Origin of the sequence: Staphylococcus sp. EZ-P03, assembly GCF_003344575.1 — a bacterium.
Taxonomy (GTDB): Bacteria; Bacillota; Bacilli; order Staphylococcales; family Staphylococcaceae; genus Staphylococcus; species Staphylococcus simulans_B.
In genome coordinates, this window is the sequence record NZ_QPMO01000026.1 from 1 (window position 1) to 57671 (window position 57671).

48 protein-coding genes, 1 tRNA gene and 1 pseudogene (1 of these 50 running past the window's edge) are annotated in these 57671 nt (G+C 38.7%); 34 read left to right on the top strand and 16 right to left on the bottom strand.

The genetic code is table 11. The features are described from left to right. Positions 1-290: pseudogene (locus DVJ99_RS11575) on the bottom strand (ornithine carbamoyltransferase); the annotation flags it as partial. A 474-nt stretch (positions 291-764) separates the two neighbouring features. Here DVJ99_RS11575 and DVJ99_RS11580 point away from each other — a divergent pair. Further along, the gene (locus tag DVJ99_RS11580; protein WP_114604335.1) at positions 765-1799 is read left to right on the top strand and encodes a DUF4352 domain-containing protein; all 1035 of its coding nucleotides are present in this window, start codon (positions 765-767) and stop codon (positions 1797-1799) included. 131 nt (positions 1800-1930) lie between these two features. Beyond that, complete coding sequence (locus tag DVJ99_RS11585; protein ID WP_114604336.1) at positions 1931-2857, top strand: DMT family transporter; 927 nt, start codon at positions 1931-1933, stop codon at positions 2855-2857. A 66-nt stretch (positions 2858-2923) separates the two neighbouring features. Here DVJ99_RS11585 and yidC read toward each other — a convergent pair whose 3' ends face one another. Further along, positions 2924-3787, bottom strand: a complete 864-nt coding sequence (gene yidC / locus DVJ99_RS11590; protein WP_114604337.1) for a membrane protein insertase YidC — start codon at positions 3785-3787, stop codon at positions 2924-2926. A 176-nt stretch (positions 3788-3963) separates the two neighbouring features. After that, positions 3964-4554 carry a hypothetical protein gene (locus DVJ99_RS11595; protein WP_114604338.1) on the bottom strand — a complete coding sequence of 197 codons (591 nt, stop codon included), beginning with the start codon at positions 4552-4554 and terminating at the stop codon, positions 3964-3966. A gap of 187 nt (positions 4555-4741) precedes the next feature. Between DVJ99_RS11595 and DVJ99_RS11600 the strand changes: the two genes are divergently transcribed. Further along, a complete protein-coding gene (locus DVJ99_RS11600) occupies positions 4742-5515 on the top strand; it encodes a hypothetical protein (RefSeq protein ID WP_114604339.1) in 774 nt (257 codons plus the stop codon). 90 nt (positions 5516-5605) lie between these two features. Here the strand turns inward: DVJ99_RS11600 and DVJ99_RS11605 are convergent, their stop codons facing one another. Continuing rightward, positions 5606-6475 carry a LysR family transcriptional regulator gene (locus tag DVJ99_RS11605; RefSeq protein ID WP_114604340.1) on the bottom strand — a complete coding sequence of 290 codons (870 nt, stop codon included), beginning with the start codon at positions 6473-6475 and terminating at the stop codon, positions 5606-5608. A 168-nt stretch (positions 6476-6643) separates the two neighbouring features. On the opposite strand from DVJ99_RS11605, the gene DVJ99_RS11610 reads away from it, so the two are divergent. The 5 genes from DVJ99_RS11610 (at position 6644) to DVJ99_RS11630 (ending at position 12732) form a co-directional block, all read left to right on the top strand. Beyond that, positions 6644-7684 carry an ABC transporter ATP-binding protein gene (locus DVJ99_RS11610; RefSeq protein WP_114604341.1) on the top strand — a complete coding sequence of 347 codons (1041 nt, stop codon included), beginning with the start codon at positions 6644-6646 and terminating at the stop codon, positions 7682-7684. A 2-nt stretch (positions 7685-7686) separates the two neighbouring features. Then, the gene (locus tag DVJ99_RS11615) at positions 7687-8721 is read left to right on the top strand and encodes an ABC transporter substrate-binding protein (protein WP_114604342.1); all 1035 of its coding nucleotides are present in this window, start codon (positions 7687-7689) and stop codon (positions 8719-8721) included. A gap of 146 nt (positions 8722-8867) precedes the next feature. After that, positions 8868-10502, top strand: a complete 1635-nt coding sequence (locus tag DVJ99_RS11620) for an ABC transporter permease (RefSeq protein WP_114604377.1) — start codon at positions 8868-8870, stop codon at positions 10500-10502. A gap of 3 nt (positions 10503-10505) precedes the next feature. Beyond that, positions 10506-11150, top strand: coding sequence for a metallophosphoesterase (locus DVJ99_RS11625; RefSeq protein ID WP_114604343.1), 645 nt, complete (start codon positions 10506-10508; stop codon positions 11148-11150). A 382-nt stretch (positions 11151-11532) separates the two neighbouring features. Then, positions 11533-12732 carry a Fic family protein gene (locus DVJ99_RS11630; protein WP_162912202.1) on the top strand — a complete coding sequence of 400 codons (1200 nt, stop codon included), beginning with the start codon at positions 11533-11535 and terminating at the stop codon, positions 12730-12732. A 60-nt stretch (positions 12733-12792) separates the two neighbouring features. Here the strand turns inward: DVJ99_RS11630 and DVJ99_RS11635 are convergent, their stop codons facing one another. From DVJ99_RS11635 to DVJ99_RS11650, 4 genes are all read right to left on the bottom strand, one after another. Next, the gene (locus tag DVJ99_RS11635) at positions 12793-14379 is read right to left on the bottom strand and encodes a BCCT family transporter (RefSeq protein ID WP_240430853.1); all 1587 of its coding nucleotides are present in this window, start codon (positions 14377-14379) and stop codon (positions 12793-12795) included. A 108-nt stretch (positions 14380-14487) separates the two neighbouring features. Beyond that, positions 14488-14916, bottom strand: a complete 429-nt coding sequence (locus tag DVJ99_RS11640) for a very short patch repair endonuclease (protein WP_114604346.1) — start codon at positions 14914-14916, stop codon at positions 14488-14490. 50 nt (positions 14917-14966) lie between these two features. Beyond that, positions 14967-15662, bottom strand: coding sequence for a response regulator transcription factor (locus DVJ99_RS11645; RefSeq protein WP_114604347.1), 696 nt, complete (start codon positions 15660-15662; stop codon positions 14967-14969). Next, positions 15659-18289, bottom strand: coding sequence for a sensor histidine kinase (locus DVJ99_RS11650; protein WP_114604348.1), 2631 nt, complete (start codon positions 18287-18289; stop codon positions 15659-15661). The genes DVJ99_RS11645 and DVJ99_RS11650 overlap by 4 nt, the downstream gene beginning before the upstream one ends. A gap of 170 nt (positions 18290-18459) precedes the next feature. Between DVJ99_RS11650 and kdpF the strand changes: the two genes are divergently transcribed. The 13 genes from kdpF (at position 18460) to DVJ99_RS11710 (ending at position 30498) form a co-directional block, all read left to right on the top strand. Further along, complete coding sequence (kdpF, locus tag DVJ99_RS11655; protein ID WP_105994417.1) at positions 18460-18540, top strand: K(+)-transporting ATPase subunit F; 81 nt, start codon at positions 18460-18462, stop codon at positions 18538-18540. A 24-nt stretch (positions 18541-18564) separates the two neighbouring features. Next, the gene (kdpA, locus tag DVJ99_RS11660; protein WP_114604349.1) at positions 18565-20244 is read left to right on the top strand and encodes a potassium-transporting ATPase subunit KdpA; all 1680 of its coding nucleotides are present in this window, start codon (positions 18565-18567) and stop codon (positions 20242-20244) included. Positions 20245-20277: 33 nt separating this feature from the next. Next, the gene (locus DVJ99_RS11665) at positions 20278-22299 is read left to right on the top strand and encodes a K(+)-transporting ATPase subunit B (protein WP_114604350.1); all 2022 of its coding nucleotides are present in this window, start codon (positions 20278-20280) and stop codon (positions 22297-22299) included. Positions 22300-22311: 12 nt separating this feature from the next. Beyond that, the gene (kdpC, locus tag DVJ99_RS11670; protein ID WP_114604351.1) at positions 22312-22875 is read left to right on the top strand and encodes a potassium-transporting ATPase subunit KdpC; all 564 of its coding nucleotides are present in this window, start codon (positions 22312-22314) and stop codon (positions 22873-22875) included. Between the two features lie 12 nt (positions 22876-22887). Beyond that, complete coding sequence (locus tag DVJ99_RS13180) at positions 22888-23043, top strand: hypothetical protein (protein ID WP_162912203.1); 156 nt, start codon at positions 22888-22890, stop codon at positions 23041-23043. Positions 23044-23723: 680 nt separating this feature from the next. Further along, a complete protein-coding gene (locus DVJ99_RS11675; protein ID WP_114604352.1) occupies positions 23724-24608 on the top strand; it encodes a patatin-like phospholipase family protein in 885 nt (294 codons plus the stop codon). 15 nt (positions 24609-24623) lie between these two features. Beyond that, positions 24624-25304 carry a thiaminase II gene (gene tenA / locus DVJ99_RS11680; protein WP_114604353.1) on the top strand — a complete coding sequence of 227 codons (681 nt, stop codon included), beginning with the start codon at positions 24624-24626 and terminating at the stop codon, positions 25302-25304. Between the two features lie 154 nt (positions 25305-25458). Then, positions 25459-26031: a biotin transporter BioY gene (locus tag DVJ99_RS11685; protein WP_240430854.1), complete on the top strand. Its 573-nt coding sequence runs from the start codon at positions 25459-25461 to the stop codon at positions 26029-26031. Beyond that, positions 26012-26683, top strand: a complete 672-nt coding sequence (gene bioD, locus DVJ99_RS11690) for a dethiobiotin synthase (protein WP_114604354.1) — start codon at positions 26012-26014, stop codon at positions 26681-26683. Before DVJ99_RS11685 ends, bioD begins: the two co-directional genes overlap by 20 nt. Further along, positions 26680-28038 (top strand): adenosylmethionine--8-amino-7-oxononanoate transaminase, encoded by a 1359-nt coding sequence (bioA, locus tag DVJ99_RS11695; RefSeq protein WP_114604355.1) that lies wholly within the window; start codon positions 26680-26682, stop codon positions 28036-28038. Before bioD ends, bioA begins: the two co-directional genes overlap by 4 nt. 104 nt (positions 28039-28142) lie before the next feature. Then, the gene (locus tag DVJ99_RS11700; RefSeq protein WP_114604356.1) at positions 28143-28880 is read left to right on the top strand and encodes an acetoacetate decarboxylase; all 738 of its coding nucleotides are present in this window, start codon (positions 28143-28145) and stop codon (positions 28878-28880) included. 174 nt (positions 28881-29054) lie between these two features. Next, positions 29055-29963: a hypothetical protein gene (locus DVJ99_RS11705; protein ID WP_114604357.1), complete on the top strand. Its 909-nt coding sequence runs from the start codon at positions 29055-29057 to the stop codon at positions 29961-29963. Positions 29964-30297: 334 nt separating this feature from the next. Then, on the top strand, positions 30298-30498 hold the full coding sequence (locus tag DVJ99_RS11710) for a hypothetical protein (protein WP_114604358.1): 201 nt from the start codon (positions 30298-30300) through the stop codon (positions 30496-30498). A 166-nt stretch (positions 30499-30664) separates the two neighbouring features. Here DVJ99_RS11710 and DVJ99_RS11715 read toward each other — a convergent pair whose 3' ends face one another. The 4 genes from DVJ99_RS11715 to DVJ99_RS11730 form a co-directional block, all read right to left on the bottom strand. Further along, positions 30665-31420, bottom strand: a complete 756-nt coding sequence (locus DVJ99_RS11715) for an SDR family NAD(P)-dependent oxidoreductase (RefSeq protein WP_114604359.1) — start codon at positions 31418-31420, stop codon at positions 30665-30667. 80 nt (positions 31421-31500) lie between these two features. Further along, positions 31501-31941, bottom strand: coding sequence for a MarR family winged helix-turn-helix transcriptional regulator (locus DVJ99_RS11720; protein WP_114604360.1), 441 nt, complete (start codon positions 31939-31941; stop codon positions 31501-31503). Between the two features lie 210 nt (positions 31942-32151). Further along, entirely contained in the window at positions 32152-33294 is a 1143-nt protein-coding gene (locus tag DVJ99_RS11725) for a hypothetical protein (RefSeq protein ID WP_114604361.1), read from the bottom strand. Positions 33295-33396: 102 nt separating this feature from the next. Then, on the bottom strand, positions 33397-33753 hold the full coding sequence (locus DVJ99_RS11730) for a hypothetical protein (protein WP_162912204.1): 357 nt from the start codon (positions 33751-33753) through the stop codon (positions 33397-33399). Positions 33754-33903: 150 nt separating this feature from the next. On the opposite strand from DVJ99_RS11730, the gene DVJ99_RS11735 reads away from it, so the two are divergent. After that, positions 33904-34095 (top strand): hypothetical protein, encoded by a 192-nt coding sequence (locus DVJ99_RS11735; protein WP_114604363.1) that lies wholly within the window; start codon positions 33904-33906, stop codon positions 34093-34095. Positions 34096-34221: 126 nt separating this feature from the next. Here DVJ99_RS11735 and DVJ99_RS11740 read toward each other — a convergent pair whose 3' ends face one another. Next, on the bottom strand, positions 34222-34926 hold the full coding sequence (locus DVJ99_RS11740; RefSeq protein WP_114604364.1) for an SDR family oxidoreductase: 705 nt from the start codon (positions 34924-34926) through the stop codon (positions 34222-34224). 390 nt (positions 34927-35316) lie between these two features. Between DVJ99_RS11740 and DVJ99_RS11745 the strand changes: the two genes are divergently transcribed. From DVJ99_RS11745 to DVJ99_RS11785, 9 genes are all read left to right on the top strand, one after another. Next, positions 35317-36900, top strand: a complete 1584-nt coding sequence (locus tag DVJ99_RS11745; protein ID WP_114604365.1) for an FMN-binding glutamate synthase family protein — start codon at positions 35317-35319, stop codon at positions 36898-36900. Positions 36901-37160: 260 nt separating this feature from the next. Continuing rightward, positions 37161-38627, top strand: coding sequence for an MDR family MFS transporter (locus tag DVJ99_RS11750; RefSeq protein WP_114604366.1), 1467 nt, complete (start codon positions 37161-37163; stop codon positions 38625-38627). Positions 38628-38817: 190 nt separating this feature from the next. Next, on the top strand, positions 38818-39612 hold the full coding sequence (locus tag DVJ99_RS11755; protein ID WP_114604367.1) for a putative hydro-lyase: 795 nt from the start codon (positions 38818-38820) through the stop codon (positions 39610-39612). Positions 39613-39705: 93 nt separating this feature from the next. Continuing rightward, complete coding sequence (locus DVJ99_RS11760) at positions 39706-40815, top strand: ImmA/IrrE family metallo-endopeptidase (RefSeq protein WP_114604368.1); 1110 nt, start codon at positions 39706-39708, stop codon at positions 40813-40815. 336 nt (positions 40816-41151) lie between these two features. Continuing rightward, a complete protein-coding gene (gene ald / locus DVJ99_RS11765) occupies positions 41152-42270 on the top strand; it encodes an alanine dehydrogenase (protein ID WP_114604369.1) in 1119 nt (372 codons plus the stop codon). A gap of 26 nt (positions 42271-42296) precedes the next feature. Then, on the top strand, positions 42297-43337 hold the full coding sequence (tdcB, locus tag DVJ99_RS11770; protein ID WP_114604370.1) for a bifunctional threonine ammonia-lyase/L-serine ammonia-lyase TdcB: 1041 nt from the start codon (positions 42297-42299) through the stop codon (positions 43335-43337). A gap of 29 nt (positions 43338-43366) precedes the next feature. Then, positions 43367-44683 (top strand): APC family permease, encoded by a 1317-nt coding sequence (locus DVJ99_RS11775; RefSeq protein WP_114604371.1) that lies wholly within the window; start codon positions 43367-43369, stop codon positions 44681-44683. Positions 44684-44950: 267 nt separating this feature from the next. Then, positions 44951-46885, top strand: a complete 1935-nt coding sequence (locus DVJ99_RS11780) for a catalase (protein ID WP_114604379.1) — start codon at positions 44951-44953, stop codon at positions 46883-46885. A 221-nt stretch (positions 46886-47106) separates the two neighbouring features. Then, positions 47107-48411 carry an anaerobic C4-dicarboxylate transporter family protein gene (locus DVJ99_RS11785; protein ID WP_105994437.1) on the top strand — a complete coding sequence of 435 codons (1305 nt, stop codon included), beginning with the start codon at positions 47107-47109 and terminating at the stop codon, positions 48409-48411. A gap of 90 nt (positions 48412-48501) precedes the next feature. On the opposite strand, the gene DVJ99_RS11790 is transcribed toward DVJ99_RS11785, so the two are convergent. Together DVJ99_RS11790 and DVJ99_RS11795 are read right to left on the bottom strand one after the other, a co-directional pair. Further along, positions 48502-49182, bottom strand: a complete 681-nt coding sequence (locus DVJ99_RS11790; protein WP_114604372.1) for a DUF4811 domain-containing protein — start codon at positions 49180-49182, stop codon at positions 48502-48504. Next, entirely contained in the window at positions 49179-50699 is a 1521-nt protein-coding gene (locus tag DVJ99_RS11795) for an MDR family MFS transporter (protein WP_114604373.1), read from the bottom strand. Before DVJ99_RS11795 ends, DVJ99_RS11790 begins: the two co-directional genes overlap by 4 nt. 152 nt (positions 50700-50851) lie before the next feature. Between DVJ99_RS11795 and DVJ99_RS11800 the strand changes: the two genes are divergently transcribed. Further along, entirely contained in the window at positions 50852-51442 is a 591-nt protein-coding gene (locus DVJ99_RS11800; RefSeq protein ID WP_114604374.1) for a TetR/AcrR family transcriptional regulator, read from the top strand. Between the two features lie 6 nt (positions 51443-51448). Here the strand turns inward: DVJ99_RS11800 and DVJ99_RS11805 are convergent, their stop codons facing one another. After that, the gene (locus tag DVJ99_RS11805; protein WP_162912205.1) at positions 51449-52486 is read right to left on the bottom strand and encodes a DNA-3-methyladenine glycosylase 2 family protein; all 1038 of its coding nucleotides are present in this window, start codon (positions 52484-52486) and stop codon (positions 51449-51451) included. A gap of 142 nt (positions 52487-52628) precedes the next feature. On the opposite strand from DVJ99_RS11805, the gene DVJ99_RS11810 reads away from it, so the two are divergent. Next, positions 52629-52718 (top strand) — tRNA-Ser (locus DVJ99_RS11810). Between the two features lie 229 nt (positions 52719-52947). Next, positions 52948-57671, top strand: part of the annotated coding region (locus tag DVJ99_RS11815; protein WP_114604376.1) for a YSIRK-type signal peptide-containing protein (this coding region is incomplete at its 3' end). 4308 nt of the annotated region lie beyond the right edge of the window; 4724 of its 9032 annotated nt are in view.

Below are 57671 nucleotides of genomic sequence, written 5' to 3' on the forward strand. Positions count from 1 at the left end.
AAAACGCGTGCTGTATCTGCTGCTGTTTCTTTTTTGCCCATTTGAGAACCAGTTGGTCCTAAGTAAGTAGTACTTGCACCTTGGTCTGCTGCTGCAACTTCAAATGCGCAACGAGTACGAGTTGAGTCTTTTTCAAAAATTAATGCAATGTTTTTTCCTTTAAGCGTTTGCTGTTCGATTCCAGCGTATTTAGCTCGTTTTAAATCTTCGGATAGGTTCAATAGGAACTCCATCTCTCTGTTTGAAAAATCTAATAATGTTAGGAAATGTCTGTTTCTTAAGTTTTGCATTCTAATACAACTCCTCTATGTGATTGATTTCACATTAATTGTAAACGCTTTCCATTGGTTTCGTCAATGCAATGTTGCACAATTATTATAAATTTGTCGTTAAATTTGTCAGAGAAGTTACCGTTATGCATTAGATAACTTCAAACGTGCATTTGTCGCAAATGCAAAAAGGAAATTATTCATTAAATTGTATGAATAAATATCCCACTTTTATATGTATTTCCTAATAGAAAGGTCTTAATCCTAATTTCTACGAAAATTACAAATTTACACAGTCATATTCACACAAACCTTGCAAGATACATGGGTTATAGCGTTTAAATCACGTTAAATTAATTATTTCTTAATAAAAACTCAAAAATAGATTGCTTTGTGTTAAAAGTATTATAAAATGTTGTTATACAGATAATTTGATGTTGAATACATTAGCTATCTAAGAATTTTTACAACTAAATAAAGAGCGGAGAGAGACAGATGAAGAGACTTTGGTTTTTAATAGTAAGTGTATTATTTTTATTAGCAGCCTGCAGCGGCGCAAAGTCTGAAGAAAAGACTGAAACAACAGAAAGCAGAGGAAAGGCAACAGAACAAATGAAAACTTTCCGGGTGGGGCAAATCGTAGACGCCGACGGCGTCGATGTACGTGTCGTTAAAGCAGAGTACATCAATGATTATGATGAATACAGTGCACCTGAAAACGGCAAAGCATTAAAAGTAACTTTGAAATTTAAAAATAACAACAGTGATCAAGTACTTGTAGACTCAAGTGCATTTACAATGAACGTCAGAGGAGAAACTTATCCTGATTGGTATGGCGGCGATGGTACAGACGGTATGTTCTCACATCAATTAAATCAAGGTAAAACAGCTACAGGTACATTAGTATTTGATGTGCCGGACGCAAAAGTCTATACCTTAGAGATGGATACGTACTTCAAAGACAGCAATGTAAAAGCAAAATGGAATCTGCATCAAGCACTTATCAGAGAAGGCAAATCGCATGACAGCGAGACAGAAGCAGCATCAGAAGAGAAAACTTCTAAAACAAAAGATGATTCTGAAGATTATCCTTATACAGCAGAAGAATACAATGCATTAGTAGATGAGTATAATGCACTGACAGATGGAGAAAAAATGAATCATGTGACACGTGGAGTAACCAATAAAGAATACAATGATTTAGCAGCACGTGTTGAGAAACTCTATGAAGCATTAGGTGAAGAATGGGAAAAAGAATATCAAAAACAATTAGATCGTGAAGAAGCCGAATGGCAAAAAGAACAAGACCGTCTCGATAAGGAATTCGATGCGGAAATGAAGCGCCAAGATGAGGCTTATCAACGTGAAGAAGCTGCACGTCAAAAGCAAGAAGAAGCCGATCAACGTGCTTATGAAGCTGAAATGAAACGTCAAGATGAACAAGCCGCAAGAGAAGAGGAAGCAATGAGAAGACAAGAAGCTGAACTTCAAAGACAAGAAGAAGCTGCAGCTGAGTCAGAAGAATATTAGTGTAAATGAATATGCAAGAAAGAGCTGCCGAAGTAGGCAGCTTTTTTATGCTTTAAAAGATGCGAGTGTTATTTATTAAACGATATTGCTTTGATATACTAATCTAACTAAGACTAGAAAGAAGGTAGCTTATGCTGTTTTTATTCTTATTAGGTTTGGCAGCTGGTATGGTTGTACCGGTTCAAACATCTATTAATACAAAGCTGATACGATTTACACATTCGTCTTTTTATTCATCAGCGATTTCATTTTCAGTAGGGGCTATTTTCTTACTGTTGGTTAATTTAATCGTGACACCGAGTCACTTTACGCCGAGTTTTTTTGCCAATCAATCTTTGAATTATACATGGTTTGTAGGCGGATTGTTAGGTGTTATATTTTTAACAGGAAATTTATTGTTATTTCCGCGTTTAGGTGCATCGTTAACAGTGATTATTACCATTGCCGGACAAATTATTATGGGAGTTATTATAGATACTTTCGGATGGTTTAATGCGGATGTTCAGCCATTTACATTTTTAAAATTCGTCGGTGTCTTACTGTTATTTATCGGTATTATTGTGATGAATTATGTGCGTAATAAGCAGAAAACTGAGTCTTCAGCAATGGTATTGCCATGGCTGGTTATCGGCTTTATGTTCGGATTTGCGCCTCCGATTCAAACAGCAATTAACAGTCAGTTAGGTCAACAAGTACATAGTTCGCTGTTTGCTTCGCTTATCTCATTTTGTATTGGTGCGATTGCACTGATAATCATTACAGCGTTTGTGAATCGTTCATTTAAACTTTCAAAATTCGAACCGAATATCGGTAAGATTAAACCGATTTATTTTATCGGCGGTATATTAGGTGTGGTATTCGTAACAGCCAATATTATTTTAATGCCGCATCTTGGCGCAGCACTGACGACCATTGTCGGAATGCTTGGTCAAATGTTAATGGGTGTGATTATTGACCACTTCGGTATATTAGGTGCGAAACAGAATAAAATCAATGCCCGTAAAATTGCAGGTATTATTTGTATTTTTATCGGTATCATTTTACTGCGTTTCTTTTAAAGACAGTTGAATATTAAGACATAAGTATAGCCCGGGAAATAACGACTTCCCGGGCTATAGTATTGCTTATTTTTTCTTTTTCTTCTTAGCAACGACTTTTGTATTTTTAGGCTTTTTATCTTTGCCTTCTTTTTTCGCTTGTTCGCGTTTAATACGTGCCACTTCTTCATCTGCGACTTTACTGTAATATCTATTCGCAAAGAACATTTGAACAATCATAAAGATGGCACTGACTGACCAATAAAGGCCAAGTGCAGATGCTGATGTTAATGAAATATATACGATGAAGATAGGTGAAATGATCATCATCATATAACCCATTTGACGTTGTTCTTTAGGCATGTTCTCTAAACTTACAAGTGATTGTAAGAAGTAAAGTACACCGGCAATAATCGTAATCCAAATATCTGGTTCAGTCAGTTTGAACCATAAGAAGTTCGGATGATCTAAAATGCCGCCTTGAGATGGCCATTTTAATGCGACATATAAACCGAATAGTACAGGCATTTGAATTAAGATTGGAAGACAGCCTAACATGTTTTTCATCGGATTGATGTCATATTTTTTATAGACTTTCATCATTTCTTGCTGTGCTTCCATTTTTTCTTCTTGTGTACGCGCACGTTTAACTTTTTCTTGTGCTTCTTTCATATCTGGTTTTGCAAATTCCATCACTTTACGCATGATTTGACCGTTCTTAGTTTGGCTTAACATAAACGGAAGCATTACCAAACGAATCACTAAGACAATGACGATGATTGCAAGTCCATAGTTGTTGTTAAGGTTATGACCTAACCAATGCAGCAACTGATCCATTGGTTTTGCGAATGTGTTAAAGAAGAAACCGTCTCGGTTGGAACTCTTCGAATAATCACAACCCGCAAGCAGTACCGTCGTGAGTGCAAGCAACAGTATGTATTTGATTTTCATATTTCTCTGCCTTTCTCTCTTTTATTGAAAAATAATCAGGACTTATTCCCTAGAAACTCATTGAAAAAGCAACCTACTCCCAGGTTGCATCTCGCATTTACACTATATCATGTACACTTACAAGATATAATCCTAACATAGAAAGTGGTGCGATTAAAGAGAAGAAAGACAGCTGTTTATTCCTTGCTGGCTTTCACTTGTTTTTCACTTTTTTCTTTTTCAGCTTCAGCGACTGCGGCACTCCAAATAATAAGATTTCCAACAAGTGTTAAGACAAAAGCACCGATGATTAAAGGTGTATTAAATGGAATATGCAGCGGCATAATTATCAGCAATAAGTAGTAAATCAATCCTCCAATGATGATTTGTCCAAGCAGATTAAATATACGGCTAAGCATAGTAGGTGCGTACATAGTCATTATTGATGGAATGTTGAAAACACTGTAAACCGCAAAACAAATTAATGTCATTTCGCCTATTGCCAGGGTAGAAGTGTCAATAATTTTTAATAATGGAATAACGGTAAGCATATGTATAAAAGCAATGAAAAAGTAAATGAATCCTAATGTTTCTATTATCGATTCTATGAGATTTTTCAATAAATTAGTAATTGGGTTTAAATCAGTTAAACGATTCATTTCATAGATATAATCAATAGAAAAATTGAGTAGAAATGATATAACGAGAATGATGATAAAAGCAGTCGGTACTTGTCCGGTGAATAATTGACCTAGAAATTGGATACCTGTTTGCCATGCCTCATTCATCTTAATATGACCTCCTGTTTTTTTGTATGTTATCAGTATATATGTAAATTTAAACCTAAATCAATTGTTATTTTATTCAGTTTATCTATATAGGTATTAATCAGTTGTTTGAAAATTTATAAGAAGTTAAATCTAGACAAGTCAAAGCTTTATATTTTAAAGGTACATTGAAACTGGAGGTGGAGTTATGAAATCAATACTTTTAAAATCAAGCTGCGCCATCGGCGCAATGTTCATGTTGCTGCCAGGTGGCCAAAGTCACGCACTAGTCGATCAATATGAATTGAAGGTGTATGCGAAAGCAGACAAAATTGTGAAAGATAATCGTCATATTCAACACGACATTTTAGAACAGTTAGGTTCAGAAGATAAGGATGAAGACTTCTCTGTACAATACATAGATGACGCAAAGCGTACAAACTATGGTCAAAACATCACTTATCGTGTCAGAAAATCTGAAGAAGATGCAGAGACTAAACTACAGTATAAGAAACGTTATCCCATCATGAATGGCGATGTAGAAAGTGCGGTATCTAAAGCAAAACAAGACGGCTTTCAAACAGATGAATATGAAGTAGAGTATGGAGAAGGCAAGCAAACATTAAGTGCTTCTAACGAAGCCAAAGTCAGCTTAGGCAGTCAATTGCCTGATGCTTCAAAAAGTCTAGAAGTGCTGCAAGCAAATGCCAAAGCACCATTTAAATCATTGCTTCAATTTTCAAATCCGTCACTTATCGGTCCTGTTCATTTTGAACGCCATAAAGGAAATATAGATGGCAATGAAGTGAAGATTGAAAACTGGGATATCGGTTCAAATAATGTCGTTGAAATCTCTTCCAAAGTATCAAGTGAATCAGAGGCTAAAAACGTTCAGCAATCTATCATTCATAAATTAGATGCAATGGGTATTCACGAAACTAATGATCAATTAAAGACAGATATGATCTTTTCAAATTATTAAAGATTAACGCTAAAAAGTATAACTTAGGCGTTATATGCATAGCGGTAAGGCTTCCCGGTCAGTGACGTGAGACTGACGGGAGACCTCTTTTTATTTTAGTTGATACAACAATGAAATGAAGTTTTGAATGATAGGAGTAATGACACGATCAGACTTATAAGCGATTGAAATATGACGTTCTGCCGGTGCATCCGGAATCGCTTTGCTGATGATATTAGGGTGTGTCACAGCACTGGCACTTAATAAACTGATAAAGTGTGAATCTCGAATTGTCTCGATAATACTGCTCATGCTGTTCGACTGCATGACGGGATGCAGCTGGATGAGATTTGTATGTTTCCATTCATCAATCTTTTCTTTAGTAGAGCCGCTGCTATGAATAATCAGTGGATAGGATTGAATATCTGAAACAGTGATTTCAGGTTTGTCGGCTAACGGGTGCTGCTGATCCATAACTAGCATTAACGGATCTGAAAGCAGTCGTTTGATTTCAATATCATGGTCTTCAAGTCCGCTTTCAGAAATCACCGCAATCTCTACATCTCTATGTTTTACTTTTTGTATGGTATTCGGTGCCGTATCGACTTCTAGTTGAATATCGATATCCGGATAACGTTCCATAAATGCTTTTAAAGTTTTTGGCAAAATCCCATAAATCGGTGCGTGGCTTGCGCCGATTCTAAGTGTTCCTCTCTTAGAAGTATTATAGTCTCCTAATATATTCTCAGTTTCCTCAACTAACGCTAAAATTTTAATGCTGTTTTGATACAGTATTTGACCCGCTTGTGTTAATGTAATCAGCTTTCCTTTTTTATGATAGAGCGGCACATGATGTGCAGCACTTAAATTCTTTAAATGAAACGTCACAGTAGGCTGGGTGATATTCAGCTTCTCTGCGACCACATTCACATTTTGATCTTCAACGAACTGTTTAAATATCATCATTTGCTTAATATTCATCATTAGTCTCCTCTATCTATGTAGTGACATCACAATATATAAAAATATATAGAGAAACTCTATATCAATATACATACTACATTGAAAATATTGATAGTTTGTTAATGCTGTATTTAATATGCATTAATATCTGTTGTTTATAGTTGGCATTGAAGAGAGGTGAAAGCAGTGGCACTTGAAATTCGTCATTTGAAAAAAGCATTTGGTACTCAATCGGTTATTAAAGGTGTGGACTTAGATATTGCTGAAGGTGAGTTTGTTGCTTTGCTTGGCGCATCCGGCAGCGGTAAAACTACATTGCTGCGTTTAATTGCCGGCTTAGAAAAAGCAGACAGCGGTCATATCGAACAAAACGGTCGTGTCTTCTTTTCAAATCAAGACAAAAACATCAGTCTGGTTCCTTCACGCCGCAATATCGGAATGGTCTTTCAAGACTTTGCCTTATGGCCGCATATGACGGTCTTTGAAAATGTTGCCTATCCTTTACGAGTTAAAAAAGATACCAAAGGATTAAAACAACGTGTCAATGAAGTCTTGAAAGAAGTTCATTTAGAAGGTTATGGGAAACGTAAAATCCATGAATTATCCGGCGGACAGCAACAGCGTGTCTCTTTAGCACGTGCGATTGTTTCAAAATGCGAACTGATATTAATGGATGAACCCTTATCTGCTTTAGATGCAGGACTGCGAGAAGATATGCGTCTGTTAATACAGCGCTTAGTGAAACAATACAACATGACCGCAATATTCGTAACACATGACCAATATGAAGCTATGACTATGTCAGACCGTATCGCAGTCATGCAAAACGGCACAATCGAGCAGTTTGATACACCGGAAAATTTATATGCACATCCGAACACCGAAGCAGTCGCACGCTTTATAGGAAAAGGGACATTCCTAAAAGGCACATTATCCGATCAGTATATGCAAATTGATCAGACAGCGCTTAAATTGCCGGTGAACCACGCACAAGGAACAGGACACAAAGGCTTGCTACTTAGACCAGAACACATTTACAGAGCACAAAAGGGTTATGAAGCTGTAATTGCTACAGTGAGTTATACAGGTGAACGTTATGAATATACCGCATACATAGAAGGTGTCACGGTTATGTTTTACGATGATGTCTACTTTGATGAAGGTGACAAAGTGACTTTGCAGTTTGATATATCGCAACACTATCTCATTAATTTGGAGGAGAAATAATAATGAAACGTATTGTACAGTTCAGTATCGCAGTGATCGCAATGGTGTTTATACTCGTAGGTTGTCAAAACAAACCAGAAGGAGACAAAGCACAATCATCAGAAAGCAAAGATTCAGGAGACAGTAAGGACAAACTTGTACTTTATACTGCAGGTCCTGATGCATTAGTAAAAGATATGGTAAAAGACTTTGAGAAAGAATCAGGCAAGAAAGTTCAAGTATATCAAGGCACAACAGGTGAAATCTTAGGACGTTTAGAAGCAGAAAAGGATAATCCGAAAGCAGACGTCGTTCAGTTAGCTTCATTACCTGCAGCGCTGGATTATAAGAAACAAGACAAGATTGAACCGTATAAAGTTAAAAATGCTGATAAATTGTATCCAGATTGGCAAGACAAAGAGGGTTATTGGTACGGTATCGGCGGCAGTGCACTTGGTATCTCTTACAATACTGATAAAGTCAAAACAGCCCCTAAAGATGTTAAAGACTTATTAAACAAAGAATATAAAGATGCATTAGCGATTCCGAACCCATCTGAATCAGGTACTGCTTTAGATATGTTATCTATCAAAGTTCATAACAATGACAAACAAGCATGGAGCGACTACCAAGCATTAAAAGATAACGGTATGAAATTAGCGGGTGCGAATAAACCTGCACTTGAAACAGTAATCAAAGGTGAAAATAAAGCTGTCTACGGCGGCGTAGACTATATGGTCTATAAAGCGAAGAAAAAAGGCGAACCTGTAGATATTACTTTCCCAGAATCAGGTACTGCAATTTCACCGCGTCCAGCATTCATTTTGAAATCATCACAACATAAAGAAGCCGCAAAAGCGTATATGGATTATGCGACAGGTGAAAAAGGACAAAAACAAGTTGATGCGCACTTCTTAATTCCAAATGATAAATCAGCGCATAAAAATAAAAAGACAAAAGCACGTGAAGACATCAAAGAATTGAAATACGACTGGTCATCATTATCAGGAGAAAGCGAAAAAGTACTTAAAAAATTCATGAGTATGATGAAAGGTTAAAACAAAGTGATGAAAAGGTGGTCCAACCAGCAAAACAAACAGACATTGTTTTGTTGTTGTACCGCCTACTTTTTTACAGATTGGAGTAATAGAAAGTGAAAGAACCGCATTCAAGTTTTGCTGAAAGCCGAGGTATAGCACAAAGTATGAATCGCCTGCTTGCGATTGTTATTTTAGTGTGTTTAATTGTCATGCCTTTATGCATGATTTTGATTAAAGGGTTTATGCCGAGTGCTGAAGCGGGATTTCTAGATAATATAAAGCAATTAGTTCAAGCAGACAATTTAAAGATATTGTGGAATTCTATCATTTTGGGACTTGCGGTCGTTGTCCTTTCTACACTGATCGCATTGCCTTTAAGTTTCATTATGGTAAAGACATCATTAGCACGGCATCAATGGCTGGATATATTAATTATGATTCCGTTTATGACACCGCCGTATATCGGTGCGATGGGATGGATGCTGACAATGCAGCACAATGGCTTATTAGAACAGTTGATTCCAGGTATTGATAAGATCACGCCGTTATTCTTTTCATTCTTTGGGATGTCATTGATTATGAGTTGTCATTTAGCACCTTTCTTGTATGTCATTCTTAAAAAGGCGCTATTAAATCTTCAACAATCTCAAGAAGAGGCCGCATTAATTTACGGCGGTTCATTTATGTATCGTTTTCGCAGAGTGATGCTGCCGATGTTTGTTTCCGGCTATAGTATGGGAGCTTTATTAGTCTTTGTGAAGACCATCGGCGAGTTCGGTACACCGGTCACAATGGGGAATCGTATCGGCTATGCTGTATTAACTTCTGAAATTCATCATAGCGCATCGATATGGCCGATAGACTTTCAACATGCCGCATTATTGTCTTCGCTCTTACTAGGTGTCAGTATGACCGTTTGGGCCTTTCAAACATGGTTTCAGACACGTACTGCAGTTGCTGGAGACAGTGGTAAAGGCAGAAAGACGATGCAGCAGCCTAAAAGCAAATGGGATAGTCTCCTTTACGGTATTGTAGGGCTATTGTTATTTATGATGATTGTGATGCCTTATGCCAGTATTATTGTAAATGCCTTTGTGAAGCAGTTATCTAGAGGATTAAAACTGCATAATATTACCTTAGAAAACTTTGTATTAGTTTTATCAGGCAATGGCGGTATTGCACTGTTGAATAGTGTCATGCTGGCTCTAGCAGCCGCAACCATTGCGAGTGCATTAGGCTTATGGTTTGTTTTAGCATCAGAACAAACAAAAACCAAATCACCATGGAGCAGTAAGTTGATCGACTTCTTTAGTTTATTACCGAATACAGTACCAGGCATTATTGTAGTGATAGGTTTGATACTCTTTTGGAATAACGCTAATAACCCGATACCTGCGTATAATACGATTGCGATATTAGTGATTACGTACACTGTGCTTTATATTCCGTATGCCGTTCAAAATATCAAGAATGTGAATCAAACGATTGGCAAGAATTTGATGGAAGCGGCTGAAATGAGTGGCAGTACAGGCTGGACACGCTTTAGAACAATTAAGTTTCCATTATTATTACCAGGTATTGTTTCAGGATGGATTTTAATCTTTTGTATTTCCATGCGTGAACTTGTCGGTTCATTAATGTTGAGACCGCCGAATACAGATACATCTGCGACTTATATTTACCGTCAATTCGAACAAGGCGAATCGGCACAAGGGATGGCCATGGCCTTATTATCTGTCGGTATTACGTCAGTCATTCTTATTTTGATGGATATTTGGCAGAAGAGAAGGGAGCGTTAAGTATTGCATAAGAGATTATTGGCAGCTTCAGACATTCACGGCCATGGCGCATCCTTAAAACTGCTCTTAGACAAAGCACAATATAACCCAGGAAATGATCAACTGGTATTATGCGGAGACTATGTTAACAAAGGGCCGGATTCTGAAGGTACATTAGCCTTGATTCAACAGCTTCAGCAAGAAGGCGCCATTGTCTTGCTCGGGAACCACGAATTGCAGTGGTTAGCTGATATGCAGCATATTGAACAAGCCATGCATCATAAACTGGCTATGACTTATCAGCGTCTCCAACAAGATGGACGCAAATTAAAATGGCGGCCGCTGATTGAATCCTTCCAAACTTACTATGAGACAACAGACTATCTCTTTGTTCATGCAGGTATCGCACCGAATATTCCTATCACATCCCAAACACCTGTACAATTGACCGGATTCTATCATAATGCCTTTGTTAATTATATCCCTGGCAAAATAATGATACACGGCCATGTACCTACCTTCAGGAAAGTAAATCAAAAAGGCATCATCTATAAAACCAAAGACGCCATTAACATAGATACAGGGGCAGGGCATGGCGAATATTTAACATTATATGATGTGACGAATGATAAACAATATAGGGTAAAAGTAAAACAGGTATCAATTTGAGATACACGCAACCCGTGTTATACTAAACAAAAAATTGGAGGGCTTATCATGGCAAAAATCAGCCAAAGACAAGCAATGCAAATCGGCAAAATCGTTTTTCGTATTGTGCGTAAAATCATGAATGATCGTAAAGGTCGTCGTTAATCTCATAAATGATATATCACCCGCTCATTTCAAACTCAGAAGTGTGCGGGTGATTTTTCTATTTCACCGCAAAAAGCAGAAACCATTATGAAAAAAAGGGGCCATTTTTTCGGAAAGGTATTAAAATTTTGATGCATTATGAAAAAAACAGCCCTTTTTTTCGGAAAGGTGTATAATAATAAAAAATCGTATAGAGGTGGTAATTTTGAAATACAAGCCCTTGAAGACAATATTCCATATGGAAAATGAACAAAAATGTAATGAAGCTTATCAAAGCAGATTGAATCATTACGCTACAATTACTTTTGAGATTGCCATTCACCCTATAAGAGATCAAAAACAACTGCTTGATGTGAAATATCCTTTGTTTATTTGTATTACTAAAGAAATACTAAGTAAAACTGATGAAATCTACCGTAATGCATTAAAAATCGAGAGACTGACACATCGATTGCCTAACATCGCACTGCGCTCATATATCCGCAAGTTGTTATTAAATGAACTGCAAAGTACCAACGAAAAAGAAAATATCAAAGTTTCTAAAAAAGAGTTGGCATACATACTTAATAATCTAAAGATCATTAAACAAAATAAACGCTTTATCGGACTAGTGAATCAATACAAATTATTAGGCGATCCGGATATATTAATAGAACAAGTTGAAGATTTCAGAAAGGTCTATGATGCACTATTATCTAATGATATTGAAGCGGATAATCAACCTGACGGCCAATACTTTAGAGCGAAAGGGATTGGTGTGCATGATACATCTAGAGGTAAATGGCTTCACAAAAATGAATACGATGAGCAGGCAATCCATGAATTTTTAGAAAAGCTGTTGAATATTTTGTGTGATAAGACGCTGCCTGATTTGGTAAAGATAATGGCAACGCATTATATGTTTGAGTACCTCCATCCATTTTATGACGGTAATGGACGCTTAGGGCGATACTTGTTGGCAAAGTTATTGCATGACAATTTAGATGAGTTATCTGCATTAACGTTTTCATATACTGTAAATAGAAATCGCAAGGCATATGACAAGGCTTTTGAAGCAACATCTGAATATTATAATAAAGGTGATATGACATGCTTTGTATTAAGTATGTTTGATTTACTGATCAAAGGACAGCAGCGTACATTATTTGAACTCAATCAAAATCTTGAGCTTTTAAATAAGTTGTATAAGGCGTTGCAAAAAATGGGGTGTGAAAAAGAGGAAAGACAGTTCTTCTTTGTATTGCTGCAAGACAAAATATTCGGTACACAGTATTCCCGTTTGAGTTTAATTGATTTAGCTGATGTATTGAAGATTTCAAGACCGACGCTTAATAAGCTGATTCAAAAGCATGAAAATGTATTAATCAAGCTACAGTCTAGACCTGCAGTATATGAACTAGACGATGCATTCATTGAGCATTTATCAGCTCAAGAATAAAACTAAATTAATGAATAAACAGCGCTTCCACTGGTTTTTAGTGAAAGCGCTGAATTTCTTTTATTTATTATTTTGAGAAGATGCTTTGTCAGAAGTTGAATGCAGGATTTCTGAACGGTTCACTTTAGGGGCTAAAGTTAATCCTAAAGCTTTACGTTCTCTGTTAGCATCTTTATAGAATGAAATGGTCATTAATATGACTACAATACTGAATGGGAGGGCTGAGATAATCGCTGCTGACTGCAAAGCATCTAAGCCTGTTTCGCCGCCGGCTAATAATAAGACGTAGGCGATAGCTGAAAGTGCAAGTCCCCAAACAATTTTAACGAAGCCTGCAGGTGTTAAATTACCGTAAGATGTCTGCATACCTAAAACGAAAGTTGCGGAATCGGCAGAAGTGATAAAGAATGAGCCGATTAATGCGAGTGCGACAATGGATAGGATAATACCCATAGGCAATTCATTAAAGATACCGAACAACTGTGTTTCTGGCGGCAGCTTGAAGATTTCTTTATGCTCTTGTCCAATACTGATACCTGTTAAGCCGAATACACTGAACCAGAAAATACTGATGACAGTAGGGACAAGCAGTACAGCAATAACGAACTCTCTGATGGTACGTCCTTTAGAAATACGTGCGATGAAGACACCGACGAAAGGACTCCAGCTCATCCACCAGCCCCAATAATAGACAGTCCATGTTTGCATCCAGTCATGCTTTTGCTTGTTTAACGGTGCAGTATCTAAACTGTTGAAAATCAATGTATTTAGGTATTCACCTGTGGCAGAAGTCATGAGGTTCATAATCAGTAATGTCGGACCTACAATAAGCAAGATAGCAAATAATATTGCGGCCAATGCCATATTCAAGTTGCTTAAGAACTGAATACCTTTGCTTAATCCGCTCCATGCACTGTAGAGGAACAATACTGTCACGACTGCGATAATTATCCCTTGAACTAACTTATTGTTCGGAATATTAAAGAGGTAGTTCAAACCTCCGTTAATCTGCATTGCGCCGACACCTAATGAGACTGCTACACCTATAATCGTCGCAAAGACTGCCAATACATCTACAATTGTACCTGGTGTGCGGTCGACACGATTGCCGAGCAGCGGGCGCAATGTAGTAGAGATCAAACCGACTTCGCCTTTACGGAATTGGAAATAAGCTAAAGATAAAGCCACAATACCGTAAACGGACCAAGGGTGGAAACCGTAATGTAAATAGCTTGCACGTAATGCATCCGCAAGTGCAGCTTTAGTTTCAGCCTTTGCGGTAGGCGGTGTTAAATAATGCGAAATAGGTTCAGAAGCGCCGTAGAACACCAGTCCGATACCCATCCCGGCACTAAATAACATTGCGAGCCAAGATACTGTACGAAACTCAGGTTTATCAGTGGGTTTTCCCAATTTCAATTTGCCGATCGGGCTGAAAACTAAGAAGACACAGAAGATGAAAATACCAAAGAAGATAAGCATGTAATACCAGCCGAAAGTTTCGGTAATCCATGCACCGAGTGCACCTGAGACTTTACCGAATTGGTCTGGGAAAACAGCCCCGATTAAGACTAAGATGCCGACTAAAATCGAGGCATACGTAAATACCGGAGAAAATGTTTTTTGTTTATGTGTTGTATCTTTCAATTGTTTAACACCCTTTCTATCTTTGATTATTAAACAAGGTAAAGACGTTATACATACTATCATAGTCAACTGCTAAGTCAAAAAGCGTCACGTCAGACGATGCAACGCTTATTCCTCAGCTTTATTCTCTTCAATCGCCTTTTTGATTTCAACGATACATGCATCCATATCTTTGAAGACTTCGTGTTTTTCCCAAAAGCGCAAGACGGTGTAGCCCATGTCTTTGAGCTGTTGTGTGACTTCTTGGTCGCGTTCCATATTGCGCTCGATTTTCGGTATCCAGTAATCACGATGGGTATGGATACGATTTTGTTTTTGATTTTTCCAATCATAGCCGTGCCAAAATTCTCCGTCAACAAAGACTAGTACATTGTATTTAGTGATGGCAATATCTGGTTTGCCTGGAAGTTTCTTATAGTTTTTGAAGTAACGGATGCCCTCATGCCATAACGCTTTTGCGAGTTGTGTTTCTGCTTTGCCTCCGGTTGCGCGAATCTTAGACATCATTTTCGAACGATAAGCTTTAGATTCTGTCATGCTGCATCACCTCGCTTATAGTGTTCCCGTTCTCGGCTGTTGTTATGCTGCTAAGTAAGATGCATCATTTGGTAGCCGATTCTCGGGTGTGTTTGAATCAGCTTTTTGTCATTGTATTCGGACGCATCAATCGCAAGTTTCTTTCTGAGTGAAGCCATATGGACACGCAAAGCCGCCATTTCAGTTTTATTGACATAACCATAAAGTGCTTTTAACAGTGTCTGATAGGTCAGTACTTTGCCGACATGATGGCTTAAGACATCCAGCAATTGGAATTCGTTAGGTGTCAGACGGACTTCTTGTCCTTCTATAAAGACCGTTTTAGCGTTGAAGTCGACATAAAGCGGACCGTTTTCGAAGCGGTCTTCGATTTCTTCATTGCGGTTATACATCCGCAAGACGACACGAATACGTGCACGCAATTCATCAATACTGAAAGGTTTAGTCATATAATCATTGGCACCGCGGTCTAAGGCTTCGACAATGATATGTTCTTCATGTCTTGCACTGATGACAATAATCGGTATATCTGATTCTTTACGGATATTATGAATGACATCTAAGCCATCCATATCCGGCAATCCTAAATCTAATAGAATCAAATTCGGATGTTCTGTACGGATTCTGAAATCGACTTCTTTGCCTTGTTGGGCTTTGACGACTTTATAATAGTCCATGGTTAAAGACACATCGATCAGATGCAGAATTGATTCATCATCTTCTACAATCAATACGGTTGTATTCATGGTTCCACCTTCTCACTTTGGTTGATAGGTAATGCAAAATAAAAGATACTGCCATGCGGCTGATTTTCTTTATAATGCAGCTGGCTGTTATGCTGCTTGAGAATCAGCTGGACTAAATAGAGTCCTAACCCTAAACTATCTTTCTTATTATCTTTAAAATAATCTCCAGAATAATAAGGTTCAAAGATTAATGCACGTTCTTTCTCGGGAATACCGACGCCATTATCATACAGCTCAAATTCAATGCGTTCTTCCTTTTGTACGACTTTTAAAGTCACCGGCTGACTGGCTTGTGCATGTTTAATCGCATTATCTGTCAGATTGAACAGGACTTGCAAGATTAATTTACTATCGATATCGATGAGTTCAATAATATCTTCTGCTTCAATCTGAACTTTTCTGCTTTGGTGTCTGCGCATCAAACCTTCTTCATATTCTTCAATTAATTCATCTACAAGGTAAGGGTAGCGCAAGACTTTGATTTCAGAGCTCTCTAACTTTGTTAAAGATAAGATGTTGCTGACGAGGGTGTGCAGATATTGTGCCTCTTCATACGATGCACTCAGCAGCTGATCTGACTCTTGTGCTTTCATATTATCTCTATGATACAACATCATATCCAAGTTGCCGATAATCGAAGTAAGCGGTGTTCTGATGTCATGCGAAATCGAGTGCAAGAAGTTAGAACGTGTCGTTTCTCGTTCCGCTTTAATCATAGATTGGCGTGTTTGTTTTAAGAGATACACATTCTCTACAGCCAGGGTCAAATCATTAATCATCGACTCTAAAATAGAGTTGTCATATGCATCTACTTCATCTGTATCTGTGAAATGAATCGAAACAATGCCTTTTACCGGTGCGGTACCGATTGGGATACACATGGCTTTACTGCCGGGAAATGTATCGGTTAGCCGGCCGGCACGTTTTTCATTTTCAATCACCCAATCTAAAGTTTCAGTATCTGACAAGTGTTGTATATCTTTTGAGCCGAAGGTCGCTTGAGACACAATCCGCTGCTGTTTTACTTCGAATGCTGTGACGGTTTGATTGAGCAGCTGATGAATCTGTTCAGCAGAGACATTCAGTAATTGTTCAATAGTATAAGACTGTTTAATCGTCTGGTTGAAGTGCAGCATTGTATTCGTACGGTAGAGCTGGCGTTCTGTCAATGTGTGCTGATACTTTAAATTCTTTAACAAAGCACTCGTCAATAAACTCGCAAAGATACTCGTCGCAAAAGTAATCGGATAAGCGAAGCGATACATCTCTAAAGTAAAGCGCGGTACGGTAAAGAAATAGTTGAAGACAAACACATTTAAGATCGAAGCCGCAAACCCTATGAGATAAGACTGTGTCCAAATCGATAATATGATAATCCCGATGAGGAACATCAAGAGAATAATCGTACTCGACTCGCTTTTATCAAAGGAATAGACCCACATACCGATTAAGACGCAAAGTGTTTGAATGACAATCATTTTGAAAATATCAATCGACCATCTCGTTGTCGGTGCAGTATTGGTTTGAAGCTTAGGTTTAGGCTTAGTACGTACATACTTAATCGGAATAATCTCTATCTTATAATGATGCGGCTGTTCTGTCAGTGCATCTAATAATGACTTCTTAAAGTAATCTTTCCATTTTGGTCGTTCTGCTTGGCCTAAGACCAGTTTTGTCACATGTGCATGTTCGCACCAATGATTAAGTTCTGCAGCAATGTTTTGTGCATACAGCACTTTGATTTCTGCGCCTAATGATTTCGCAAGCATTAAATTTTTATGTGCATGGTGTCCCGGCTGCTGATCTGAAGATTTCTCAAAGATATCAATATATATCGCGGTGAATTTCGCATGTTCTTTGTAGGCTGCTCTGCGCGCTTCTCGGATGACGCCTTCATTATAAATACTGCCGCTGACTGCCACTGCAATATGCGGTGTAACGTCTGTATGTTTGGTTTTATATCGTTGTTCCTTCTGACTCATAATATCTGCGACAGTACGTAAAGTTAATTCACGCAGCTCTGTTAAGTTTTCATACGTAAAGAAATGCGAAAAGGCAGTTTCTAAACGTTCTTTCTTATACACCTTTCCGGCTTTCAATCTTTGTATCAGCATATCTGGAGAAATATCGACCACTTCAATAGCATCTGCCGACATAATGAATTGATCAGGGACCCGTTCCTTTACTTGAACGCCTGTCATTAAGGAAATCTGTCCGCTTAAACTTTCTATATGCTGAATGTTGATAGTCGTCCATACATCTATACCATGGGCTAAAATTTCTTCAATATCCATATAACGCTTCAAATGCCGATTCTTTGAGACGTTGGTATGGGCGAGTTCATCAATCAATACAATATCCGGCTGCGCTTCGATAATTGTATTGACATCTACATAATTAAACGTATGACTGCCGAATTGATGCGAACGTGTTTCGATTTGCGGCAGCTGTTCAGCCAAACGGTTGGTTTCAATTCTTTGGTGCGGTTCAATATAACCGATTTTAATATCAATACCGTCATGATAGGCATCAATACCATTCGATAACATTTCATATGTTTTTCCTACGCCTGGGCTGTAGCCTAAATATAATGTCAGCTTGCCGCGTTTGATGGACTCTTCTTGCATTCTGACTCACCACGCTTTTGTTTATTTTATCTATAGTATATACAACTTTTGACAGACCTCACGTCTTTGTTCTTTATCTTTATAACTTCTTTATAACTTTCCTGAAACGTTAATACTTCCGTTATACATTGCTTGGTAAACTGTGGCTTGAAAGTAAGGAGGGACGACAAATGGGAGGAGTACTTGTCGCGGTGATTATCGCGCTTATTGTGTATTTATGCTATGCGCTGTTGTACAGTGAAAAATTTTAATTAATGAAAGAAGGTCAGTTTGAGATGAGTATCGTTATCTTTATAGGTGTCTTCATTGCGTTGACATACATCGTCAGCAGATATCTCTATTCTGTCGCACTGGTGACACCCTCAAAAATGGATAAAGTATTTCAGCCGATTGAACATGTGATCTACCGCATTATCGGCACAAAGCTTGAACATATGTCAGGCAAAACTTACATTAAACACTTTTTAATTGTAAATGGGTTGATGGGTTTAATTTCATTCTTATTCTTATTAGTTCAGCAATGGCTGTTTTTAAACCCGAACCATAATATGAACCAATCCGTATCACTTGCCTTTAATACTATGGCATCGTTCTTAACCAATACGAACTTGCAGCACTATGCAGGTGAAACAGGTTTGACGTATTTAACACAAATGTGTGTCATTACTTTCTTAATGTTCACATCTGCAGCTTCTGGTTATGCGGTATGTATTGCGATGTTAAGACGATTAACAGGCGTGACGGATGTCATCGGCAACTATTATCAAGATATGACGCGCTTTATTTTACGCGTACTGATTCCGTTTGCGTTTATCATCAGTTTATTCTTAATCAGCCAAGGTACACCGCAAACGTTAAAAGGCAATTTGGTAATCGATACACTTTCTGGTGTAAAACAAACGATTGCCTACGGTCCGATGGCTTCCTTGGAATCGATTAAACACTTAGGTACAAACGGCGGCGGTTTCTTAGGCGCTAACTCGTCTACACCGTTTGAAAACCCGACTTATTGGTCTAACTATGCAGAAGCATTAAGCATGATGTTATTACCCGGGTCATTAGTTTTCTTATTCGGACGTATGCTGATGAAAGATAAAGCGCATATCCATAAACATGCATGGATGATTTTCATCGCAATGCTTGCAATGTTTATCGGCTTTTTAAGCTTATGCTTATTCGCAGAATATGCAGGCAATCCGATCTTGCATCAATTAGGCATTGACGGCGGCAATATGGAAGGGAAAGAAACACGATTCGGTATCGGACTTTCTGCACTCTTCACAACAATCACGACTGCCTTTACAACTGGGACAGTCAATAACATGCATGACAGTTTGACACTGCTTGGCGGTTTAGTACCTATGGTACTGATGATGCTGAATGCTGTGTTCGGCGGTGAAGGTGTCGGACTGATGAACATGATTATTTATGTGATGTTAACCGTATTTATCTGCAGCTTGATGATTGGGAAAACACCAAGTTATTTAGGCATGAAAATTGAAGGCAAAGAAATGAAATTAATCGCACTATCATTCTTAGTGCATCCGCTGCTGATTTTAATCTTCAGTGCACTTGCCTTTGTGGTACCGGGCGCACAAGACGCGATTACAAATCCATCATTTCACGGTGTATCGCAAGTGTTGTATGAATTTACATCTTCTTCTGCGAACAATGGTTCTGGCTTTGAAGGTTTAGGAGACGATACAACATTTTGGAACATTTCTACAGGGATAGTAATGCTGCTGGCACGCTTTGTTCCGATTGTGCTGCAACTGTTAATTGTTTCAAGTTTAGTCAGCAAGAAAACGTACCAAAACCAGCATCAAGATGTACCAATCGACAATGTCTTTTTCAGTGCGGTACTGATTATCTTTATTATCTTGTTAAGCGGTTTGACATTCTTGCCGGATTTATTGCTTGGACCTATCGGAGAACATTTATTACTGCATGGATAACCATGACGATGAAGAGATAAGGAGGAACATACGATGGCACAATCTGCTCAAAGTATGCAAAAGGATTTGATGAAACAAGCCTTTAAAGAAAGTTTCGTCAAAATGAATCCTAAATATATGATTAAGAACCCGATTATGTTCGTGGTTGAAGTAGGTATGGTTTTGGCATTTATCTTGATTTTTGTACCGGATTTATTTGCACAAGAATCTGTATCGCGCCTTTATCTGCTCAGTATCTTTATCATTTTATTACTGACAATTTTATTTGCGAACTTCTCAGAAGCACTCGCAGAAGGCAGAGGGAAAGCACAAGCCAATGCATTGCGCCAAACGCAAACCAATATGACTGCACGCCGTATTCAATCTGACGGCAGTTACGAAACGATTGATGCATCTGATTTAAAGAAAGGGGATATCGTCCGTGTTGAAACGGGAGAACAAATCCCGAATGACGGCACAGTCATCAAAGGTATTGCGACAGTCGATGAATCGGCAATTACAGGGGAATCTGCGCCTGTCATCAAAGAATCAGGCGGCGATTTCGACAATGTTATCGGAGGTACAGTGGTCGCATCTGACTGGCTGGAAGTCGAAATTACTTCTGAACCCGGTCATTCATTCTTAGATAAAATGATTGGACTGGTTGAAGGTGCAACACGTAAGAAAACACCGAATGAAATTGCATTGTTTACGCTTTTGATGACCCTGACAATTATTTTCTTAGTGGTAATTTTAACGATGTTTCCGCTTGCGAAGTTCTTACACTTAGATTTATCTATCGCAATGCTGATCGCATTAACAGTCTGCTTGATTCCGACAACTATCGGCGGCTTGCTTTCTGCGATCGGTATCGCCGGAATGGACCGTGTGACACAGTTCAATATCTTAGCGAAAAGCGGGCGTGCTGTAGAAACATGCGGTGATGTCAACGTCTTGATTCTAGATAAAACCGGAACGATTACTTACGGCAACCGTATGGCAGATGCTTTTCTGCCTGTGAAGACATGCGATTATGAACACTTAGTTAAAGCAGCTTATGAAACATCTGTCGCAGACGATACGCCTGAAGGCAAAAGTATCGTTAAACTCGCATACAAACAAGGCATTGATTTACCGCAAGAAGTCGGTGAATATCAACCGTTCAAAGCTGAAACACGTATGAGCGGTGTCGTCTTCAGTGATAGAGAAGTCTATAAAGGTGCACCGAACAGTATGTTAAAACGCGTAAAAGATGCTGGCGGTACGATTCCGCCGGATATTGAAAGTATCGTAAAATCTGTCTCTAAAAAAGGCGGTACACCGTTAGTAGTAATCGAAAATACAGAAATCTTAGGTGTCGTTTATTTAAAAGACGTGATTAAAGAGGGACTCGTTGAACGTTTCCAGGATTTACGCAACATGGGAATTGAAACAGTTATGTGTACCGGAGACAACGAATTAACAGCCGCAACTATTGCTAAAGAAGCAGGCGTTGACCGCTTTGTGGCAGAGTGCAAACCAGAAGATAAAATCAATGTTATCAGAGAAGAACAAGCTAAAGGCCATATTGTCGCAATGACAGGAGACGGTACGAATGATGCACCGGCACTGGCTGAAGCGAATGTCGGACTGGCAATGAACTCCGGAACAATGAGTGCCAAAGAAGCCGCGAATTTAATAGACTTAGATTCTAACCCGACAAAACTTATTGAAGTGGTGATGATCGGCAAACAATTATTGATGACACGCGGTTCATTGACAACGTTCAGTATTGCGAATGATATTGCGAAATACTTTGCGATTCTACCGGCAATGTTTATGGCTGCGATGCCGCAAATGCAGCACTTGAACATTATGCAGCTGCATTCTCCGGAATCAGCGGTATTATCTGCACTGATCTTCAATGCATTGATTATTGTATTGCTGATACCGATTGCGATGCGCGGTGTAAAATTCAAAGGCGCATCTACACAAACGATTTTAATGAAAAATATGCTGGTCTATGGGCTTGGCGGAATGATTGTACCGTTTATCGGTATTAAACTCATAGATTTAGTCATTCAATTCTTTGTATAGGAGGCAATTGCCATGCATGTATTCAGAAATAGTTTAGGACTGGTCATCATGATGCTGCTGCTGTGCGGTTTTATCTTTCCGTTAGCAGTAACCGGGGCAGGACAAGTACTCTTTAATGAACAAGCCAACGGCAGTCTGGTAAAGCAGGATGGTAAAGTGGTCGGCTCGAAATTGATCGGCCAGCAATGGACAGATGCGAAATACTTCCACGGCCGTATCAGTGCTGTGGATTACAATATGGATGAAAAAGCAGTCAAAGAAAACGGCGGACCGGCTTCAGGCGGTTCCAACTTCGGCAATACGAATCCTGAATTAAAAGAACGTGTTGAACAAACTATCGATAAAGAAGGCAAAGGGCTGCCTGTAGATGCAGTGACTGCTTCAGGTTCAGGTTTAGACCCGGATATAACGGTTCAAAATGCGAACAGACAAGCAGAACGTATCGCTAAAGAACGTAATCTTTCACCAGATAAAGTCAAACAAATTATTCAGCAGCACAAACAAACGTCGCCTATGGCCGACCCATATGTGAACGTCTTGAAAATGAATATCGCATTAGATCAATTAAAGGCATAGGAGATGATGCATATGTGGATAATCAGTACGCTGATCTTATTTATCATAGTCCTCATTTTAGTCATTGATGATTTAAGAAAGACAGATGATCTGCACGCAAAAGATTACGAGCTGGAAATGATTGAAAAAGGCTTGATTGCTCAAAAACAATACTTTGACGAAAGATAAACACACTTACATCAAAGGGGGTGGTGCTTTATATGTGAGATGAGATTTTATCGTACTGTGCAAAGCACAGTGAAGGAGGCGATGATGTCCTGATAAACGCTTGATAGGAAAACATACTGAACACTACCTAACATCCAAACTGTTCAGACAACCTATAAAGATAACACATTTTTTCAGTGCATAAGACTTCATGTTCCTCCCCTAAAAAAGCATGAAGTCATAATCCCAAAATAAACTTGTTATGAAAGTAAACTCTATTCAATTCTATCCAATCCTTACAGCCGGTATGCTGCTAAAACAGCTGCCGGCTGTTTCTTGTGCACTTAAGCATACATAACTGTTTAAAAGCAAAACAGATAAAAAGACTGGGCAGGCAATAAAACGACTTAGGCACTAATCCCCAAAATCAACTGTAATAGGATTATACTCGCCTTATCCAAAAGCGGAGGTGAACTTCATGTTAGAAAGTATCATTGCGATTATTAAACAAATTGTTGCACAATTCATTTCTGGCGGAAAACAAGACATTCATTAAGCTTTTTGTTCATTTCGGTCGTCTTACTGATTTCAGTAAGGCGGCTTTTTCAATTATTAAGGGTTGAGAAATAGGGTAGAGGAAACTTAAGCGTAATATTGCAAGTTTGTACCTATGCATGTAAGAGACAACCTTAAATTGTTGAATGAAAGTAGTGATTGAAATGGATAAGTCAGCTTTAGTACTTGGCGGCGGCAGTCATTATGCGATAGCTTGGCAGCTCGGCTACTTGAAAGGGATGTCAGACTGCGGCATTGAATTAAGAGATGTGAAAGAAGTAGTGGGAACTTCTGCAGGGGCACAAGTCGGTGCATTGATCACCTCTGATTTACATTGGAATACGATATGGGAAGAACAAATCGAACAGCCGATTCAAGAAGATTCACCGCTGACAGACGAAGCCATGGCACAGCTGCAGCAAAAATTAAGAACGATTGCACAAGACGCAGAAACTGAAACAGCATGGGTAAATGGATTAAGCACTTTATCCAAGGCTGCACACCCTGACATCACACAAGCAGAGCGTTTTGAAATGATTCGCAAGCGTTTAGGCAGTGCGTCATGCGAAACATGGCCGAAAGCCCTGCATATTGTAACAACAGAATCAGAGACCAATGCACGTCATCTGTTCTCTTTTGATGAAGGAGAAGATTTGATTGAAGTGGTCACTGCCAGTTCTGCTTTCCCGGGTGTTTGGGCACCGGTTGAGATGAACGGCAGACATTATTATGACGGCGCCTCTTATTCTGCAGAAAATGCAGATTTGGCAAAAGATGCCAAAACGGTAGTCATTTTAGCTGCGGATTTGCCGATTGCCTATCCTTATGCTTTAGATGAATTAGTGGATAAGATGCGTGTTAAAGGACAGCGAGTACGTGTAGTGACACCGGATAAGCATGTTAAACAAATATTAACAGACTTTAAAGAAAATGCGATGAATCCTAAACTTAGGACTAAGATTGCTGAAGCAGGTGCGAAACAAGGTTATAATGATGTGGACGCTATGTACCAATTTTGGAATCAACATTAATGAGGAGGCAGAACAGTGACACAATTTACAGATCGATTGTATCAACGCGTTGAGCCTATTTGGGCATCTTATATGGAACATCCTTTTATCAAAGGATTGGCAGATGGTTCTTTGGATGAGGAGAAATTCAAACATTGGTTAAAACAAGATTATATTTACTTAATTGAATATGCGCGCTTATTCGCAATCGGTGCAGCAAAAGCAACCGATTTAACGATGATGTCGACATATGCACAATTAATGGACGGTACGTTGAATACCGAAATGAATCTGCATCGCAATTATGCCAAATCATTCGGCATCAGCGAATCAGAATTAGAGGCGACAGAGCCTGCCGAAACAACAACGGCATATACAAGTTATATGCTGAATATGGCGCAAATCGGCGGTGTTGAAAATGTCATTGCGGCTATTTTGACGTGCACATGGAGTTACAACTATATCGGCTTGAAACTCGATGAACAAGATGCCGCAAAAGATCACCCGCTGTATCGAGAATGGGTAGATATGTATGCATCAGAGGAATTCACACAATTTAAAGAAGACTGTGTACAATTGATGAATCAAGTGACAGAGGGACGTACAGAAGCGGAACTTCAAGCTTTAGAAGATATCGTCGTACGTACAAGTTACTATGAATATAAATTCTGGGACATGGCAGAACATCTTCAAACATGGGATGTCCCGGTAAAATAAAACAAAATAGTTTAAATGATTACCTCTTATGCTCAATGGCTAACGCTGTTGAGCATTTTTTTATGCATGTTGTTACGACAAGCAGCTTTAAATGTAAACTAAATAATAAAATAAGTTTACATTTAAGAAACAGAGTACTAAAATAACTTTTGAGGTGATTAACATCAAGACAAGAGATTTAGTATTTATCAGTTTATTTACAGCACTTACGATTGTTTCAAGCATGCTGCACTTTACATTAGGGCCGATTCCCTTCTCGCTTCAAATTGTCACAGTCTTTATTGTGGCGCATTTGTTCAGTTTGAAAATCGCATTTTGGAGTCAGGCTTTGTATGTGGTGATGGGTTTGCTCGGGCTGCCGATCTTCGCAAGCGGCGGAGGGCTTTTTTATGTAATGAAACCGACGTTTGGATTCTTAATCGGTTTTGTCGTTGCGGCTTTAGTGATGGCCATACTGAAACAAAAATGGACACAGCGCAATTTTGTGACAACGTTCCTAATTAATTTAGCAGGAACTGTGATTATCTATGTGTTCGGATGTGTTTATTTTTATTTCATTATGAATTTTGTATTACATACACCGATATCAGCAAGTCAGACTTTCAGCGGTATCGTCTTGCTCAGCGGTCCTGGAGACATCATTTTAGGTGCGGTATCAGCGGTATTGATTTTACGTTTAGAGAAAGTAATGAAAGGAGCTGGCATTCGTGAAGGTCTTCATCACTAGTACAGGTACAGATGCAGGGAAGACTTATGTAACTTTATTGCTGTATCGTGCTTTATCAGCGCATGGTTATCATGTCGGTTTGTATAAACCTTTTCAAACCGAAGAACAAGCAGACGGGACGTATCCTGACTTAGAAGCGTATCGCAAAGTCAGCGGTTTAGATTATGAGACGACTTCGCTGTATCGTTTCCATGAACCGGTATCTCCGCATTTAGGATTTAAATTAGAACCTCATCAGCAACTTAACAGATCAGCTGTCATAGAGAAAGCCGATCAGCTTGCGGAACATTTTGATGTGGTGCTGATTGAAGGCGCAGGCGGTTTAGGCGTACCGATTTATCAAGACAAAGATACATTTTACATGACCGAAGATTTAATCAAAGATACTGCAGATAAAGTGATTAGCGTAGTACCGTCTCAGCTCGGTGCCATCAGCGATATCATTATGCATCAGTATTATTTAACAGCGCATCATTTGCCGGAGAATATTTTGATTATGAATCGTTTCAGTACTTCTATGATTGCTCAAGATAATTATGAAACATTAACCCGATATTTAGCACGCCCTATCTACACATTAAGCGAAGGGGCAGAAGTCCGAGAAGTGTCTGAGGCCCTGATAGAAACTATAATGAAAGGTGAAGTGTCATGAACAAACAAGCATTAATTCAAGCAGACCGTGATTATGTCTGGCATCCGTTTACGCAAATGGGTGTGTACCGCGAACATGATCCGATTATTATTGAACGCGGAGAAGGCAGTTATTTATATGATATTGATAATAATGCCTATTTAGACGGTTATGCCTCTTTATGGGTCAATGTCCATGGGCATAACCATCCGAAATTAAATCAAGCAATTACAGAGCAACTAGGCAAAATTGCCCATTCGACGTTGCTGGGTTCTTCTAATGTGCCTTCGATAGAACTTGCGAAGCGTTTAGTTGAAATTACGCCTGAGCGATTACAGAAAGTCTTCTATTCTGATACAGGCAGTGCCGCAGTGGAAATTGCGATTAAGATGGCGTATCAATATTGGAAGAATTTAGATGCAGAACGTTACGCTGAGAAGAAGAAATTTATTACGCTGAAGAATGGATATCATGGCGATACGATCGGTGCGGTCAGTGTCGGAGGAATTGATACGTTCCATGCGATTTTTAAGGATTTAATCTTCGAGAATATTCAAATCAGCTGTCCGTCTTTATTCCAATCAGAGTATGAAACAGAAGCGGCGTTAGTTGAAGGTTTAGTAGAGGAAATCAGAACTGTCATAGAGCATCATGGCGATGAAATCTGCGGCTTTGTATTAGAACCTTTGATTCAAGGAGCGACAGGAATCTATGCTCAACCGCCGCATTTTATCAAAGCAGTGGAACAACTTTGCCGAGAGTATAATATCTTATTGATTGTGGATGAAGTAGCGACAGGTTTCGGCCGTACGGGAACGATGTTTGCGTGTGAACGTGCAGATGTGAACCCGGACATTATGTGTCTTGCAAAAGGTATCACAGGGGGATACTTGCCGCTGGCCGCAACGATGACTTCTCAAGCTGTGTATGATGCCTTCATAAGCAATCGCCACGCAGATAAAACATTCTTCCATGGCCACACATATACAGGCAACCCTGTCGTATGTGCTGCGGCAATCGAAAGCTTGAATCTGTTTGAAGAAACACATTTAATCGACCATATCAGTAAGACATCCGCGTTACTAGAAGACAATCTGAATGCACTTAAGACATTAGATTATGTCGGGAATGTCCGCGGTTATGGTTTGATGTTCGGTGTAGAATTGGCAGACCCGTCAGATCCTGCACAACCCCTTGCAATTCCAACAGTGGAACGCATCATTCAAACGTGTAAGGAAAATGGTTTGATGATTCGTAATTTAGAAAATGTAATTACCTTTGTGCCGGTCTTGAATATGAGTTTATCTGAAATACAAAAGATGACAGATATCTTTAAAGCCGCATTAGCGCAAGTATTAGAAAATCAAACCGTTTAAAAAATAATTCTGTACATCAATGCCGTAATCTTTCGTTTAGATTGAATCTCCTTGATAAAGACTATAAGGTTAGAGTAGATAGAGAAAATCAAGGAGGAAGTTGCGTGAATAAAAAAGAATTATTCGATATGGCATCTACACCTGTCAATGCGCCGACGTATTCTAAAGTAGATGTGCATTTTCGAAACCGCGAATTTTTAAATATTGTATATAGAACAGATATAGAGAAATTGAAAGCTGTAGTACCAGAGCCGTTAAAGGTGACAAGTGATTTAATCAAATTTGAAGTGATCGATATGCCTGATAGTACAGGACTTGGATCTTATACAGAATGCGGACAAGTGATTCCGGTCGAGTATAATGGTGAACAAGGCGAGTATTACTTAGCAATGTATTTAAACAATCAGCCTGCGATTGCGTTAGGAAGAGAATTGTCGACGTTCCCTAAGAAATACGGCGAACCAAGACTTTATGTCGATAATGATACATTAGTCGGCACATTGGATTATCATTCATTACGTGTGGCACAAGCGACGATGACCTATAAATATCATCCGATTGAAGAAGCGGAAGCAAAAGAGCTGATTACAAAACCAAGCTTTATGCTGAAACAATTGCCGAACTATGACGGGACACCTAGAATTTTAGAAATGACACGTTCTCAAATTACAGATATTCAAATTAAAGAAGCATTCAGAGGCGATGCACGCTTGCAACTATTTGAACATGTCAATGCACCATTAGCAGACTTCCCGGTCAAAGAAATCGTAGATGCACAACACATTCTTGCGGATTTAAGATTAGGCAAACCAGAAGTTGTACATGATTATTTAAATGAATAATAAATAGATAAGGAGAAATGAGACACGAGGTCTTGTTTCTCCTTTTACTTGTTATGCAGACGCTATATGGACAGTATATGTCTACCATCAGAAATACATATCTTTGTTGTGTTCGATTAGGGTATAATGCAATTAAGTATCGAAAAATAGAATATACGAAAGCAGGGGACATGTATGAAATTCAGATATATAGGTGCAAGTCTTGCCGCGTCTGCATTATTATTGACGGCATGCGGACAAAAGGAACAAAACGAAGATACAAAGCAAGAAGAAAAATCAAATCACAACCAAGATAGTTCAAACCAGCAAGAACAAAACAATCACAATGAATCAGACAGTCATGAGAACAATAATGACACACAAAATGAATCTTCAAAAGAATCATCTTCTAAGGAAAAATTCAGTGATTTGAATACCAACAGTAAAGAATATTTAGCACGTGTTTGGTTAGGTGTGTTAGAGAGTTATCAAGATGGCGGCAGTGATTTTGATTCCATCACAATTGACCATTTAGATGTATCTGGTCAGCATATGTATAACCAATATACTGTACGTTATGACGAAGGAACATATGTATTAGCAGCTACTCCGACAGCTGCCGGTCATGTCGTATATAAAAACAATGGAGACGGCACAGTAACGATTTATCCAGTACCGAGCCATTTCCAAGATCGCCGCTGGATAGAGCCTGGATTCAGCCGCAGCGAATCACAAAGTATTATGAACCAAGGCAAAGTAGTACCGCTTTATGATGGCGATGATGCATTGGTACATCAAGTAGAAGGCTGGATCAGCGACGGCACAAAAGTACCTGAATCTAATGCGAGCAATATTGAAACAGAAACTTCTGAAAGTACTTCTGATGAAGATACAGTAACACGCGAAAACGTTATTGATAAAGTTGAAGAATATGAAGGCCATACATTAGATACCAGCACGTATACATTCAAAGAGCCTGAAAAACGCAGTGACGGCGGATGGGGCTTCTCTATTTTAGACAAACAAGGCAACCTTGTCGGTTCTTATATCATTGATGCGGACGGTACTGTGACAAAATTTGATGAAAACGGCGATGAAGTGTAAGTATTCTTCATCATCAAAAAAGTATAAGACTAAAAGAACTTCCTTATGGTTAACTTGTATTGTAGTGAGCCTAAAAAGTTGGCGCTTTTTGATTAAATCCATTATGTTAAGGCAAGATTTCTGTGTTTCACGGGAGTCTTGCTTTTTAAATTTGCAAAAATTTGCCCCTATACTACCAGTTGTCATTAGGAAACGAATGTCTTAAAAATTAATTTAACATCTAAGGACAATACATCGTAAATCAAGCAATTTTGAATGTGACAATACTGTTAGTTTTGAGACCTCTTATTTTTGTTAACCTTAATGTGAACATAATTTATGGAGGTTAGAAGTTATGACTTTAAATATTTTAGGTTATGTATTGGGGATAGGTTTTGTACTATTTGGAATATCGGCTTTAGTGATTTATGGATCTGAAATTTATAAAGTTATAAGCAAAAGCAAGAAAAAAGGCGATTATAAAAAGAGCGTGTATTTCGGTATAATGGCTATTATTTGTGTGTTAGTTTTAATTATTATAGTTAATGTGTTTTAGGATTTAGAAACGAAATTCTACTTTATTTGATATTATTAGAAATAATTTGGTTTAAGTGTTGGAAGAAACTTTCGAAATAAAATCTTCAGTAGTAAGATAACAGTCGACTATACAAAAACACTCCCCTATGGTTAGTATTAAAACCATAAGGGAGTGTTTATTCATATTAATAAAGTTTGATGCTGCCGCCATCTACCATAAGTGTTTGACCTGTAATGTATTGAGAGTCGCTGCTGCCTAAAAATACGGCAACTGGTCCGATATCTTTTTCGACATCACCGAATTTTTGAAGCGGAATGCCGTTGACTACTTTTTCGTAATACTCTGGATTGTTTTGTCTCCACTGGTCGACACCTTCAGAGTAAGCAATTGGAGAAATAATATTGGCATTGATACCGTATTCACCGAATTCGTTAGCTATCACACGCGTGATGCCTCGAATCGCTTCTTTTGCGGCAACATAAGCACCTTGATTTTTGTCGCCTTTCATCGCAGCACCAGAACCGAAGTTGATAATGTTTCCTTTAGTTTCTTTTAAATAAGGAATTGTCATCTGGCATAAATGAAATGTCGCAAAAAATCCAGTGTTGAATGATAGGTTCAAGTCTTCTTCTGTGATATCTAAAAAGCTGTTCATTCGAGATGCGTGTGCATTATTAACCAATATATCAATCTGATGATATTTCTCTATTGTTTGATCTACACATGCCTGCAGCGAGGTTTTATCAGTTAAATCTGTTTTGATGAATGTTGTTTCATAGCCTTGCTGGTTTAATTCCTCGCTTAAGTTTTGTCCTTTTTCTTCAGCGATATCCGCAATCACTACACGTGCATTTTCTTTTGCATACGCACGGACAATACCGGAACCTATACCGCCTGCGCCGCCTGTCACAATTGCTACTTTATTGTCTAATTTTGCCATTTAAGATAACCATCCTTTGAATATATATTTTTCTGTGTGCATCTGATTACGTTTGTTTTCTGAGTTATCTTAGGTGTGTCTTAATCGTTTTCATTTAATTTTTTGACGTGATTAAATAGTTTGTTTTGAATGTTTAACAGTTGCTCGACTTCTTCTTCGTTTAAAACAGAATAGATTTCTTGGTTCATTTTTTGACCTTGTTCTTGTGCCTTGATTAATAAGTTTTGTCCATTTTCTGTGATGGAAATTAAGAAGACGCGTCGATCATGCGGGTGTGCTTTACGTTCTACATAGTGGTTGCGTAGTAAGTTGTTGATTAATTTAGTGACTGCACCAGATGTATAGCCTAACGAATGTGCAATATCTGTAGGCTTTTGAGGTCCTTCTTTTTCTAACTTCGACAGCACTAGGATTTGAGAAATATTTACATTTTCATCAAACCTTTTGATAAAGAGGGTCATTGTGGCAGAATTCAAAAGGTCTGAATGATGAATGAGTTCAAAAAAGTTATTGTTTGTCATAATCTCTCCTCAGTTAAAGTGTTGTATAATATTATTATACCGGTAAGATACTTACTGGTAAACTATTTAGGCATATGGTTACGATTTGATTGGTTTTGCGAAAGCGAATGAGATGATATTAATCACTAATGTAAAACAGGAAGATTTTCACTTTATAATCATGAAAACCTTCCTGTTCTGCGTTTTGAATTTTTAATTTGAACTTCTGTATTATTTTCGGTATTGATTGAAATCAATCACGTTGCTTTGCGATGAATGATTAGATTTGTTTTGTTTACGTTGTTTTGGTTGTTTCGGTGCATCATCATGAAGTTCTGATAAGAATTGGTCTAATTCATCTTGAGAGGTGATTTTACCATCTAAAATCGCATTCATGACTTTGGCATCATCTGAACCATCGTCTTCAAATGCGAGTAATTCTTTAACGACTTCGCGCATGTCTTCATCTTGTCCTGCTTCTGAGAAGGCTGCAATGGCACCTTCAATATTTTTAGGCATCTCTGAAGTAAGTGCGTTCAATTTCTGCATTTTATTAATTTCTTCAAGGATTTCTCGGTCGTCAGGATCGATGTAATCTAATGGATCGATATTGTTTTGTTCGAAATAATCGACTAAGAATTCAAAGATATCAATCGGCATATAAAGCACACTATAATCCCAGTCAGCAGCAACCATAAAGACGTCTAAATCCAAGTTTGATACATGCGTAAATGGAATGACGTTGCTTCCTTCCACAATGAAATAAGCAATTAAGCTGCGTGCATCTTCAGTGAGATAATCGAAACGTTCGAAAGGATCCTCCATGAAGGCATCCTCAATCAATTCAATTAATTCATCACTATTGCATTTTGAGAAACCTTTGATTTTAAAGTTGCGGCAGATTTGTTTGAGTTCTTTTACTGTGAAGTCGCATAATCTAAAAGGCAAGTGATAAAGTCCGTATTCTTGTCTTGCTTCATGAAGCTCCTGCATTTCTAGAATTGCATCTTCTTCATCGTCATCTAACTGCGGTAAAGGCTTGTATTGACTATTAAGTACATATTGGTTGTAATTATTGATGAAATCAATATCCACAAACCAGCCTTCATCATCTAATGGAAAGATAAAGTTGGTCGCCGATAATAATGGCATATATCTAGCATCTTTCTCAGAAATTACAGGTACTTCTATTTGATTGGAAAGAATGAAATCCAGTACTTGTTTTTCTTTTTTATTACTGTATTTCGCATAATCAGCGAAAATTTCTGCTTCAGTCATTTGCATAGAATCTTCTTTTTGGTAGTTCGGATTTTTAATTTGTATTGCGTAAAGGAGTCGGTCGTAATTATCATATTTACCAGAGAAGTCGTACATATATCTGTCACCTCATGCGTTAATTAATCTTATTTATCTATTTTATACTAAAATCAAGGCGATAACTAATAATTCTATCATTCAATTTTACAATAGCGATGTTCAGCTTTTAATGTCGATATGATGCTTTTTAAAGTACTTGCTGAGGATGAAATAGATATCTTGCGGGACACTGATCATGTGCTTCTTTTCATTGTAATTGACCATAAATGCATCATCGATGGCAGAAGGTACGGGGCCTTTTAGACTGACCGCATTATGTTCATGAACAAAGAACAGCGAAAGCAGTGCAACGGCTTCATCATCTTCTAATAAGATATCTAGCATTTCATCAGGTTCTTCGTAGAACGTTTTAGATATCATTAAGGCAATTTCATTTTTTCTAGTGTTCGCAAAACCATGAATATGATATTTTCTGCAAATATTCTTAAGTTCAGGCAAACTATATTTTCTTGTCATTATTTGGGCGATTGTTAAATATTCTTGAAGCATGTCTCTATCCTTTCTTCAATGTTACATCTAGACGAATGTGCGGATGATTCATATAGGATTGTACCGCAGGTTATGGTACATTAATGAATAAGAATTATAAAATGAAGGAGAACTTCAATGGATGTTACAACATTTGTCTATGTATTGATTATAGTTATCAGTTTTCTGGTAACGAACGCGATTTCAAACCGATTTATCAAAAATCGTTCCAATACTGGACTGTATCTTTTAAAACGCGTCGGTATTTTCATGGCTGTCTATCTTGTATTATTTACAATCTATTTTATCTTATTCCAGCCTAAATTCTAAAGTAATCTGCGGGGTGCTAAGTTAATCTTAGTACCTTTTTTAATACGAGTGCATCTATGTAAAAGCATAAGCCAAGGCTGCCCTCGGCTTATGACTCATTTCCTAAGTGTTTCGTATATCACTTTTTTATACAGGACGTACTGTGACTTCGTTAACATTGACATGACCTGGTTGTGTTAAGGCATATACAACGGCATTTGCGATGTCTTTAGGTTCTAACATTTTACGGTTGCCCCAATCTGTATCGCTTGTCATTGCAGTGTCTACCATACCTGGTGAAATGCTTGTAGAACGGATACCAGTTTTAGCCAGTTCTTTTTCTAAACCTTGTGTAATAGCGTGAACAGCTGCTTTTGTGGCACTGTAGAGTGCACTTGTCTTACTGACTTCAAATCCCGAAATTGAAGCAATATTGACAATGTGTCCGCTGGATTGTTTTTGGAAGTGGGGCATGACTGCGTTGATTGCGTAAAGTGTACCTTTAAGGTTCACATCAATCATGTCATCCCAAGCTTCTACTTGTCCGTCTGTGATTTGAGATGATTTCATTTGTCCTGCACTGTTGACTAAGATGTCTACTTTGCCGAATTCTTCTACAGCTTGTGCAACGGCACAATCGATTTCTTCGCGCTTTGTGACATCTGCACTGATGATTTCAAAATTCTTCGCACCTGCTTTTCTCAATTCAGTAGAAACCGCATCTAATTTGTTTTCATCACGTGCAACAAGTACGACCGTTGCGCCTTCATTTGATAGTTTAAGTGCGATGCCTTTCCCGATACCGCTGCTCGCACCCGTAATTACAGCGACTTTCTTGTTTAATTCTGTCATGAGTAAATCCGCCTTTCTCTCTCTTATTTACCTACACTTTAACATATTCCCTTAATTGTTCTGTGTATAAGCATTGTGTACACATAAGAAAGACTAAATAATCCGAACATTTGAAAACTTTAAAACCCTGTTTTGATTAGGTTAGAGATATGTTAGATTAAATACGGTGTTGGAATTTATTACATTTCTAGTGTAGAAAATGCGATTAAAAGCATCCTTTCATAAATATTTCTTCAAAAATGTAAACGTTTTCTAAAAGCATAATGAAACTAGATAGATTTTGGTATACAATGAAATTATGTTTAAATTATGTGCAATTTCAGCAGAGTGGGCTGCTGAGAATTGAAGTAAATAGAGTTAAGGCATATCAATAGAGAGAGGGGAACAAAAATGCTATTGCTTACGATTCTTCAATTCATACTCAACATTTTCATCGCTATCGTTGTCGTGGGATTGTTGATTTCTGGATTGGTTTTGTTAATCAGAGATAAGCGCCAGCAACAACACAGTGTCCTAAGAAACTACCCTGTGCTTGCACGCGTGCGCTATTTCTTCGAAAAGATCGGACCTGAGCTGCGTCAATATTTATTCTCAGAGGATACGAAAGGGAAGCCGTTTTCACGCAGACAATATACGGATATTGTTAAAGCGGGTAAATACAAATCGCGTATGGCAAGTTTTGGGACATTAATGGATTATGAAGACGGGTTCTTCATTCAAAATACAATGTTTCCGAAACAAGCAACTGAAATGCGTATTGATCAATCGAACTTGATTTCTACTTTCTTGTATAAAGTAGATAACGAACGCTTATTCGACCGTGAAGAACATCGCGAATCGGATGAAGTTGATCCTTATTACCTTTCAGATGAGGATGCGGTGGTGTTAGGCGAAGGCCTCAAACATCCTTATGTGGTAAAACGTTTAGTCGGTCAATCTGGTATGAGTTATGGTGCACTCGGTAAGAATGCGATTACTGCACTTTCAATGGGATTAGGACGTGCAGGGACTTGGATGAATACCGGAGAGGGCGGTTTGTCTGACCACCATCTTAAAGGCGGCGGAGATTTAATTTATCAAATCGGACCAGGTTTATTCGGTGTACGTACCGCTGACGGAGATTTCGACATAGACAAGTTCAAACAAAAAGCAGGCATGGACCAAGTGAAAGCCTTTGAAGTGAAGTTGGCACAAGGGGCTAAAACACGCGGCGGTCACATGGAAGGTGCTAAAGTAACAGAAGAAATCGCAGAAATAAGAAGTGTAGAAGTCGGTAAAACAATCAATTCACCAAACCGTTTTGAATTCATTCATAATTATGATGACTTGTTAGATTGGATTATGCAGCTGCAAGAAGCAGGGCAAAAACCTGTAGGATTCAAAATTGTAGTCAGCCGTGTATCTGAAATTGAAGGCTTGGTTAAGACAATGAAAGAACGTAATCAATTCCCAAGCTTCATTACAATTGACGGCGGTGAAGGCGGTACGGGTGCCACTTATCAAGAGCTTCAAGATAGTGTCGGCTTGCCGCTGTTTACAGCACTGCCGATTGTAACAGGTATGCTTGAGAAATACGGCATCCGCGATAAGATGAAAATCTTCGCATCAGGCAAATTGGTCACACCAGATAAAATCGCAATTGCACTCGGTCTAGGAGCAGACTTAGTCAATGTAGCGCGCGGTATGATGATCAGTGTCGGCTGTATCATGAGTCAGCAATGCCACTTGAATACATGCCCAGTCGGTGTTGCGACAACAAACCCTAAATTAGAGCGCGGTTTATTTGTAGACGAGAAGAACTACCGTGTCACAAACTATGTGACAAGCTTGCATGAAGGGTTATTCAACTTAGCAGCGGCAGTCGGTGTTAATAGTCCGACTGAAATTACGCAAGAGCATTTAATACTTAAAAACAAGAGCGGCGACCTTCAATCGATATATGATTATAAACTGAAACTGATTGAAGCTTCATAAAGATAATCTATAACTGAAGCGTTATGTCTATTAAGCGACATTTTCCATGAGATGTAAGTGGAAAATGTCGCTTTTTGTATGGGACAATATCCCATGGCAAACGAAATAATCCAATGTGCTATCCGCCAGTTGACTGATTTTTATTAGATTTAACATTTAATTAAACTGGAATCAATCTTTTTAATGCACAGTTGTGGTATGATAAATTGCATTATTTAAAATGGGAATGATACTTCAGTATTACATAGAGGAGATGAAATATGTCACATAAAACAAAACTAGTGATGATTATAACAATGCTGATGGGCGGATTTTTCGGTTTGTTGAACGAAACTTTGCTTGCGACAGCATTGCCGAGTATTATGAGAGATTTCAATATTGAATATACACAAGTACAGTGGTTAACGACTGCTTTCTTACTTACAAATGGTGTAGTTATACCGTTATCCGCAATGGTTATCCAGCGCTTTACAACACGTCAAGTCTTCACGACGGCGATTTTAATCTTTTTAATCGGCACAATAGCAGCTGGATTCAGTCCAAACTTTACAGTGCTGTTAATTGCACGTATTGTACAAGCACTTGGTTCAGGTATGATGATGCCATTAATGATGACAACAATCTTAGATATCTTCGAACCGCATGAACGCGGGAAATATATGGGGATTTTCGGTTTAGTGATTGGTTTAGCACCTGCAATCGGACCGACATTGTCAGGTTACTTAGTAGAATACTTTAATTGGCGTTCATTGTTCCATGTTGTAGCGCCGATAGCGGTGCTTACTTTCTTAGGCAGTTTGAAATTTGTGGTTAACGTAGGAACCACAAAGAAAGTCCCGATTGATGTATTATCGATATTACTTTCAGTCATAGGTTTCGGCGGTTTATTATACGGCACAAGTTCAATTTCAAGAGACGGTTTTGATGATCCGATTGTCTTAACAACGATTATCGGCGGTTTGATTTTGGTGGTCATCTTTATCATCAGACAAACACGTTTAACAACACCGCTGCTTGATTTCAGAGTCTTTAAAGAAGGCCAGTTTGCGGTAGGTATATTAATAATGGCCTTTGTGATGATTGCGATGATCGGTTCAGAGACGGTATTACCGATTTTCGTACAAAATATTATGGGCAAGCCGGCACTTGAATCCGGACTTATTTTATTGCCGGGTGCGATTGTAATGGGAATTATGTCTGTCTTGTCTGGCTTTCTATTTCAGAAATTCGGTGCCAAAATACTTGCGATTATCGGTTTATCAATAGTTGTTATTACAACATTGTACTTCGTCTTTATGGATGGCGATACATCTTCAGGCATGCTTGCGACGGTTTACGCTATTCGTATGATCGGTATTGCTTTAGGTTTAATGCCTTTAATGACACATATTATGAATCAGTTGCCGATGCATTTGAATGCGCATGCTTCTTCAATGACGAATACCGTACAACAAATTGCGGCATCTATCGGTACAGCCGCATTATTCACAATCATGAGCCATTATGCCGAAGCATTCAAACCTGATATGGCGGATTATGAAGGTATGGGTAAGAAGGCTATGATGCAAGCTGTGCAGCACGATGCATTATTGAATGGTTATCACGCAGCCTTCTGGTTTACAGTAATTATTGCGGTGATTAGTTTAATCAGTGTGTTCTTGTTAAAAGGCAAGAAAGCCGCAGATGCCGCATCACCGCTTACTTCAGAAGAACAACATATGCAATAAACGATAATATTGAAATAATGCTTTATTACAAGTCTTGGATGTGTACTTACAATGTATCCAAGACTTTTTTGCTTGTTATTGAACTGAAATTGCTTTTAATTGTTTTATCAGAATATTTTCGCAACTCCATACAACAGGCAATGTTTCATGATAGAATGGTTCAAAAGAGAGACAAAGGGGATGTAGTTTTATGACAGTACAAGATTATCAAAATGCGACACCAAAAGAGATTCGCGATGCCATTGCGAAAGGGGAAATCACAGGACATACGAGCGGTATGGCTAAGGGGTACATTCAAGCGAATGTGGTTATTCTGCCTGAAAAGTATGCATATGATTTCTTGAAGTTTTGTTTTAAGAATCCTAAGACATGTCCATTATTAGACGTTTCAGAAGTTGGGGAGAAACATTTTACGAAGTATGGAAGAGAATCAGATATCACACAAGATGTGTCATTATATCGTGTGTATCGAGATGGAGAATTAGTTGAAACACCGACAGATATCGGTCATGTCTTTACAGAAGATATGGTCAGTTTCTTAATCGGATGCAGTTTTACGTTTGAACATGCGCTGCTTGAAACGGGTATTCCTATCCGTCATATTGAAGAAGGACACAATGTGCCGATGTATATTACGAACATTCCAGCAGAACCAAGCGGCCGCTTTGACGGTAATATCACTGTAAGCATGCGCCCTATGACAATGGCAGAAGCAATTAAAGCGACAGAAATTACAACACACTTTAAGAACGTACATGGTACACCGATTCATATCGGAGATCCGAAAGCAATCGGCGTGACGGATTTGGAAAATCCTGATTTCGGCGAACCGGTTCAGTTTAAACCAGGTGAAGTGCCTGTATTCTGGGGATGCGGTGTTACTCCGCAATCTGTCGCATTAGACGCAAAACCAGAACTCATCATCACACATGCGCCTGGTCATATGTTTATCACAGATGTTAAAGATAGCGAGTTGAGTGATTAAGGGTAAAAAAATAGATGTTGCTTAGTGGTTCATACAATCATTTAACTAACGGGACATGGTATAATATTTAAAAATATTGGAGGAGGCAACGCCATGGTCAAACGTATCGCACTCAATAAACAAGTGTTTAATGCGTATATTCAAGAAGCAAATGTGCCTCTCTCCGCTATTAAAGAGAAGGTTGAAAAGATAGATGACATCATGAGCGGAGAGATTAACCCAACATTTAATCAGCTTATCAAAATAGCGAAAATTATAAATGTACCCGTTGGTGCATTATTGTTGAATGAGAAAATGACTGAGCCGAAAGAAAGATTGGACTTTAGAGTGCTTCAATCGAAAATGGAAGAAAGTAAAAGCGAAGAGCTTAAAGCAACAATACAAGAAATGCGAATGAAACAAGCGTTTCTAAAAGAAGAGATAGAATATGAACTTCCGTATATCCATCTTTTTAAAGCACAAACAGATGTACTTCAAGTTGCACATGAAATTCGTAAAATTTTAGATGTTCCAAAAGATTATATGGGACAAGCAAAGCCTGATGCATTTAACTATTTCAGGGAAAAAATCAATCGAATCGGAGTTTTTGTTTTCTTAAATGGAAAAGTAAAAGACAACACACACCGTCCGCTCAATATTAAAGAATTTAGAGGCTTTGTATTAAGCGATAAACAGGCACCGATTATCTTTATTAATCAGACAGACACTAAAAATGGACGTTTGTTCACATTGATTCATGAACTGGTTCATTTGTTTGTAGGTAATGAAGGTATTTTCAATAGTGATGCATTGGAAGAAAGTGCGCAATCATTCGAAGCACATATTAATAAAATCACAGCTGAACTGCTTGTACCTCTATCCATATTTGAGAAGATCAAGACAAATGATATTCATATTCTAGAAACAATATTTCCAGTAAGTCAATATGTCTTATATAGAAGATTATTAGATACAAATAGAATAAGCCGCACCGCTTATCAAGTTGCTGTAAAGGAACTCGAAGAGGCATATACAAAAGCACAAAAGAATAAAAAGCTTAGTTCTGAATCCGGCGGAAACTTTAATAACAACCTGAAGTACAGAATGGACAGTGTCTTCTTCAGATATGTCGACAATGCTTTAAAACAAAATAAAATTTCTTATACTGATGCTTTTCAGTTAGTTGGTGTTGGTTATAAGGGATATAAATTTTTGGCAAAATAAATATGAATACTTAGTGAAGTCTTAGTTGAAAAACTAAGGCTTTTTTCTTTTTGATATCACAAAATCAGCAACGGATAAAATTGTTATTGTTCCACTTTTAATTTATATTACCTATTTTGTATCTATATACATTTTATGACAATTTGCGAGTTTATTACATAATAAAATCGATTGTAAAAGCAATGAAAGCGCTTAACCACTAGGATAGTTAAATAATATAAATATTCTGATTATGTTTAAAATTTAAAGTTTGTTAAAAAAATAACGAAATCAATTTGACTTTATAATATTTTAGAGGTACATTCTATGCGAATAAATTCACAAGGAGAGATGATCATGGAAATTGGTATTATCAAGGAACTAAAACCAGGTGAAGGACGTGTCGCGTGTACACCCGAAAACGTTAAAAAACTTGTGTTAGAAGGACACCGTGTTGTGGTTGAATATAATGCTGGTACAGGCTCTGGATTTGATGATGAACAGTATAAAAGAGCTGGTGCGTTTTTAGTGGATCATGAAGAAGCTTGGCAAGCAGATTTAATTGTGAAAGTAAAAGAACCGGATGAGAAAGAATTCCGTTATTTTAAAGAAGGACAAGTGATTTGGGGTTTCCAACACTTAGCATCATCTAAAGCAACGGTAGAGGCAATGAAAGAAGCAGGTGTGACAGCAATCGGCGGCGAAACTATTGTTAAAGATGGACAAGCCCCATTACTTGCGCCTATGAGTGCGATTGCCGGCAGACGCTCAATGTTGATGGGTGCGTATTATTTAGAAAAACAACATGAAGGAGAAGGTATTTTAATCTCAGGTATCGATGCCATTGATGGTATCCCAGCAGGTAAAGTGGTTATCTTCGGCGGAGGTTCAGCAGCAGTAAACGCTGCGACAATCGCATTGGGCTTACAAACAAATGTATCGATTATTGAGTTGAAAGATGAACGTATTGCATGGCTGAAAGACCACTTTAAAGGTGAAAAAGTCGAAGTGATTAAATCGACAAAAGAAAATCTAGCACAAGAAATTAAAACAGCTGATGTCTTTATTTCAACTATTCTAATCCCTGGTTCTAAACCTCCGAAACTTGTTACTAAAGACATGATTCAATCTATGAAAAAAGGATCAGTGCTCATTGATATTGCGATTGACCAAGGCGGAACAATTGAAGGCATTAAACCGACAACAATTGATAACCCAGTGTATGTAGAAGATGGAAAAGTATTTTATGCAGTACCTAACCAACCAGGTGCAGTCCCAAGAACTTCTACAATGGCACTTGCTTTAGGCAATATTGAGTACTTATTAGAAATCAGTAAAAAAGGTATTGCACAAGCAATCAAAGATAATCCAGTTCTAGCATCTGGCGTCAATATATACAGAGGTCATATTACCAACGAAGGTTTAGCACAATCTCACGATATGAAATACGAAGCACTTAGCGATGTTCTTGATTGACTAAATAAAGAAATGGAGTGTTAAGCATGACAGTTAACAGTGCAATTATGCAAACAGAAAAATATTGCAACATTCACGATATCAAAGAAGCCAAAATGAAAATACGAGATTATGTACGTAAAACGCCTTTAATACAATCTATGTTTCTAAGCAATAATGTGACACATGGCAATGTCTATTTAAAATTAGAAAACATGCAATTCACAGGTTCCTTTAAATACAGAGGGGCACTTAATAAAATCTTGCATCTTACAGATGAACAAAAAGATAAAGGAATTATAACTGCTTCAGCGGGCAACCATGCACAAGGATTAGCTTTAACAGGTAAATTACTAGACATCAAAACGACAGTGATTATGCCTGAAGAAGCACCTATTGCGAAACAAGAAGCAACTCGCGGTTATGGTGCAGAAGTAATTTTAAAAGGTGAAACGTTTAATGACTCTCGTTTGTATATGGAAGAACTTGCAGAAGAAACGGGAAAAACGATTGTTCATCCTTATGATGATAATGAGGTAATGGCTGGTCAAGGTACCATTGGTCTCGAAATTCTGGATTCAATTTGGAATGTAGATACAGTGATTGTTCCTGTCGGCGGCGGCGGACTTATTTCTGGAGTAGCGACTGCTTTGAAATCATTCAACCCGTCTATTCATATTATCGGAGTACAATCAGAAAATGTTCATGGTATGGCTGAATCAGTGAAAGAAGGACATATCGTATCGCAATTTACTAATCATACGATTGCGGATGGCACAGAAGTCGCAATACCTGGAGATAAAACATATGAAGTAGCAGATAAGCTGGTAGATGAATTTATCTTAGTCAGTGAAGATGAAATTTCAGATGCAATGCGTCATTTAATGCAACGTGCAAAAATTATCACAGAAGGTGCAGGCGCATTACCAACAGCAGCACTTATCAGCGGTAAGATTGATCCGAAATGGTTAAAAGACAAAAATATAGTAGCACTTGTTTCAGGCGGAAACGTAGACTTAACACGTGTTTCACATATTATCGATACTTTGCTTAAACCAGCAGATACAAGTGAAGGTGTAGTCGGCTAACTTAATATAAGCAGAACGGAGGTACCCCAATGAATAGTGACAAAGCCTTAAAGAAAAACATAGGTTTTTTTGCTGCCCTTTCACTGGTGATGGGGTCTGTGATTGGTGCAGGTGTCTTCTTTAAAGTATCGAGTGTAACAGAAGTGACAGGTTCTACAAGTATGGCGATGCTTGTTTGGTTCTTAGGCGGACTTATTACAATCTGTGCAGGGCTGACAGGTGCTGAGCTTGCTGCCGCAATTCCAGAGACGGGCGGTCTAACAAAATACATCGAATATACTTATGGTGATTTTTGGGGCTTCTTATCTGGATGGGCCCAAGGCTTTATATATTTTCCAGCTAACGTAGCAGCGTTAGCCATCGTATTTGGTACACAAGTGATTAACTTATTTCATCTTAACGCATTTTATTTGATTCCTATTTCAGTTTTGAGCGCATTATCGATTTTGCTCATTAACTTGTTAGGTTCAAAGGCAGGCGGCTTGCTTCAAACAGTGACATTGGTGATTAAATTAATCCCGATTGCATTGATTGTAGTGTTTGGCTTCTTTCAAAGCAGTGAAGTTTCCTTTTCATTGTTCCCAGTAGTAAATGGAACATCATCAGGATGGTTTGAAGCCATAGGAAGCGGTTTGCTAGCAACAATGTTCGCATATGACGGATGGATTCATGTTGGTAATATTGCCGGGGAAATGAAAAATCCTAAGAAAGATCTGCCTGGCGCAATCGCATTAGGCATCGGCTTGATTATGGTAGTTTATCTGCTTATCAATGCTACGTTCTTAATGACATTGCCTATTGATCATATTATCGGTAATTTAAACGCCGCAAGCGATGCATCTTCTATATTATTTGGTGCTAATGGCGGTAAATTAATCACAATCGGCATTTTAATCTCCGTATATGGAACAATGAACGGTTATACAATGACAGGAATGAGAATTCCTTATGCAATGGCACAACTGGATCAACTTCCTTTTAAACGTGCATTCTTAAGTCTGACACCATCAGACACACCTTGGTTAGGCGGCGTCATCCAACTGATCGTGGCTGTTGTCATGATGTTATTAGGCGCATTCGATACAATTACGAATATGTTGATATTTGTGATTTGGACATTTTATTGTATGGCGTTTCTCGCAGTTATTTTGCTTAGAAAGCGAAAACCTGATTTGCAACGTCCTTACAAAGTACCGTTATATCCGGTTATCCCAATTATCGCATTAGCTGCAGGTGTATTCGTATTAATTAATACGTTGATGACTCAACCTGTATTAGCAATGATTGGTATAGGGGTAACATTGATAGGTATTCCAATTTATTACTATAAAAAGGCTAAAGTATAAAGTTCTAGGCATCTGAGGCTTTGAGTGATTGAAGCTTCGGATGCCTTTTTCTTATATCTTGATAAACTCTCAATGTAAATCTATACAAATACTTTATAACATATTTATAAAAAGTGTGAATAAAGTGTAAAAATGTTTTGCTTAAAAGGTGCGGGGAATTGTAGGAGTAAGACATGATTTTTGAGGAGGTTTTTTGAAGTGAGCGAACACAAAAACAAAAAGCAAGAGCAGTTGGATCAATTCAGAAAAAGCCATCAAGATGAAGCAATGACGACGAATAATGGTACAAAAGTCAGTGAAGATGAATTAACATTAACCGCTGGTGAAAGAGGACCGAGTCTACTTGAGGACTTCCATTTCCGCGAAAAGATTATGCATTTCGACCATGAGCGTATTCCAGAACGTGTTGTACATGCGCGTGGATTTGGTGCACATGGTGAATTCGAATTATATGAAGATTTATCTAAGTATACTTCTGCGGACTTCCTTACGAATACAGATAAAGTAACGCCAGTATTTGTGCGTATTTCTACTGTACAAGGTTCAAAAGGTTCACCGGATACTGTACGAGACGTACGCGGTTTTGCGACGAAATTCTATACAGATGAAGGTATCTTTGACTTAGTAGGGAACGATATTCCGGTATTCTTCGTTCAAGATGCGATTAAATTCCCTGACTTGATTCACGCAGTAAAACCTGAGCCAGATACTGAAACACCGCAAGGCGGTTCAGCACATGATACATTCTGGGACTTTTTCGCAGAAAATCCTGAAACATCACATACTGCAGTATGGGCAATGAGTGACCGCGGTATTCCTAAGAATATCAGACAAATTGAAGGATTCGGTGTACATACATTCCGATTAGTCAACGCAGAAGACGAATCTTTCTTTGTTAAATTCCATTGGCGCCCAACACACGGTTTAGAATCATTAGTATGGGATGAAGCACAAATCTTGCAAGGTAAAGATATCGACTTTCATCGTAAAGACTTGCACGAATCTATTCAAAAAGGCGACTATCCTGCATGGGAATTAGGCTTGCAGATTATTAGAGAAGACCAAGAGTTCGACTTTGATTTCGATATCTTAGACCCTACTAAGCTTTGGCCGGAAGATGAAATTCCAGTTAAAGTTGTAGGTAAAATGACATTGAACCGCAACGTAGATAATGTGTTTGATGAAATAGAACAAGTCGCATTCCATCCAGGTCATGTAGTACCGGGTATCGACTTCTCAAATGACCCGTTATTACAAGGCAGACTATTCTCTTATACAGATACACAAATTTCTCGACTTGGCGGACCGAACTTCAACCAGATTCCAATCAATCGTCCTGTAAATAAAGTACGTAATAACCAACGTGATGCGATGCATCAAATGAATATTCATGAAGGTCAGACTTCTTATCATAAGAACAAATTAGAAGGGAATTGTCCGTTTACAAGTTCTAAATCTGAAGGCGGTTATGAACATTATCCAGAAAAAGTTGAAGGACATAAGATCAGACGCCGCAGCGACAGTTTCAAAGATTATTACTCACAACCAAGATTGTATCTGAACAGTTTAACGCAAGCGGAATATGATCATACTGTAGACGGCTTCTCATTTGAAATCGGTAAATGTAAAAGCATGGACGTACGTCAGCGTGCAGTGAATCAATTGAATAAAATTGACAGAGAATTAGCTGAACGTGTTGCGGCGAATGTCGGTGTTGAAGTACCAGAAGAAAATGAAGAAGTAAAAACAGATAAGAAAGACAGTCAATTAACAATGGAAAAATATGATATTCCATTACCTGGCCACTCTGTCGCTATCTTAATCAATGGCGATGTGGATCCAGAAACATTAAAATCTTATGCGAAAAGTGCAGCGGATAATCAATTAAACTATGCATTTGTCGGCAAGCAGCAAAAATCATTATCAGAAGATATTTCTGTGAATGAGACTTATGATACTGCACATGCGACATTATTCGACAGTCTGGTTATATTATCAGATGGTTCAGAGCTTGAACCAGAAGCGGAAGAATTTGCGGCACTTTCTTATAAGCATAAGAAACCGATTCTCTTTAATGAAGCAGCTTCAAAAGTATTGCAAGATAAAAAAGTGAAATTAGATGCGCCTGGTGTCATCGTTTCAGATAATCCAGAAGATATCTTAAAAGCATTCAAACAATATCGCTATTGGGATAGAGCGTAAGTTAATCATTGGGTCCTCGGTGTAACAGCCGAGGGCTTTTTTATGTTTAAGCAGAAAATATCATGTGTTATAAGTTGTTAATTGAAACAATATAAAGCATTAGACTTTCACTAAATTTTCATTTTTGACTATTGTGTTACACTGCACAGCGGTGAAGAATCATGATAAACTAGAGTATGTTATTTTTTTCACAAGAAAGAGAAATTAAGTGAGGCGTTAACATGTTCTTGTTTATTTTAGAAATTATCATTATGATTGCGGCGATATTACTCGGGCTGCGTGCAGCAGGTGCATTAGGCTGCGGTATCTTTGCGATTGTGGCGCAATTGATTATGATTTTTATATTTGGATTACCACCGGGTTCTGCGCCGGTAACTGCAGTCTTGATTATATTATCTATCGGTATTGCCGGCGGTACATTACAAGCAACGGGCGGTATTGATTATTTAGTTCATTTGGCATCGAAAATTATTGAACGTTTTCCTAAGTCGATTATCTTTATCGCACCGATGATTGTGTTTCTCTTTGTATTCGGAATCGGAACAGCGAATATTGCTTTATCGCTTGAACCGATTATTGCGAAGACCGCAAAACGTGCAGGTATTCAGCCGAAGCGTCCTTTAACAGCCTCAGTACTGACTGCGAACTTGGCTTTATTATGCAGTCCTGCAGCTTCAGCGACTGCCTATATTATCTCTGTTGTCGCAGTGTCCGGTATTACCATGGGCAAATATTTATCCATCGTCTTGCCGACAGCATTGATTAGTATGTTAGCGCTGAGTGTTTATTGTACAGTCGTCGGCAGACGCAAACCGCACCCGAGTCAATTTGCGGAACAGCTTTTAGAAGAGATAGAAGATACAGAACCGCGCCCTGAATTTACAAAAAGAGTGAAAATCGGTGTAGCAGCTTTCTTAACAGGAGTTGCGTGTATTTTATTCTTTGGTATCTTTTCAGATTTTGTCCCTTCGTTCAAAGTGAATGGCGAGACGGTTAAGTTAGAAACAACAGAGATAGTACAATTGTTTATGTATGCGAGTGCCGCAATCAACTTGGTGCTGATTAAATTGAATACAAGAGACATTTTAAACGCACACATTACGCAATCTGCGATTGGCGCACTCTTTGCGGTCCTCGGTCCCGGGTGGTTAGGTGCGACGATTTTCAGTGCACCGAGCAACCAAAAGATTATGACCCAGGAAATAGGAGGCATTATTGAACAAGTCCCATGGCTTGTGATTATTTTAGTCTCCATGGTGACAATGATAGTGATATCGCAATCTGCGACAGCTTCGATTATGCTGCCGATATTGATGAGTATCGGTGTGCCTCCGATGTACTTTATTGCGATGGTTCAAACATTAAACGTAAACTTCGTGATTCCGGCACAGCCTACATTACTCTTTGCGGTAGATCTAGACGAAACGAAACAAACACGACCGACCAGCTTTATTCTTCCGGGCTTCTTTGTTATTACAGTTTCGATTATAGTCGGTTTCTCATTGAAAGCTCTTTTAGGTTATTAATAGATAGAAAATGTATATTGTATGAAAAAAGCATATAAACATAACCAAAAGCGCGCAATCACTTTTAAAGGTTGCGCGCTTTTGGTTTGCTTATTGTCCTAACATCTTTTTCATTTGTTTCACAGCCATTTTAGTTTGTTCTGCTTTCGGCATAGATTGCATCATAGCCATTTGTTTTTGCTGGCTGCTGGAATCTTTTTGTTTCGCTTGCAGCTGTTTTAATTGTTCTGGCGATGCTGCAACCCATTCATCTTTAGGCAAGGTAATGATTGTAGTTTCTTTAATCAATGCTTTGCGGTCATCGCCGAAGCTCATCAATGCTTGATAGAAATCATTTTCGAATACCCAAGCTGTTGTTTTGGTTTTGACTTCAGGCTGTTTGACGTCTTTAAGTTGATACGTCGCTGATTTTTTCACAGTTTCCACTTGTTTCTCTTTGCTGAAGTCAGGTTTGAAATGAGCTTGTGCTTTCTTTTGATCTTTGTGATCGCGATAAATCAAAACATAGTTGTTTGTATCTTTGCCGAGTTCTTTCGCAATCATTAGATTAGCAGGGTTTTGTTTATCACCTGCAGAGTAAACATTATGGTGTACTTTAGTTGTTGTGACTTGCTTCATGCCGAAGTGATGATGCAGGTTCATACCGATTAAGATACCTTGAATCAGTAATAAGGCCATTAACAGACTGCCTATCGCAATACGAACAACTTTCGGCTTGATAAACATCCAAGTGAGGAAGACAGCTAGTGTAAGTATTATTAAGATAATCATTTTGTTTCCTCGCTTTCTTTAGAAAGATTATTGCCTAAGAATGGTACCAGCGCAAGACCGAGTACTGCGAAGACTAAACCAATCGCAAAGGCAGTATTGAAACCGTCAATCATCGCATGTTGGAATTGTCGCATGAATTCAAACGGGTCGGTATCTTTTAAGGATGCTTTCGGCTCGTTGTTGTTAATGATGTTTTGTGTCACAGATGTTAATAATGCAACACCGATAGAAGATGCCATTTGACGTGCAGTGTTATTAACTGCTGTACCGTGTGTTCCGACTTCTGTAGGAATCGAATCCATCGCAAAAGCAGTGAGCGGCATCATAATCAATGCAATTGAGAATATACGTATGGCATATAACACTGTAATAAGTGTTGTCGATGTTTCGCCAGATAAAAAGGCGAAAGGAATTGTAGATACACTAAGAATAAAGAAACCTACAAATGCTAAACGTTTCACACCGACTTTATTGTATAAAGCACCTGAAATCGGTGAAGTGATACCCATTAAGAGTGCACCAGGCAATAAAGTCAAACCTGCGACAAGCGGTGAGAAACCATGGATATTCTGCAAGTATGTCGGCAGCATCATTTCTACACCGAACATAGCCATTGTGATTAATACAATGCCTAATGTGGCGAAAGTGAAGTTTCTGTTTTTAAATACGCGCAAGTCTAAGAATGGATCTGTCATTTTCAATTGACGCACTACAAAGAAGGTCAAGATGAACAGACTTGCGATAATCGGCAAGATGACCCACCAAAAGCTGCCCCATCCTTCTGAAGCCACGTTTGAAAAGCCCCAAAGGAACAGGCCGAAGCCGAATACCGATAAGATAAATGATGGAATATCTAATTTTAGTTTTCTGTTAGGAATAATATCTTTCATTAAGAAGATACAAAGCACTAGTGCAATGACCATCACAGCAATCGGAACAATAAAGATATTTCTCCATGAATTGCTTAAAGTCAGACCTAAAATAATGTGGTCCTTATCTAAAATCCAACCGGCAAATGTAGGACCGATGGCAGGTGCTAAACCAATCGCAAGACCTGTGAGTCCCATTGCGACACCACGCTTTTTCGGCGGGTACATGTTAATAATCAGCATTTGCATCAGCGGCATCATCATGCCGACAGAAACAGCTGAAATAATACGGCCGACTAAGAATACGAACCAATAGTGATGGCTGCTGGGTGCTAAAGCGGTAATCGCTAAGCCGATTAATAAAATACTATATGCTAAGATATGCAGTAATTTTGTAGGGAATCGTGTTGCGAAGAACGCAGATAATGGAATCATGACACCATTTGCGAGCAAGAACCATGTTGTGGCTTGTTGTGCTGTTGCGAAATCTATATCAAAGTCGTGCATAAGTGTCGGTAACGCTGTGCCGAGCGATGTCTGCATTAACACACCTGAAAATGTGGCCAGCAGCATAGTTACCATAATCAACGTCGGGTTATAAGGTTTGCCATGTATATCGACAGGGCGAGTTGAGTGGTTTGAGGTCATATTTTCCTCCTGATTCATTATTATTCAAAAATTGACGTTCTCCAATATAACACCTCACCTTGAAGATAAAAAGTACACATTGTTACAATGTGTCCAAAATAGGACAGTCTATTTGATTTTGTGTTATATTGAATGCAAATGGAGGGGTGTGCATGCCTTACGCTAGAAAAACGAATCAAACTAAACGAAAGATTAAAGAGGCGTTGATTCAATTAATGAAACAAACACATTTCGATTTGATTGCGATTCATCAGATCGCGGAAGCAGCAGGGATCACACGCAGTACATTTTATCGGTATTATGATGATAAATATGAACTGCTGGAGGAAATTGAGGATGAAGTTATCCAAAGGCTGAATGAACTGCGCAAACAATTCAAATCGAAAAGCGACGGTACTGAGTTTTATGAAAAAGCATTAATCAAAGAAATGTTTGATGCACTGTATCCTTATGCGGATACAATACATCTCTTATTAAGTTTCAATACCCATGCCAGCTTTGAAATGAAGTTGAAGAATGATATGAAACAGCGCTTTGATATCATTCGTCAAAATACAAAGCTGACTAAAGTCGAAAGAGACTTGCTGAAAGAATATATTTTCAACATGTTTATTACGACTTTCAAATATTGGGCAGGGCATAAAGAGGAAGTGACTTCTGAAGAAGTTGCTGACATCATTATTAAAGTACAATGGAACGGCTTTAAAAATATTTTAGAAGACAGTCAAAAACAACATCGTTAAAGCTGATCACTTCCATAGATTAATTACCGCGTAACTGCGTAGTGGGCGCCAAGATTCAGCGTAAGCAAGGCGTTTTTTCTTGTCTTTACGTTCAATCTCCGGATAAATGTCTCGCATACGGTTGATAACACCGATATCTGTTTCTAAGAAAGCATCAGGATAACCTAAAGCGCGCATTGCAATGGCATGCATAGACCAAGGACCAATGCCTTTAATGGCAGATAATTGTTTCATGATATGTTCTGCTTTCATGATGGCATCTTTATTGAGTGTGCCGTTTTGCCAAATCGGCAGAGGTACTAAATCAATTTCACCGGATTGAACAGCTTTTGCGACTGCCTCGATAGTTGAGGCACGACGACCAGTTATACCTAAAGGACCAAGTACATCACCAATGCCCGTACCGCCTTCTAAAAGGTTTTGTCTGCCGGCTTCAATGATAATCGAAGCATTTGGAAAGAGATATTGCAGCTGAGGGTGACCGTAATTAAAAGGTGTCCCAAGATGTTTAACCAAACGTCCTGCTAAAGTGGTTGCGGCACTGACAGTAATTTGCTGGCCTAAAATGGTACGCACACTTACTTCAAAGCCGTCCATACCGCCAGGCAAACGCAAGTGCGGATCAATCCATGGTTCTTTGAGTTCTGTTTTAATGACTTCTGGATTGAAATCTAAATCAAACAGATGACGCAGGCGGATAAGAATATTACATAATTCGGGATAACAGCTGGCACTCATTTCGACTTTTAATTGGTTATGTTCGAAATCGTGTGTAACTGAAAGCCATCCTTTAAGTGAAACATGATATTCAGACTGCGCAATAAGCAGTGTACGTGCATAAGAAGATGCATCCGCAAATTCTACACCTGGTATTGCACGGCGTTCTAAAAACGCAAGCAAAGTTTCCCATAAGTAAGGCGGATGATAAGACAAATGTATTGTAAAGGTATGTTGATACCAGCTTTCGTGGACTGGAATAGTGATATAAGGATCGTCTAATGTTTTAAGTGTATCTATTATGAAGTTTGTTTTGAGATGCATCATCGAAACCTCCTTAAAAACCATACTATGTGATACCGCATGGTCTAAGCAAAGGTTTTGAAATCATGTCGCAAAAGTTTTAGTGTAAATAATGTTGGTGATGGATATTATCAATTTGCATGTACGTCAACCAACTCATAACGAAGGAGAAGTACCCAAGTTCGGCTGAAGGGACTGGTCTCGAAAACCAGCAGGAGTCGAAAGGCTCGCAAGGGTTCAAATCCCTTCTTCTCCGCTGTATAACCGCTAGTCCAAAGTTGGATTGGCGGTTTTTATTTTTGAGGAAGTCAAGCGATATATTGAAAAAATTCTATTTTTAGAAATAGAATTGTACATAATTTGTAAATATTTGTACTAAAACGTACAAAACTTTGTTATACTTAATCAGTATGCATTACATAAAAAAATAACATGCAATACTTCGGCGTTTTAAAGTAAAAACACACAATTACATGGAGGACATCATGAGAAAACCAAACAAACGTTTAGACTTCTTGCCGAATATTCATAACAAATATTCGATTAGAAAATTTACAGTTGGAACGGCATCTATTTTATTAGGGACCACATTAATTTTTGGGGCTAGCCGTGATGCAGAAGCGGCTGAAGAGAGCGGTTCTCAGCAAGCAACAGAACCAGCAGAAAATTCAGCGAACCAAACTGCAGCACCTGCCGACCAAAATACAAAAGCTGTAAATGCAGAAGCTAAACCAGAACAGTCTAGCACAGAAAAAACATCAGAAGTTTCACAACCAAAAGCAACAAGTGAAACCAACCAACAGACTAAAACGACGCAAGCTAACGCAGAACAAAAAGAAACAGCTGTGAAAACTGAGCAGCCTCAGCAAAATACTGCAACACCTGCAAACACAGAAAGTACACAGACTGCAGAAAAGCAAACAGCAACAGAACCTGCAAAAGCAGCAGATTCTAACTCAACCGAAGCAGTGAAAACTACAACTGAAACTACAGCTCAAAGTACTGAAGCGCCAAAAGTAAGTACAAGAGAAGCGGATACAAGTTCTATAGATTTTTCAATGCTGAATGACGGGCAAAAAGCACCTGTAGAATTTGTAGAACAATACTTGCACACATCGGACAAACAAGGATTAGTACGTCAATTATTGGCAGACAACTATGGTCCAGATGATGTGGACGGTATCATGAGTAAAATTAACGTAGACTATAATACAGTTTCTGCGGAAGATTTATTCCAAGATATTTTACGAGCTGGTATTGAGTATGCAAATGAACAAACTTCTAAATATACTGTTTATGCAGTAAGAGCAGCAGGATCTGATACGACTTCAACAACACCAACAGGATCATCATTAGAAACATATCCCGTCGGAAATGAAAATACTACTTCTAACGTTACGTTGCCTAAAACAGGTACTGATACTGAAATTATCGGTGCTTTAAAAGCAAGTATTGATATTCCTGAAAGTGGTAAAACAGTAACTGGAAATGGTAAAACGTATATTAAACAACAACCTGCCCATTATACATTTAAAGCTACTCCTGATAGAAGCCATAATGTTATGAAGTTTGAGGTAGATTATTATGCATCGCCAGGAACAGGATCGTCACATGCAATCGACCTTGGCGGTTTGAATTTCGGTTCTGCATATGCATTACCACCGTCTATCCAAGGGATATATAACCAAGTAGGGCAAGCGTATCCTAGTACAATACCTAACGCCACTTTATCTAATGACGGTACGAAGCCAGGTTATCCAGATGGTTATGCACTAACCAATCGTCCGGCATTAAGTGAATATTTTTTAAAAACAGGTGGCTATGGGAAATTAGAATTTAACGTACCAGTTAAAGATTGGAATGGTGATTTAAGTGTCACTGCCTTCCCAATGATGTTTATTGGCGGTGCCACCTATGCGGATACACCGGATCCATACTCAACTCAAAACTATTTCCATGATAATATGCAGGTTATTTTGGATAAAAACCCTGATTTAAATATTGAAAAAACACAGGGTCAAGTGAGAGTACCTATGCCATTTGAGACTCAATATATAACATCGACTAGTCTTCCTGTTGGAACACAACGTGTTAAAACAACAGGGGCAGAAGGAGTAAAAGTCTATAACGAAACAAGTATTACTTATAAAGGTGAATTAGTAGGAAGATACAGAGATCAAGGAACTGTTGCTATGCCACCAGTTAATAAAATTATCGAATTAGGTATTGGACAACCAGCATCAACACCTAGTATTCTTATGCCTCCGGTTGTGGATCCGCAATTATCCGGAGCAAGAACTGTTACAGGTGAAACAGAACCTAATGTCCCAGTAACTATTCATGTAGGACCTACTACGTATACAACACAATCTAATGCACAAGGTACTTTTACGCAGGCTTTAAATGCTCCGTTGAGAGAAGCAGAAGTAGTTACAGCTACTGTTTCTAAAGATGGCAATACAAGTTTGCCAGGTAAAATGATAGTACCTCGTGATGGACGTACGCCTAATATCACAACAACACAAGAGAGAACGACTCAAAACGGTAAACAAGGTACATTATTAACAATTATTAATGCAGATACGAACCAACCAATCAGCACTGTATTCATTCCTGATGGAACAGCAGGGCCAAGAGGTGCGAAAGGTGCTAAGGGTGACAAAGGTGATACTGGAGCCCAAGGTGCACGAGGAGCCGACGGTACATCAATTACTATTACAGCTACAAAACCACTTGCAAACGGGGATATCGAAGTCACGTTCTCAGACGGCCATAAAATAGTAGTGCCAAAAGGTGCGAAAGGAGATACTGGTGCTGCAGGTGCACAAGGTCCAGCTGGTCCGAAAGGCGATAAAGGAGCTACGGGAGCACAAGGCCCAGCCGGTCCACAAGGTTTAACTGGCCCACAGGGTGCACAAGGTCCACAAGGTGTACAAGGTACACAAGGCCCAGCCGGTCCAAAAGGTGATCAAGGAGATCCTCTTAGAATAATAAGTACTTCGCCTAGGGATGACGGAGGAATAACAATTATATTCTCAGATGGAAATGGCCTCATTATTCCAAAAGGTGATAAAGGTGACAAAGGTGATAAAGGTGATACCGGAGCCCAAGGTGCACAAGGAGCCGACGGTACATCTGTACACATTACAGCTACTAAAACATTACCAAACGGTAACATCGAAGTTACTTTCTCTGATGGACACAAAATTGAAGTGCCTAAAGGTGCGAAAGGTGACAAAGGTGATACCGGAGCTCGAGGACCAAAAGGAGCCAAAGGCGATAAAGGTGATCGCGGAGAAACAGGCGCAGCCGGCACATCGATTGGAATATCAAAAATTGAACCATTAGCAAATGGAGACCAAAAAGTTACATTTACAGATGGCAAAACAATGACGATTCCAAAAGGTGTTAAAGGAGATAAAGGTGATACTGGAGCCCAAGGTGCTAGAGGTGCAGATGGTACATCAATCGGCATAACAAGTATTACTAAATTACCAGATGGAACAACACATGTAGTATTTACAGATGGTAAAACAATGGATATTCCTAAAGGTACAGATGGAAAATCTATCACTATCACGAACACAACTACATTACCAAATGGTAATAAAGAAGTGACGTTCAGTGATGGTAAAAAATTAGAAATTCCTAAAGGTGATCAAGGTATCCAAGGTATTCAAGGTCCAGCCGGTCCACAAGGTGCCAAAGGTGATAAAGGTGACCGAGGCGAAACAGGCGCAGCGGGTACATCAATTGGTATCAGAACAATTGAAGCATTACCAAATGGTGATACAAAAGTTACATTTACTGATAGTAAAACAATGATAATTCCAAAAGGTAAAGATGGCGCACCAATTACGGTTAAATCATCGACACCAAATGCGAATGGCGATATCGTTGTCACATTCAGTGATGGTTCAACTGCGACAATTCCAAAAGGTGCTAAGGGTGATAAAGGTGACGCAGGTCAAAATGCAGCTCCATTAACAGTCACAAACACAACAAAAGATGCGGCTGGCAATACAGTAGTTCACTTCAGCGATAACTCAACAGCTACAATTTCAAAAGGTGATAAAGGAGATCGCGGTGAAACGGGTGCTCAAGGTGCAGCTGGTGCAACAGGAGCCAAAGGTGATAAAGGTGATTCAATCACTATTACACGTATTACACCTCAAACGAATGGAGATATTAAAGTTACATTCAGTGATGGAAAATCTATCGTAGTACCAAAAGGTGATAAAGGTGACAAAGGCGACGCAGGTCAAAATGCGGCCCCATTAACTGTAACAAGCACAACAAAAGATGCAGCTGGCAATACAGTGGTTCATTTCAGCGATAACTCAACAGCTACAATTTCAAAAGGCGATAAAGGTGATCGCGGTGAAACAGGTGCCCAAGGTGCAGCTGGTACAAACGGCAGAGATGGTCGAGATGCGGCACCATTAACAGTTACAAGCACAACAAAAGATGCAGCTGGTAATACAGTAGTTCACTTCAGCGATAACTCAACAGCCACAATTTCAAAAGGTGATAAAGGTGATCGCGGTGAAACGGGTGCACAAGGTACTGCTGGTGCAACAGGCGCGAAAGGCGACAAAGGTGATTCAATCACTATTACACGTACTGAACCACAAGCAAATGGTGATATTAAAGTTACGTTTAGTGATGGAAAATCTATCGTAGTACCAAAAGGTGCTAAAGGAGATAAAGGCGATACAGGTTTAACTGGAGCTACAGGAGCAAAAGGTGAATCTATTACAATCCGTTCAATTACACCACAAGCAAACGGTGATATTAAAGTTATCTTCAGCGATGGTCAAGAATTAACAGTACCAAAAGGCGCGAAAGGTGATAAAGGTGACCGTGGTGAAACAGGTGCACAAGGTGCAGCTGGTCAAAATGGTACATCAGTTACTATTACAAGCACACAAGTTCAACCTGACGGTTCAACAAAAGTAGTATTCAGTGATGGTCATGAAATTGTGATTCCAAAAGGCCAAAAAGGTGCAGACGGAAAAGCAATTACAATCAAATCAACAACAACAGATCCAGAAGGAAATAAAGTTGTGACATTCAGTGATAACACAACAATCACTATTCCTAAAGGTGAAAAAGGTGATCGCGGTGAAACTGGAGCACAAGGTGCGAAAGGTGACACAGGAGCAACTGGTCCTAAAGGCGAATCTATTACAATCACAAATACAACAAC

Excerpts from the sequence above, each read along its gene's own strand:
- kdpF (WP_105994417.1), top strand. The coding sequence starts at position 18,460 with ATGGGAGGAGTACTTGTCGCGGTGATTATCGCGCTTATTGTGTATTTA.
- DVJ99_RS11585 (WP_114604336.1), top strand. The coding sequence starts at position 1,931 with ATGCTGTTTTTATTCTTATTAGGTTTGGCAGCTGGTATGGTTGTACCG.
- DVJ99_RS11595 (WP_114604338.1), bottom strand. The coding sequence starts at position 4,554 with ATGAATGAGGCATGGCAAACAGGTATCCAATTTCTAGGTCAATTATTC.
- DVJ99_RS11645 (WP_114604347.1), bottom strand. The coding sequence starts at position 15,662 with ATGAATACAACCGTATTGATTGTAGAAGATGATGAATCAATTCTGCAT.
- DVJ99_RS11785 (WP_105994437.1), top strand. The coding sequence starts at position 47,107 with ATGTTCTTGTTTATTTTAGAAATTATCATTATGATTGCGGCGATATTA.
- DVJ99_RS11710 (WP_114604358.1), top strand. The coding sequence starts at position 30,298 with ATGACTTTAAATATTTTAGGTTATGTATTGGGGATAGGTTTTGTACTA.
- ald (WP_114604369.1), top strand. The coding sequence starts at position 41,152 with ATGGAAATTGGTATTATCAAGGAACTAAAACCAGGTGAAGGACGTGTC.
- DVJ99_RS11775 (WP_114604371.1), top strand. The coding sequence starts at position 43,367 with ATGAATAGTGACAAAGCCTTAAAGAAAAACATAGGTTTTTTTGCTGCC.
- DVJ99_RS11795 (WP_114604373.1), bottom strand. The coding sequence starts at position 50,699 with ATGACCTCAAACCACTCAACTCGCCCTGTCGATATACATGGCAAACCT.
- DVJ99_RS11745 (WP_114604365.1), top strand. The coding sequence starts at position 35,317 with ATGCTATTGCTTACGATTCTTCAATTCATACTCAACATTTTCATCGCT.
- DVJ99_RS11640 (WP_114604346.1), bottom strand. The coding sequence starts at position 14,916 with ATGACAGAATCTAAAGCTTATCGTTCGAAAATGATGTCTAAGATTCGC.
- DVJ99_RS11760 (WP_114604368.1), top strand. The coding sequence starts at position 39,706 with ATGGTCAAACGTATCGCACTCAATAAACAAGTGTTTAATGCGTATATT.
- DVJ99_RS11750 (WP_114604366.1), top strand. The coding sequence starts at position 37,161 with ATGTCACATAAAACAAAACTAGTGATGATTATAACAATGCTGATGGGC.
- DVJ99_RS11620 (WP_114604377.1), top strand. The coding sequence starts at position 8,868 with ATGAATCGCCTGCTTGCGATTGTTATTTTAGTGTGTTTAATTGTCATG.
- DVJ99_RS11580 (WP_114604335.1), top strand. The coding sequence starts at position 765 with ATGAAGAGACTTTGGTTTTTAATAGTAAGTGTATTATTTTTATTAGCA.
- kdpA (WP_114604349.1), top strand. The coding sequence starts at position 18,565 with ATGAGTATCGTTATCTTTATAGGTGTCTTCATTGCGTTGACATACATC.
- DVJ99_RS11730 (WP_162912204.1), bottom strand. The coding sequence starts at position 33,753 with ATGACAAGAAAATATAGTTTGCCTGAACTTAAGAATATTTGCAGAAAA.
- DVJ99_RS11800 (WP_114604374.1), top strand. The coding sequence starts at position 50,852 with ATGCCTTACGCTAGAAAAACGAATCAAACTAAACGAAAGATTAAAGAG.
- DVJ99_RS11665 (WP_114604350.1), top strand. The coding sequence starts at position 20,278 with ATGGCACAATCTGCTCAAAGTATGCAAAAGGATTTGATGAAACAAGCC.
- DVJ99_RS11790 (WP_114604372.1), bottom strand. The coding sequence starts at position 49,182 with ATGATTATCTTAATAATACTTACACTAGCTGTCTTCCTCACTTGGATG.
- kdpC (WP_114604351.1), top strand. The coding sequence starts at position 22,312 with ATGCATGTATTCAGAAATAGTTTAGGACTGGTCATCATGATGCTGCTG.
- DVJ99_RS11705 (WP_114604357.1), top strand. The coding sequence starts at position 29,055 with ATGAAATTCAGATATATAGGTGCAAGTCTTGCCGCGTCTGCATTATTA.
- DVJ99_RS11600 (WP_114604339.1), top strand. The coding sequence starts at position 4,742 with ATGAAATCAATACTTTTAAAATCAAGCTGCGCCATCGGCGCAATGTTC.
- DVJ99_RS11740 (WP_114604364.1), bottom strand. The coding sequence starts at position 34,926 with ATGACAGAATTAAACAAGAAAGTCGCTGTAATTACGGGTGCGAGCAGC.
- DVJ99_RS11615 (WP_114604342.1), top strand. The coding sequence starts at position 7,687 with ATGAAACGTATTGTACAGTTCAGTATCGCAGTGATCGCAATGGTGTTT.
- DVJ99_RS13180 (WP_162912203.1), top strand. The coding sequence starts at position 22,888 with ATGTGGATAATCAGTACGCTGATCTTATTTATCATAGTCCTCATTTTA.
- DVJ99_RS11725 (WP_114604361.1), bottom strand. The coding sequence starts at position 33,294 with ATGTACGACTTCTCTGGTAAATATGATAATTACGACCGACTCCTTTAC.
- DVJ99_RS11605 (WP_114604340.1), bottom strand. The coding sequence starts at position 6,475 with ATGAATATTAAGCAAATGATGATATTTAAACAGTTCGTTGAAGATCAA.
- DVJ99_RS11675 (WP_114604352.1), top strand. The coding sequence starts at position 23,724 with ATGAAAGTAGTGATTGAAATGGATAAGTCAGCTTTAGTACTTGGCGGC.
- DVJ99_RS11805 (WP_162912205.1), bottom strand. The coding sequence starts at position 52,486 with ATGATGCATCTCAAAACAAACTTCATAATAGATACACTTAAAACATTA.
- DVJ99_RS11720 (WP_114604360.1), bottom strand. The coding sequence starts at position 31,941 with ATGACAAACAATAACTTTTTTGAACTCATTCATCATTCAGACCTTTTG.
- DVJ99_RS11735 (WP_114604363.1), top strand. The coding sequence starts at position 33,904 with ATGGATGTTACAACATTTGTCTATGTATTGATTATAGTTATCAGTTTT.
- bioA (WP_114604355.1), top strand. The coding sequence starts at position 26,680 with ATGAACAAACAAGCATTAATTCAAGCAGACCGTGATTATGTCTGGCAT.
- yidC (WP_114604337.1), bottom strand. The coding sequence starts at position 3,787 with ATGAAAATCAAATACATACTGTTGCTTGCACTCACGACGGTACTGCTT.
- DVJ99_RS11715 (WP_114604359.1), bottom strand. The coding sequence starts at position 31,420 with ATGGCAAAATTAGACAATAAAGTAGCAATTGTGACAGGCGGCGCAGGC.
- tdcB (WP_114604370.1), top strand. The coding sequence starts at position 42,297 with ATGACAGTTAACAGTGCAATTATGCAAACAGAAAAATATTGCAACATT.
- DVJ99_RS11650 (WP_114604348.1), bottom strand. The coding sequence starts at position 18,289 with ATGCAAGAAGAGTCCATCAAACGCGGCAAGCTGACATTATATTTAGGC.
- DVJ99_RS11780 (WP_114604379.1), top strand. The coding sequence starts at position 44,951 with ATGACGACGAATAATGGTACAAAAGTCAGTGAAGATGAATTAACATTA.
- DVJ99_RS11755 (WP_114604367.1), top strand. The coding sequence starts at position 38,818 with ATGACAGTACAAGATTATCAAAATGCGACACCAAAAGAGATTCGCGAT.
- DVJ99_RS11630 (WP_162912202.1), top strand. The coding sequence starts at position 11,533 with ATGGAAAATGAACAAAAATGTAATGAAGCTTATCAAAGCAGATTGAAT.